Origin of the sequence: Sphingobacterium sp. UBA1897, from assembly GCF_002337775.1 — a bacterium.
Classification (GTDB): Bacteria; Bacteroidota; Bacteroidia; order Sphingobacteriales; family Sphingobacteriaceae; genus Sphingobacterium; species Sphingobacterium siyangense.
Genome location: NZ_DDGR01000034.1, coordinates 82514 through 131832, shown reverse-complemented (window position 1 = coordinate 131832; position 49319 = coordinate 82514). Strand labels below are relative to the sequence as shown.

Genomic DNA, 49319 nt, shown 5'->3' with positions numbered 1-49319 from the left:
GACCCCGACATGGAGACAGAACCCGCTTACGATGGACACACCTTGCTCACAGGGCGAACCTAAGACCTAGTTAAGCCAATTCAGGACCCATTAAGAGTCGAACGCGAGCTCAACCGCAGCTCAACCGCTTGCCCCCAGAAATATCGAAGTATTGCCGAAAGACACCAGACACTCGGACTAGCGTAGGATACATAAGCCTAAAAACTTTTCATTCGCTTCCCACATCCCGGCTATCCTTCGTCTTACTTTGATTTATCTTATTTTTATACACAATTGTGTCGTATTTCAACATCTTGTAGTAAACAGCCCAATGTTTTAAATGAAGGTAGCAGCAAAATTGAACTATCTAGTGCTTTGAGGACTTCGATGAATTCAAATATTCAAAACATCATAGCCTTAAAAAGTACAAGCAATAACTTATCTACAATAGATCTAGCTATACAAGCGAATAAAAATATCTCATCTTCTATACAACAAGATAGAATCAATCTTTTAGAAGAAATATCAACAAAAACAAATAGTACTGATATTATCAATATTCTTTCTCAAAATAATGTGATAAACGAGAAGGAAAAAGAAATATTTATTAATTTATCCAATGAACTTTATTATTCTGCGGCTCCACAACAAACACTCAATAAATACAGTGGTATTTTAAAAGAGAACGGAATATACAGTAAATACGAAAGTGTATTTTTAGCATTAACATATACTGCAGAAGTTCACCCAGAATTTTTATCTTTAAGAGAAAAAATATATTTGTTAAATCAGCATCAAATAACAAATTGACAAAAAGCTTTTTATCATCATGTGCTGGTGCATCTGTTGGCCTTGCCTTAGCTTTTGTTGGATTAGCTGCTAGTGGAGCTTCTGTCGTTGGAGCTGGTAGGTGCTGTAGGATTTATATATGCAAGTGCTCAATGGGGAGAAGCTTGTCGATAAATTATAATGATATGTTCAAAATAAATAAAAAGGTAATCTTTATCACTTTTGTAGTATGCCTGTTTTTTTTAGGTTTAGGGGTCAATGATATAACTCATATCTATAGAGACACTCATCAATTGAAATTTGCTGATTTATCACCACTTATACCATACGTCATTTCAGGCTCAATTTTTTTCTATATTTTTTATATAAAGAAAGATAGGACAACTACCTCAGAAAATTAGTAGCTAGGGAAACCTTTTTTTCTAGTTACTAATTTCTTTCTATTACCTCATCTATTAGAACTTTTGAAGTTGCTTTTCATTCGCTCCCCATCCCCAGCTAGCCTTCGTCCTGCATTGAAGAGGGATTGGAAAAAGGATAAAAAGGGGATTTCAGAAAAAAAGGAGTGCCGGAAAAGCTCCAAGATAAAAATTATCTCAAAAACACACAGGAAATCCTGCCAATCAAATCCATTGACTAAATCCCAACCGACCATAGATAATGGCTAATTATGAAGATAAAAACGCATTTATATATTTTTTTATGTAGATTTATCTTCTTAAAATAACCACCAGAGCGATGAGCAGAACTACCCTGAAAGATATAGCGTTGGCACTCAATATTTCTGTTTCGACGGTTTCCAAAGCATTATCAGACAGCTACGAAATAAGTGAAGCGACTAAAAAGATGGTTCAGGAATATGCCAAAAAGCATAATTTCCACCCAAATAAGTTGGCACGGAGCTTAAAAATAGGAAAATCCAATACAATAGGGGTTATTGTATCCAACATTAGCAATACATTCGTTTCACAAATCCTCGATGGAATTCAAATAGCCTCTCAACAGACGGTCTATGACGTTATTTTCATGCAAAGCCGGGAAGACGAACGGATCGAAAAAAATTGTATTGACGTCTTACGCATGCGCGGTATTGATGGCTTAATGATATCTCCGGTTTCTTCCGATTCAAATATTGAAGAGCTAAAAGCATTGATAAAATCGCAGATCCCCGTCGTTATTTTTGATCGTATCAATCACCAGCTCGACACATTCAAGGTTGGTGTCAATAATTTCCAGGGTTCATATAATGCCACAAAGCATCTCATCGAACAAGGTAAAAAGAATATTTTGCATATCACCGGAAAGAACTTAGGTGTGGCAGCCGAACGATTAAATGGCTTCAAATCTGCTTTATCAGATGCGGGGATTCCTTTTGATACTAGACATTATATCGAATGTAGTTTTAATAATACCACCGATATAGACGAAACAATTCGGGAGATTTTGCGCAAAGAATATCTTGAACATAAAAGTATAGATGCAATTTTCGGTGCTACGGATGTTATTACAACTCGAACACTAGGTATTTTGGCTGAGCTTCAGATTCAAGTCCCTTCCGAGGTCGCGGTTATTGGTTTTTCAAACACACAGATAGCAGCTTCCTTAAATCCGGCACTATCCACAATTGTACAACCGGCAACAGAAATTGGGGAACTGGCGACAAATAAATTAATCGCCACCATTAACCAAACAAGACCAATACATGAATTTGAAACGATTGAGCTTCCAACACAGCTCATCATTCGCAAATCTTCCTTATAATTCTTTTGATTATAGTCTCGCCGACATACTTAAAACAAAACAGTCGGGAAATAAGACGTTAGCGCTCTTATTTCCCGACTGTCTTTATGCTAGACCACTATTACAGGTCATAATCTCTAATCTTCGCCTGAATGATTGGTATCATTCACCAACAATACCATACTCTAGGCCCCGTAATTCCGCAAGCCCTCTCAATCTTCCAATGGCAGAATACCCTGGATTTGTTAGTTTATTCAGATCATCCAGCATCTGATGGCCGTGATCTGGTCTGAATGGGATCGCTGTAGATCTCAATTGATTTTCAGCAACCAGGATTTTCATGATTTTATACATATTGACATCCCCATCCAAATGGTCTGCCTCATAAAAGCTTCCGATCGCATCTTTCCTCACATTCCGTAAGTGAACAAAGTTTACCCGCCCTTTAATATTTTCTAAGATAGCCGGCAGATCGTTTGTCTGACTGGCCCCCAAGGATCCTGTACAAAAGCAGACACCATTAAATCGTTGTGGAACCGCATTTAAAAAATAATCGAAATCCGCACCATTACTGGCGATGCGGGGCAAACCTAAAATAGGATACGGTGGATCATCGGGATGAATAGTCATACATATACCGTTATCCTCACAAGTTGCCGCAATTCCCTGAAGGAAATAAACCAAATTACCGCGTAAACCATCTTTCCCAATATGTTTATAGGTATCAATGCTCGCTTTTAACGCTTCCAATTCCACATTCTTCTCTCCGGGGATCCCCATTAAGACAACATTTGCCAATTCTTCTTTTTGCTGTTCGGAAATTTCATCAAATCGTAAAGTCGCCCGTTTAACAACATCCTCTGGATACGCTGTCTGTGCTTCATCACGTTTCAATATAAAAATATCAAAAAGTGCCAGATCAATCCAGTCAAAATACAATGCTTTTGAACCATCCGCCATCGTTAAATCCAATTGTGTACGTGTCCAGTCCAGCACCGGCATAAAATTATAACAAATTGTTTTGATGCCGCATTGTGCGAGATTGGTTAAAGTCTCATTATATTTCTGGAGGTATTCATCGACCCTAGCACCTTTTGTCTTAATCTCCTCGTGTACTGTCACACTTTCCACAACAGACCAGGTAAGACCAGCATCTTCTATAATGCGTTTTCTTTCTTGAATATCGGCAAGTGGCCATACCTCACCGTGTGGAATATGATGTAATGCCGTAACAATACCAGTAGCTCCAGCCTGTTTGATATCTTGTAAAGATACCGGGTCATTGGGGCCATACCAACGCCAGGTTTGTTCTAATTTTCTCATCTTAAAGTTTAATTAAACGCCACACCATGCATTAAAACCACCATCGACAAAAACCGTCTCCCCTGTCACAAAGGCCGATGCATCACTCAATAGATAGATTAAAGTTCCTTTTAACTCACGAGGGTCGCCCAAACGGTTATAGGGAGTTCCGTTAAGAATACGTTTGGTACGGTCGCTATACGTACCGTCTGGATTGATCAATAAGTTTTTGTTCTGCTTGGTTAAGAATACGCCGGGAGCGATTGCATTGACACGAACTTGATCGCCATAACGCTGAGCGAGCTCGGTGGCCATCCATTTTGTATACCCATCGATACCGTGTTTTGCAACAGTATAGCCCAAAACACGTGTAAAAGGACGACTGGCTGTAAGAGAAGATATATTGATGATGACGCCTTTTCCGCTTTCAGCAATCACACGACCAATAATATGCGTAGGAATCATTGTACCATACAAATTAAGCTCTATCGCTTTAATGGTATCCTGAATATTGCTCGCAAATAAATCTTGATCGGCACCAATTGTTGCACCTGAAATGTTGCCTCCAACGGCGTTTACTAAAGCGTCTATCCTACCCCACTTTTGCAAAACTTCATCTTTCGCCCGAGTGACATCCTGTTCGTTCATGATGTCAACTTCAACAAATATAGCTTCGCCACCAACAGACTCTACCTGCTGAACACGCTCCGCTCCGATTTGTCCATTACGTCCAAGTACTGCGACTTTGGCTTCTGCCTCGGCCAAAGCCTCAACAAATGCTTCGCCTAAAATCCCTGTACCTCCCGTAATTACAACTACCTTATCTTTTAATGAAAATGGATTATTATGCATGTATTTTTATTTCAAATTGGTATTTACCCCCAATTTTATTGATAATAACCTTAATTACAAAAAAAAGTAATTGATTTAATTACGATAACGTTTTAGTTACGTCACCTTCTTTATCTTCCTCTTCTGTCGTTTCATCATCAAACAGAATCCGTATAGAAGGTGTATAGGTATCATTATGCTGACCGGTTTTATTTGCCCAGAAAAAAGCACATAGAAAAACCAAAGCCAACAAAACACTACAACCGATCAAAATATACATTATTTCCATAACAACTAGAGTTTACGACGTTTGGCATACCACCTCGTCATGAGACTTGTAAAAGAGATGATCGTTACCGTACTTATTGGCATTAGAATCGCGGCAAATAACGGCGACATAATACCTTGCACGGCAAAGCTCAATCCAATTACATTATATAAAAGAGAGATACCAAAGCTCATGTGTATTACTTTCACCGCATCTTTGCTAAAAGCAAAGAAATCCGGCATTTTTGAAAATGACTCCCCATCCAGTATCGCATCGCAGCCGGGAGAGAAGTTATTGATATCATCACTCACGGCGATGCCCAGATCTGCTTTACGCAATGCCCCCGCATCATTAAGACCATCACCAATCATGCAGACATGCTTTCCTGCTACCTGAAAATTTTGAATGGTTTCCAGTTTTTCCATTGGTGATTGATTAAAAAGCAAACTTGCATTCGAGGGAAAAATTAACTGGAGTGCATCCAGACGTCTATCGTTATCCCCTGAGATTAAATGAAGGTCGTATTCGACTTTAAAATCTTCAATCAAAGCCGAAAGGCCATCCCGCCAGGATTGCTCCATGGTAAAATATCCTTTTAACTCCTCACCTATACGAATAAAAACCACAGAACCATCTGTTTTAATATTACCGATATTCAAAAAGTTAGCACTACCGATTTTAATTTCCTTGCCACTTACATTAGCCTGCATCCCCTTTCCCGGAAATTCCTTAAAATCCTGTATCGAAATAGCAGAAGAGACATTCAGCCACTTGACGATTTCACGGCTCAACGGATGGCTAGAGTTTCTACATACCGCATTCAGTAGCTTTTTGTCAACTGCCGAAAGGCTACCTTCAAAATAAATTGAGGTTGCTTTAGGCGACGATATTGTGCCAGTTTTATCGAACACCAGGGTATCAATCCTCGCCATCTGCTCAATAGCAGCCGTATTTTTCACATAGAACTTATTTCGATCAAAAATACTTAGCGCTGCAGAAAGGGTAAATGGAGAGCTTAACGCCAACGCACATGGACATGCAATAATTAATACCGCCGTAAAAGCTCCCCAAGCCCGGCTTGCACTTCCATCAACGGCCCAAAATAAGGCAGCCAATAGTGCAATAGCCAATAAAACAACAGTAAAATATTTACTTATAAAGTTGACAAAAGTCTGAAAATGTTTGTCATAATCTTTATAATTCTCATTATTCCATAATTTGGTCAAATAGGACTGTAAAATCGGTTTGACCACTTCAAGTTCTATCGCTTCCCCCGTCTGGCGTCCGCCGGCATAGATAATTTCGCCTAAGGTCTTACTGACCGGACTTGATTCACCCGTTACAAAGCTAAAATCTATCGCAGCATCACCTTTTAAAAGCATAGCATCGGCCGGTATAATTTCATTGTTCCGAACCAAGATACGGTCACCTATATGAACGTCAGCTAATTGTACAGGTTTATCCCCCGATTCGGTCAATACTGTTACAGCCACCGGAAAATAACTCCGGTAATCCCGTTCAAATGAGATATGATAATAGGTACGTTGTTGTACCCATTTTCCGATCAATATAAAAAATACAAGACTACAGAGTGTATCCGTAAAACCAGCTCCTGTCTGTGTGATCACCTCAAACGCGGAACGCAAAAATAACACGAGGATTCCCAGGGCTAATGGAACATCCAGATTCAACCGCTTTTGTTTCAGACTCCGATAGGCCGATTTAAAATAATCCGACGCACAATACAATAAAACAGGGAGACCAAAGGCAAGGTTTATATAACCAAAGAAATTGGCATATTCCTTTTCAAAACTCCCCATTCCAAAATAATCAGGAAAACTGAATAACATAGAATTTCCAAAACAGAAACCGGCAACAGCAATTTTTGCAACCAAAGGATTCAGATTATTTCTATTCCCTTCCTTTACAACATCCTGCAAAGTGATTTTAGGGTCATAACCGATATTGACCAAAAGATAAACCAGGTCTTTCAATGGCAGCTCATTGTGATTGAATGTAATGCTCGCCTGTTTCTTCATAAAGTCCACGCGCGACTGCAGTACATTGGGATTGAGTTTATATAAATTTTCCAGCAACCAGATACAAGAGCTACAGTGAATAGCCGGAATATAAAAGGTGATGATGGTCATCTTATCATCTTTATAATCCACTAATTTACCGGCAATCTGTGGTTCATCCAGATAAGAAAAATCTTCTTGCTTGGATTTATTCGATTTACCCGGGTGCTGATTATAGCGATAATATTGCTGCATACCACTATCGTTCAGTACTTGGTAAACGGTCTGACAGCCCAGACAGCAAAAATCGTGATGATCGAGCTGATAACCCGTTTCCTCAATTTTATCGCCGCAATGGAAACATTTTTCTGCGAGTTGTATTTCATCCCTTAGCTCTGCCATACCTTCGTTCTAAATTGCCTGACTAAATAATTGATTTTGTGCTTTTGAACGCAATAATCGCTGATCAAAGGCCATACAGATATTTCTTAAAAAAGAGCGTCCAATAGCAGTACATTGAATTAGATCGCCGGATATGGAGACTAAACCATCTGCAACAAGTTCAGACAATTCGTCGATAATCTGCTCATTCAGCGGCGCACCTGTCGGCAACTGCACTTTGCCTTTACACATCATATCGAGGATATAACGCCTTACAAGAAGATCCTCCTCGTTGAGTATATGTCCTTTTACAACGGGCAATACCCCTGCATCAATAAGTTTATGGTATTCTTCTACGGTCTTCACATTTTGAGCAAAAGCCCCCCAGGCATCGCTGATCGAAGAGACTCCGATACCGATTAACAAGGGACTAAATCGATCGGCATACCCCATAAAATTGCGATGTAATCTTTCTTGTTGAAAAGCCACAAATAACTCGTCCTCTCTTTTCGCAAAATGATCCATACCGACATCTTCATAGCCATGGGCCAAAATCATTTTTTTTCCAAGGTTATATAAGGCGAGTTTGGCTGCGCCATGAGGTAGATCTGCTTCAGTATAATGCCGTTGACCGGGTTTTATCCAAGGCACGTGGGCATAGCTATAGAAAGAGATCCGGTCTGGACCGAGCAGCATCGCTTTTTGGATCGTATCTTCCACCGTAGCCAATGTTTGCTTAGGCAATCCATAGATCAAATCGAAGTTGATCGACTCAAATCCAATTTTCCGCGCATTCAGCATAACCTCCTCCACTTCCTCCAAAGTTTGATGCCTATTGATCACGAACTGCACAAGTGGATCAAAATCCTGTATTCCCAGGCTCAAGCGCCGAAATCCCAAGTCAAATAAGGTTTCTAAATGTGTGACGGTTGTATTAGCAGGATGAGCTTCGAAAGAGAATGAACGATCAGGAGCCAGGTCTGCGTGTTTAAGTATCCCCTCAATCAGTACTTTCAAATTATCCGGATGGAAAAAGGTCGGAGTACCACCACCCAAATGTATTTCTGCCAATAACGGTCTTTCTCCCTTAAATAAAGCGACATACATTTCCCATTCTTTCAAAAGAGAGGCAATATAAGGTTCTTCAACGCGATGGTTTTTTGTAATGCGCGTATTGCAGCCACAATAAGTACAGAGGCTTTCACAAAAAGGAAGGTGTATATATAAGCTGATACCTTTTTCTTTCGACTGCTGGAAAGTTTGGTAGACTTGATTAGTCCAAGCCGCCCGAGAAAATGCTTCATTATCCCAAAAGGGAACAGTAGGATAGCTTGTATAGCGCGGTGCGGCAACATTATATTTTTGCACCAATTCTTCCATTGTAACCTGCGATGTAATCATTTTATTTTATTTTTTTAGCACAGTCGTTTAGACAACAACAGGCTTTACCAACACATTTTTCTAATCCCCATAAGTTGAGATTCCGGACGGTCTGCTCTGCCAGTCCTTTTGGACTCTGATCTTCAAATGGTGCATTGGCAATCTGAATATTCAGATCTCCAGCCTTTACCAGATCGATATGAGCAGTATCCTTACTGCGGGTCATAATCTTATTGATCCCTAACCCTTTTAAATTAAGTAGCATGCTCTCGTCCAAAATATCGCTCACGGAAATAACTACCGCATCTTTTCCACGCGCATAATTCTGTGTCTCCGCATTTAATCCATTTGAAATCAAAGTCAAATCATGTTGTTTGGCATTTGCCAATGCCCAAAACTCTTTTTCAAATGACCTTACATTATATACTACTACTTTCATTCTGATTCAACAATCACCAATTAAGGTTTATCCTAAGAACAAAAGTAAATCATGCATATGGGCAAAAAGATGATATAGCACCACACCTTAAAATGATATTTATCACAATTCACAAAAACTTGCATGATTTCGCTAACACCAACAGCTGTAAAAGTCAACCGAAAGCTATTATCTAGCCAATAATCGCGTACAACACGGTCATTGAAACCGAACTAGTTCAATAAAACGTCAAAGCGAGCTCGCATTGTTACTTTAATGAAAAGACACAAATCAGTAAACATAGACTATCAGAAAAAAGGCGTGTTCAGAAAAACTGAACACGCCTTTTTTTATGTTGATTTTTAAATCTTCGCTGCTGATCCCTACTGCTTCACATCCCGCAGGTTCTTGATAGAATTGATGTATATTTTTCCTTTTTCTTTCGAAATCAGTTTTTCTTCTTTAAAGTCGGAGAGCATACGGGAAACAGTTTCATTGGCTGTACCTGCAATTGAAGCTAGGCCGTCTCGTGTCACATCAATTGAGCATGCATCAGCCTCATTGATATTGACTCCACTTTTTTCAGCAACGCTAATCAAGGCATTGGCGACACGCTTACGGACAGAATGATAGGCAAAACCCAGCAATTGCTCTTCTTTTTCACGTAAGTCGACAGAAAGGAGCTTAATAAATTTACTGGCTATTGCAGGTTTTTTCCATAACAGCTCCAAAAAACTGTCCTTTGGAATCAACACAATTTCACTTTGTTCAACAGCTTCGGCGTAGTCTTCATAATTATCATTCAACAAAATCGAAGCATAACCAAAGTAATTGCCTTCAATAAAAATACCTGTCGACAGCTCACGTCCATCTTTATAGGACTTAAAGCTGCGCACCTGACCAGATTTCACAAAATAGACGTACGTTGGCGAATCATCTTTTTCATAAATAGACTGTTTTTTCTTCACTGTTTTCACCCGTGAATTGGCAATTAGCTCTTTTAGCAACAATACCTGCTCTTCGGCGCTCAAACTCAAATCTTCTTCCTGAGGAATATCTGCTGCAAGCTGCTCATGTCTTTTGAGGCGAACATCTATTGCATTCATCAATTCGACATCATCAAAAGGTTTCGTCAAATAATCATCCGCCCCCATTTCCATCGCTTTGCGCATATCTGCGCGTTCCGCTTTGGCAGTCAGAAAAATGAACGGAATTTTGGTTGTACTTTCAATTTTGCTTAACATAAATAAGACTCCGTAACCATCCAATTCAGGCATCATGATATCACAGAGAATCAAATCAGGAATATGTCTTGTCGCCAGGTCGACGCCAACGCGCCCATTTTCGGCTGTAATGACATCATACCTACCTGTCAACTCCAATATTTCGGTAGTCCCTTCTCGGATATCGATATTATCTTCAATAATTAGAATTGTCTTTTTATTTCTCATCTGCAATTATTTATTCAGTTATGCGAATCTGCAAGTTCACCTTTATTTAAAGCTTACTCTGAATGAAGTTCCTTTGTGTACTTCCGATTCAAATTCCATCTGCCCCGCCATCAATTCGATGTATCGTTTTACAATATTCAAACCTAATCCTGTACCAGGGATATTACCTGTATTATGTGCTCTAAAAAAAGGCTCAAACAAATGTACCTGATCTTCCTCGGGTATACCAATACCATTGTCTTTCACGGATATTAAGCAGCCTTCGTCGTCGATACAGGTTGTGAATTCGATCAAGGTATCTTCTCCGGAATATTTGATCGCGTTGGAGATTAAGTTGACCAAAGCATTTTTCAACAAATTTGGATCTAGGGTGAAATGCCCAATTTCTCCGGTATGTTGGTATACAATATGCTGATTTTTCTTACAGATCAATTGCATTTCTTCGGTGATCTCTTCTGCCAGCTCAACGAGATTGATGTATTGCTTATTCATCACAACAATACCCGCTTCCAATTTTTCAAGTGACAGAAAGTCGTTCAGGATACTTGTGAGCAATTGAACTGCACTTTTAATTTTATTGGTGTGTTTAATGATATTAGCCTTATCATCCGGTCGTTCGGAATACTTTTCAATCAGAGAAGCCGAAAGCTGAACCGAGCTTAAAGGTGTCCGGAACTCATGCGAGGCCATGGACACAAACCGTGATTTCAGCTGGTTAAGTTCAATTTCTTTTTCCAAAGACTTTGAGACTTCTGCTTTAGCTTTTTCAAGTTCAGATACCAGAGAGATCAGGTCGCGTGTACGCTCACTGACTTTATGTTCAAGTTCGGTTGCATGTTGCTTGAGCATATCCTCGGCAGCTTTCTCACGCGATAAATCGTGAATAAAGCCGGTAAAGATATTCTTATCTTTTAACCAAACCTCACTGACTGCCAAGCGGAATGGAAATGTTTCTCCATTTTTCTTTAAGCCCATCACTTCACGACCGATTCCGATAATTTTCTTGTGGCCTGTGGTTTGGTAATTATGCAGATAACCATCGTGATTACCACGATCAGGTTCAGGCATTAACATGGAGATATTGTGTCCGATCACTTCTTCAGCCTGATAACCGAACAATTCCAAGGCAGCAGGGTTAATGCTTTCCACATTCCCCCTGTTGTCTATGGTAATTATTCCATCAATAGCGTGATCTATTATAGCAGCTAAAAGCCTTCCACCGTCCATGATCGTTGCTTATTTTACCAGTTTCTTGTATTTAATACGGTGCGGTGTCACGTCACCAACACGTTTTTTACGGTTTTCTTCATATTCAGTGTAGTTACCTTCAAAGAAATAAACCTGTGAATCCCCTTCAAAAGCAAGGATATGTGTACAGATACGATCCAGGAACCATCTATCGTGGGAGATCACAACGGCACAACCGCCGAAATTCTCCAAGCCTTCTTCCAGTGCCCGTAAGGTATTTACATCAATATCATTGGTCGGCTCATCAAGTAAGAGCACATTTGAGCCTTCTTTGAGTGTAATAGCCAAGTGAACACGGTTACGTTCTCCACCGGAAAGTACACCTACTTTCTTTTGTTGATCAGCACCGTTAAAATTAAATTTGGAAACGTAAGCTCTTGAGTTTACCGAGCGATTGCCCAGCATCATATTGTCGCTGCCACCCGTAATATTTTCCCAAACCGATTTTTCAGGATCGAGGTCGTGGTGCATTTGGTCTACGTAACCCAATTTTACTGTTTCTCCGACCTTGAACGAACCCGTGTCAGGTGTTTCCTGACCTGTAATCAGACGGAATAAGGTTGTTTTACCCGCACCGTTGGGTCCAATAATTCCTACGATACCCGCAGGCGGCAACATGAAACTCAAGTTTTCAAACAAGATACGATCGCCATACGCTTTGGAAATATTAGTTGCCTCAATGACCGAATTACCTAAACGTGGTCCCGGTGGAATAAACAATTCCAATTTTTCTTCGCGTTCTTTCGTTTCCTCAGAAGCTAATTTTTCATAGTTATGCAAACGAGCTTTCGATTTGGCGTGGCGTGCTTTCGGTGCCATACGCACCCATTCCAGCTCACGTTCCAAGGTTTTTTGACGTTTGGTTTCCTGTTTTTCTTCCTGTGCCAAGCGTTTTGCTTTTTGATCTAACCAAGAAGAATAATTTCCTTTCCAAGGAATACCCTCACCGCGATCCAATTCAAGAATCCATCCAGCTACATTATCCAAGAAATAACGGTCGTGGGTAACGGCAATGACCGTTCCTTTATATTGTTTTAAATGTTGTTCTAACCAATCAATCGACTCGGCGTCCAAGTGGTTGGTCGGCTCATCTAGGAGTAATACATCAGGTTCCTGCAACAATAAGCGACATAATGCTACACGTCTGCGCTCACCACCTGACAAATTGACAATCTTCGCATCTGGTTCGGGGCAACGTAAAGCATCCATTGCTCTTTCCAATTTCGAATCGATTTCCCAAGCGTTAGTGGCATCAATGATATCCTGAAGTTCCCCTTGTCTAGCCAACAATTTGTCCATCTCATCGGCATTTTCATACACCTCTGGCAAGCCAAATTTTTCGTTGATTTCTTCGTATTCCTGTAAGATGGCTGTAATTTCAGCGACACCTTCCTGAACGACTTCAAGAACAGTCTTTTCAAGATCCAATTGAGGTTCTTGTGCTAAATAACCCACAGAGTAACCTGGGGAGAACACCACCTCGCCTTGGTAGGATTTATCCAATCCAGCGATAATTTTTAATAGGGAAGATTTACCTGATCCGTTTAAACCGATCACACCGATCTTCGCGCCATAGAAAAAAGATAAATAGATATTTTTTAACACTTGTTTTTGAGGCGGATAGATTTTGTTGACACCCGCCATCGAAAAAATGATCTTCTCGTCTGACATAAAATTTAAAAAAATTCGAAAACTCTTATTATATTAACATACAAATGTAATCTTTTATACTGACATTTTGGACGTATAACGGTCATGGCTTAATTGTTGATGACATTATTTAAAATAATTTTAAGGTTTGAAATGCAGAATTTACTACATTTATATATCCTTAATATAAAACAGAAAGGTATTCAATGGAAGCAAAATTTTCACCGCGCGTAAAGGATGTCATATCGTACAGTAGAGAGGAAGCTTTGAGATTGCGTCACGATTATATAGGAACGGAGCATTTATTGCTCGGATTAATTCGTGAAGGCGATGGTATGGCGATAAAGATCCTTAAAAACATAGGCATTGACACGACAGCACTACGTCAATCTGTGGAGGACGCAGTGAAGGGGGCATCGGTTTCACGCGCTCCTATTGGCAATATGCCATTAACAAAACAGGCTGAAAAAGTTTTGAAGATCACTTATTTGGAAGCTAAAATATTCAAATCGGACATCATCGGAACGGAGCATCTATTATTGGCTATCTTACGAGATGAAGATAATATTGCGTCTCAGATTTTACAACAATACAATGTGACTTACGACATCTTCAAATCTGAAGTTGAGCAAAATAGAACGACCATCAAGGATGAGGCTCCGGGCTCTCCTACCGGCGACGATGATTTTGCTGAGGATGATCAATATATCCAACCTAAAAAAGTTTCGGATATCAAATCCAAAACTCCGGTATTGGACAACTTTGGCCGTGATTTGACCAAAGCTGCCGAAGAGGGTAAATTGGATCCTATTGTGGGTCGCGAAAAAGAAATTGAGCGTGTATCTCAAATTTTATCCCGACGCAAGAAGAACAATCCTTTGTTGATCGGTGAACCGGGAGTTGGTAAATCAGCTATTGCGGAGGGACTTGCTCTTCGTATTGTCCAACGGAAGGTCTCACGTGTACTATTCAATAAGCGTGTAGTCACATTGGATCTGGCTTCATTGGTTGCCGGAACGAAATATCGCGGTCAATTTGAAGAACGTATGAAAGCGGTTATGAATGAACTGGAGAAATCACCGGATGTCATCTTATTTATCGATGAGATTCACACCATCGTTGGTGCAGGTGGCGCTTCCGGATCGTTAGATGCTTCCAATATGTTCAAACCAGCCTTGGCAAGAGGAGAAATCCAATGTATTGGTGCAACCACATTGGACGAATATCGTCAATACATTGAAAAAGATGGTGCTTTGGACCGTCGTTTCCAACGTGTAACGATTGAGCCGGCAACACATGATGAAACGGTTGAGATATTGAATCGTATCAAGGAGAAATATGAGGATCACCACAATGTGACCTACACTCCCGAAGCGATTGAAGCCTGTGTGTCGTTAACAACACGTTATATTACAGACAGATTCTTACCAGATAAGGCTATTGATGCTTTGGATGAGGCAGGCTCTCGCGTGCACTTAAACAATATTCATGTACCGCAGTCCATTATTGACATTGAAAATAAAATTGAAGAGGTCAAATTGGAAAAGAACAAAGTCGTTCGTAGTCAAAAATACGAAGAGGCTGCCAAATTGCGTGATACGGAGAAAAAATTGATCGAAGAGCTCGAGAAAGAAAAAATCGCTTGGGAAGAAGAGACGAAGTCTAAACGCTATACTGTTTCAGAAGAAAATGTTGCTGAAGTAGTGGCCATGATGACAGGTATTCCAGTACAACGTGTTAGTCAGACAGACAGTCAAAAGCTGTTGAATATGGCTGAGTTGATGAAGGGAAGAATCATTGGTCAAGATGACGCTGTCGGTAAATTGGTGAAAGCTATTCAACGTACACGTGCGGGCTTGAAGGATCCTAAAAAACCAATCGGGTCATTTATCTTCTTAGGCCCTACTGGGGTTGGTAAAACAGAGTTAGCTAAAGAATTAGCACGATTTATGTTTGATACAGAAGATGCACTGATCCAAATTGACATGAGCGAATACATGGAGAAATTTGCGGTATCTCGCCTTGTTGGAGCGCCTCCAGGATATGTTGGTTATGAAGAAGGTGGTCAATTGACTGAAAAAGTACGTCGTAAACCTTATGCGGTTGTCTTATTGGATGAGATTGAGAAAGCTCACCCGGATGTATTTAATCTCATGTTACAGGTGTTGGACGAAGGCCAATTGACAGATAGTTTGGGCCGTAAAGTAGATTTCAGAAATACCATAATCATTATGACTTCAAATATTGGTGCACGCCAATTGAAGGAATTTGGTCAGGGTGTTGGTTTCACCACTGCAGCAAAATCACAACAATCTGATGCACATTCACGTGGAGTTATTGAAACCGCTTTGAAAAGAGCTTTCGCTCCTGAATTTCTGAACCGTATCGATGATGTGATTGTGTTCAACTCATTGACAAAAGAGAATATCTTTAAAATCATTGATATTGAATTAAGGTCATTGTTCAAACGTATCGCTGATTTAGGTTATACCATCAATTTAACGGATGAGGCAAAAGATTTCATCGCAGACAAAGGTTATGACAGTAATTTTGGTGCACGTCCATTAAAACGAGCAATCCAAAAATATCTTGAAGATCCGATTGCAGAAGAGATCCTCAAAGGAAATGTGCAAACAGGTTCAGTTTTGACCGTGAGCATTAATCCTGAAACCAAAGATATTGAGGTTTCTAGCTCAGATTCTAAGTCTTCAAAAGATACAGCTGAGAAGTAAGCTTCAGCTATCTTTAAAAATAATTTCAATAAAATGCACCTTTATGGTGCATTTTTTGTTGTATATGAATTTGGCGTTAAACTTTCGCACTATTTTATCGTCCTATAATAAAAAAATTATCACAAATAACACGAACAATATGAAAAGACTTTTATTCGCAGCACTAATTGGAACCGCAGCCTTGGTTTCATTTTCTTCTTGTAAAAAAGAATACGTTACAAACTACCTTCCGGGAGTAAGCTATACTACTCAGGTAAAATCATCTTCCTGGGGAGTTGACCAAAGCGGTTATTCTTTTTCCAATGAATTAGATTTTTCTAAAGAATTAGATGCACAATATTTTAATTACGGACACGTTGGAGTGGCTATTTCTTTTGATAATGACCCCGATTTTTTCATCAACATCCCTTCAGCAGTAGGTCCATATAACTATCGCGTAGAATACAAAGTTGGCAGGGTATTCCTATATGCTGACTACGTTGGCAGCGATAACAAACCTGTTCGCCCCGATAACATGATCGTTAAGGTAACATTGACAGATGCCGATAACGGTGGAAATTAATAAAAAAGGTCTTAGAAAAAACTAAGACCTTTTTTTATATTTAATAACTACCCTTTCAGTAACAACTCCGCATGTTCCAGTGCTGCATCTGTGGGATTGGTACCACTGAGCATCTGAGCAATTTCCTTGACTCTCCCCTCTTGATCTAAACGAACAATGTTAGATATGGTTCGGTTGGCTTTGTCTTCCTTATATACCTTATAATGCGCAGCACCTTTAGCGGCAATTTGCGGTAAATGGGAAATAGCAATGACCTGCATATTCTCAGCAAGACTTTCCATCACCTCTCCTACGCGTAGCGCAACCTCTCCAGAGATTCCTGTATCGATCTCATCAAAAATAATAGTAGGTAATGCAGAAGTTTTAGCAACTAAGGATTTAATGGCCAACATAACACGAGAAAGCTCTCCTCCGGATGCAACCTTATGAATGGATTGCAATGCCTGTCCTTTATTGGCCGAAAATAGAAACTGTATTGAATCCATCCCTGATTCCCGCATATCCCCCTCCTTTAATGGTTCCAGATTAATTTGAAGTCGTGCATTCGGCATACCTACATTTGACAAGGTCGCCTGCACATCCTTTGCGATCATCTCCAGTACCTTTCTCCTGGCTGCTGATAGTTCCTTTGCATTTTTTTTGGCAATGGCTAATTTAGCCACAACCTCTTTCTCCAATCGCTCCAATTGCTCATCCGAAGAATTTATAGCAAACAGTTTGGATTCAAGATCATCACGTAATTTGATCAACTCCTCAACGGAGTCCACATGATGTTTTTTCTGTAAGGAATACAATAAGCTCAAGCGCTCATTGATTTCCAATAAAGTACCTTCGTCGATTTGGGTATCCTCCTCAAGAGAGCTCAGCTCTGCAGCGACATCCTTCAGCTCAATCCATGTGCTCTTTAATCGTGCAGCCAAATCTGCAGCCTCAGGCAGAAATGAGGCAATGCCTTCCACCTGGCTCATCGTCTCTTTTAAACGGCTTAAAACTGCCGTATCTTCATTTTCCAATAGATGTGATGCCCCAGTTAGTGCACGCTTGATATCTTCTGCATTTTCCAACTGCCGCTGTTGTACTTCGAGTTGTCCCTGTTCATCTGCTACCAAACGGGCGGCGTCAAGTTCATCAAATTGAAACTGAAAATAGTCTTGTTCTATTGCAGCTTTTTTTACCAGATCTTTAAATTCTTCGAGTTCTTTTTTTGCTTTCTTATAAGCGAAGAAGCTCTCTCGATAGCTTTGCTTCAGTCCGAAAGAGCCCGCTACACTATCCACTACCAAAAACTGAAAATCTTCTGTATTAATCTGCAATGTTGCATGTTGAGAATGCACATCAATCAACTGCTCGCCTAAAGCTTTAAGGATAGCCAGGGTGACGGGAGAATCATTAATAAATGCCCGGGATTTACCATCGGGAGATATCTCTCTTCGAATAATCGTATGGTCCGCGTAATCGAGATCATTTTCCTCAAAAAAACGAAGTAGCTGGTAAGAACCAATTTTAAATTCCCCTTCAATCACACATTTCTTGGTTGGGTCGAAAAAATGCTTGCCCTCTGCTCTATTTCCTAAGATCAACGATAATGCTCCCATGATAATAGATTTACCGGCACCGGTTTCACCGGTAATCATATTCAAACCTTTATCAAATTGGATTTCCAATTCGTTGATGAGCGCATAATTTCTAATATGTAAGGTATCTAGCATATTCTTGAAGGTCTAATTACAATTTAGAGGAAATACCGTTCCTCAATCGGATCCTATGTTTCATGAACCTTTCTGTAGGTAATTTACCTAAAACTCAGGCGATTTCAATATATTTTATTTAAAAAAACAGCTACTCTGCTTTAATAACATGCCCACTTTTAATATTCTTAGGCACTAAATACTAAAAATAATATCATTTTTCCAAATTAAAAACTACTATTTTTAGTAAACTGATTTTATTTTTGACAAAAGAATGTTCTCATTTAGCACTATTGACATGAATAAATCCCTATTTTTATGGCATGCAAGATTATAGTGCTACGCTTAAAAAATACATGCCTGAAGAAGCTGCGCCGATTATATCCAACTGGATTAATCATACCCGCTGCTTATTTAAGATCTCTCGTTCAAGGAGTACCAAACTAGGAGATTACCGTGCGCCATTTAAAGGAAGCCCACACCGCATCTCAGTCAACCATGACTTAAATTCCTATTCATTTCTGATTACGACGATCCATGAATTTGCCCATTTACAAACCTGGAACAAACACCAGCATCGTGTCAAGCCACATGGTACTGAGTGGAAAAATAATTTCAAGGAACTGATGGAGCCCTTCCTTAAATTGAATATTTTTCCAATCGATATTAGCAGTGCCATTCATCGCTACATGGAAAACCCCGCGGCTTCAAGCTGCACGGACCTTCACCTGTTTCGCACCTTAAAATCATACGATACCGTCAAAACCAGTGCCCTTACGGTGGAATCTTTGGAGGATGGCCATTTCTTTAAACTAAAAAATGGTCGTTCATTTCAACGCATTGAAAAGATAAGAAAACGCTATAAGTGCATGGAATTGACCAGCAAACGCATGTACCTATTCAATCCAATAGCGGAGGTATTTCTGTTGGAACAATGATTTTTGACAAATACATTCATTATATTTTTATCTTTGCTAACTTAGGAAATAATTAAAGAGAGCTTTTATGTTACACTTACACTCGACTATAGCAATTGTATTATTGCTAGCCCTGGTGATATCGATCGTGATCACCCTATCAAACTACCTAGGCAACAAACCGTACAACCGTAAAATTGCTTTATTGGGTTTTATCGCATCACATATTCAATTATTGGTGGGATTGATTTTATTCTTTTATTTAAAGTACCCATCAATGATCTCTGGCGCCGTAATGAAAGATCCGACATTACGTTTTAAAATCATCGAACACCCTTTGACAATGATCATTGCCATTGTATTGATCACAATTGGTTACTCTAAAGCTAAAAAGATTGAAAATGCCAGAAAAGCAAACCAAACAGTTGTAATTTTCTATATCATCGGTTTGATCTTGATCCTTGCTCGTATTCCTTGGTCTACTTGGTCTCTTTTCGCATAGTCTGCGATAATCATACAAAAAAAGGCTTCACGATCGTGAGGCCTTTTTTTGTACCTTGTAGATCATGGAAGCATAACGGACGGGATCGTCAACGATGAACTGAGTTCGAAAAAAGGATTAAAATAAAAAAGCCCCAGTAAACTGGGGCTTTCAAATATCTTAGTTGACTTTTAATTAGTCACGGTTTTTTCCAAATCCCAAAATTCCGAAAACGGTTTTGAATGCGATAAGTGCACCTACGATCATGGAGATGTTAGCTATCGCGGAAAACAAAAAAGTTTGTTGACCCATTGCCGCACATACATCCGGTACAAAACGGATAAATGTACCTATTAAACCTAAAGCGATCGCTACTACCAATGTTTTGTAGTAATGAGTTTGGTTCGCATTATTATCAGTTGTCTTTGGACCTCTTGGTTGTACAGTTTCTGCCATTTCAATTTCGATTTTATTCGATACAAATGTACAAAATAATCTATGTTAGAAAAATAAAAATGAAAAAAGCGGAAACACAGGCATTTCGTCCCCCAATACTTATAAATTAACTCGGTTTAGCACGTTTAAAATTCCCTTAAATAGCGCCATATAAACACTTGAAAGATCTACTCAGCGTCACTTTTACCTACAAAACTATTCAACTCTTTATTCACCTCATCCAGCAATTGCTGTTCCGTAGGTAGGTAAAGTTCGTATTGACTGGCAACAATCTGTTTTTGGTCTTCAGGAAGAGTAAATTTGACGACCGCATCGTTTTTACTCGCACATAGTAAGATGCCAACCGTCGGATGTTCATGCGGAAGCTTTTCAATACGGTCATAGTAATTAACATACATCTGCAATTGACCAATGTCCTGATGCGTTAATTTATGGGTCTTAATCTCAATGATCACAAAACTTTGCAACAAACGGTTGTAAAAGACCAAATCAACAAAAAACTCATCGCCTTCGATATGAATACGTTTTTGTCTAGCGACAAATGAAAAGCCATTCCCTAATTCTAATAAGAACTCTTGAAGATGGGCAATAATGGCGCCCTCAAGATCTTTCTCATAGTAAGCGCTTTCCCGTTTCAAACCCAAAAATTCCAGCACCATCGGATCTTTGATAATCTCCTTCGCATCGGAAGGCATCTTTTCCTTTTTCGCTACAGCCAATACACTTTCTTTATCGTTGCTAAGCAACAGGCGTTCGTATAAATTACTAAAAACTTGTCTTTCGAGCTGTCGTGATGTCCAGTTATTTTTGATTGTTTCAGCCGTATAGAATTCTCTTTGTTCGTCCAAGTCAAGTCGCATTAACAATCGATATTGTGTCCAGCTCAATTGCGAACGCAGTGCGTTCGCAATTGGAAATACCCGGTAAAACTGCCGGAACAATTCAATTTGCCTTCGCGAGAATCCACTCCCAAATTCAGGTTCCAATGCCTTAGCAAGATATTGGGTCAGATATTTCCCATAATCAGCCCTATCTTTACCTTGCTGTTCCTGCTCAAAAATACGTTTGCCTATGTCCCCAGTACATTAATGTGCGTTGATGATCGACAGCACGCACAGCATTTTCCTTGGACTGCACAATAATTGCCTTTATATCGGATACTAAAGTTTGATCGGACAACATAATTGTTTATTTTCTTGGTATTACTTCTGTAAATGAATAATACAAAGATAACTATAAACAATATAAATACTAAATATTTTAGTAAAAAAATTCCCTATCACATCAAATTTAATTACCCTCTTCAAGAATTATTAGCTAAAATGATTCTTTTCTATACTTTTAAATTTCAGCTACTTTTTAAAATCAACAGAATAGGAGATACGCGAGAATTTACTTTTATTCTATCATAAAGTTTGGCTAACTTCACTGACAAGAAGAAAAGTAGATGAAAATAGCTGACAATTATTTATCTGGTTTAAAGAAAGCATACTATGACAATGGTAACGAAGAAACCTGGAATCATTTTGAACAGATTAAATATGGTGCAAGCAAAACAGATATTTTTATAAATGCGATAAAGCTAATTTAAAAAATCTATTGGATGGATTAAAACGTATAAAAAACCAATGAATGCCTTTAAATTAAGATATCCTATTATATTGATCCATGGCACCGCAGCTGGAGATCGTAGTTTGTTTTGGGGCAGGATTCCCAAGACTTTCAAAAAAAACAATATTTCATTTTTTTATGGTAAGACCGATGGATGGGGCACCGTTGCTAACAATGCACAGATGCTGAAAAGAAATCTGTCAGATCTTGCAGAAAAAACAGGTGTCACTAAATTTAATCTCATCGCGCATTCTAAAGGTGGGATCGACGCACGCTATTTTATTTCAACGCTAAAAGGCCATCAAATGGTGGCCTCCTTAAGCACAATATCCACGCCACACTTAGGAACACCAATAGCAGATTATTTAATGGAAAAACATCTATCCGGGGATTCTGTTACAAAAAAACTGATCCAACGTATTTCTTTCTTATTTGGAGGGCAATCTCCGGCCCCAATCGAATTAATCCGAGATCTCAGTGTAAAAAAAATGCGTGCTTTCAACCAGCTCAACCCCAATATGGACAATGTATTTTATCAGAGCTTTGCTTCGACAATGAATAAGCCACAGGATGATTTATTGTACGCATTGAGTTTTAAATACCTGACGGGACTGGCAGGTAAAAATGATGGGATGGTCCCATTAGAAAGTGCAGTGTGGGGAGCCAACTTTAAACATATACATGCTTCTCAGGGTATCTCGCATGCTGGTATTACCGATATCACCCGTAACAATATTGGGAATGTACATATACCACAAATGTACTTAGACATTATTAGTGGATTAGGAGCTTTAGGATTATAACGATTAACAAATGTATACGCTATACACGCTAATTTTTTTGATATGGTTTGGCATCCCAGGCCTATTCATCTATTTAATGTACTGGATCCTAAAAAAATCTGGCCGTAAAAAGTTGGGAACTATCGTCTCGATTGTTTTAATATTGCCTTTTCTTATGCTCACGCTATACCTACTATTTGATGATCTATTATTCTCTAAATCTGATGCAAGACAACTACTCAGCGAACACCATATCACGCTAAACGATGATTTTAAAATTATTTCCAATCAAAGTGGTGGCTTAAGAGATTACACTCATCAATTTGAACTATCTATTTCCGAAAAAGACAAACAATCTTTTATCGATCAACGAACTTGGAGTGACAAAATGGATGAAAGAATAGAAGTTCATAGCTCTGCGGTAGACAGATATGAAGGTGACACGCTACGCGCCAATTATCATGACAATGATTCCTATACCTATTCCATGTATCGTCCAAATGGCAAAGGCATCACTCCAACATTTATAAAAATCTGTGTATCTAATCATAAAAATAAATTGACATACGAAGAGATCTTAGACTAGTTCAAGACAGAACCGGTCAAACCTCCCATCGCTTTACTTTTAAATATTTACCCCTACATTTTGTACTTCATACCTCACAGCAAGCAAAGTATGAAGCAACATACAGGTTAGCCATTCAACATCTTGACGGCAAGTATATGTTTGCATAGCCCTCTTTTTCCCTGATGATTGGTAAACCAATTGCAGGTACATTGCTGCTTGTCGCCCTGTATAATGACGGTATGTTGCACACCCGATCCATCCACTCAAGCTTCAATATAATCCCTTGTATTCTTAACAAATTGTACACCTGCTGTGGCAACGAGTTTCTTTGCATTTTTTAGCCTCGGGTTCAATGCCAAGATACGTTCCATCTTAAACGGTAATCGTCTATAATAGTGCTGATGGCTATGCAGATCATAGCCCAGCAACCCAATAGAAGACAATGATGCTGATAGCGTGTCCATCGTATCAAAGTCGACATCATGCTCAATTGAAAGCATTGTTGGATCAAATAACTCGTTGGATTTAAGTAATCCGTTGACGGCATGAATCCATTCATCCGGAACGGCCTTAATCATATTTTCCAATACATTACCTTCGCCCGAAAATCCGCGATAACTATCTGGTGACAACGCAAGAGTCAGTCTCATTTTACCAAAGTCGGCAACAAAAGCCGCACTTTCACCTCCTTTTTCCTGATAAACAAACAACTTATCTGCGTAGGTCAACAACCCCTCCAGTAAACGCAACCGCTGTATACCACCAATACGCACCGCATCACCTGTACTTATAGGGGAAAACACAAATCGGTTAGCCCTTTTCGTCAGATAAAATTCTCCCTTCACATTCCCTTTCGGAATGCCCTGAAATAATTGGATAAGCTGAATTTTATTTAATTCAAACTGTAACTCCATACCCGCCAAATATAATTGGACCGAAGTCAGTCCTTTGATCCAACGCGGGGGCAAAGTTACTTTCTTTTCGGTCACTTTAGCCTTATCAGTACTAATGGCAACCTCATTGCTTCCTACTCCCAACACCATCTTTTCGGTTTTCTTGACAGCATTTAACGCATTGAGCATCGGCTCATTGAAATCCACATTGGTTGTACCACTCGTAATAAACTCCCCATCAATAGCATCTTCCAATAAATCCAAACGTGCATAAACACCATTACAGGAAGAAAAGCCCTCAAAACGAATCTGATTGGTACCAGCAGAAACGATCGGATCTCGTAAACTCGGAGGTACGGGACCAAAACTTGACCGCACTACTTTCGACAAGGTCAACAAACATTTGGATGTCAGTAAAGGATCCGTCAAACTCCCCCAAAAGAAACAAGGTACATTGGCGATTTCTGCCAATTCCGACTGATGTGCCAATACCAATTGCTGTATGCCCGATTGTTGGGTCAGTTGTGAATTTCTTGCATAGCTAATCGCTAAATCTTGCTCTGCCATATTGTTATTTTCTTATTTTTTTCAAAATGGGTTGTAAACTCTTATATATTTCCAGCTTCTCAAAAACCTGTTGAAGATCATCTATAAAATGATATTGCTCCTTGTTCATCAAATCGTAATAATATTCGACGATTTTCTTAAAATTGGTCGGCATTTTTTCAGCAATGATGTAATGCGCAAAAGCCGCATCCAATAGCTGCAACAAAGCATTGTTATGCTTCGAAGATATATCCCGACATTGCTCCAACACTTCAACACAACGGCCAATCGGACCATACCCATTGCTCAGCAACATTCCCAATTGTTCACCTAATACAGTGGTGTCCAATCTATTTTCGTTAACTGCAGCCAAAATGACTTCAACAGCCATCGCGCGCACCTCCTTCTCTTTATTGAAGAGCGAAGTTGCCAGGTATAGATTGGACTGTTGATCAAAACGGAAAAAATCGTACAGCATCTCTTGCAGGTAGGCTGCCGAAGACTTTCCCCCAATATCGCTTTTGCTATTCAGCCCCATCGTTAAAAACATGGAGAGACTTTCCGTATTCTGTGGCATCAAACTGTGCATATAGGGGATATCCGCCCTGTACAAATAATAAGACGATAAGGTATTATTCCCACGGTTGAAAATATCTTTGTGGTACAAAAAGGTCTCCGTTCCCAGCTTGTATGAGGGGAAATGATAGGTCAGCTTATCTCCGTTATATACCTGCTCCGATTTTCTAGTCGTATAGTTATAACCGTTATAATAGGTTGGTTCTATTTTCAATGCCGGACGGAATGGCTGTCCAGCAAAAGGAATATCCGCTAAAGGCCCTTTGGTAAATTCTTCAAAATGGGTATCACGATGATGCGTGCGCGCCACTGTAGCCCATACACCAATCCAATTGACCTGATCGGAATCTTTGGAAGACAATAAATTTTTAAGCCAAGATTGCTGCTGAACCTTCATCGGATCCAAACCTAGGGCATAGCTGATCACATCCTGTACCTGCTGTTCCTTTATTTGTTTTATCAGTACTTCAATTCCTTCTAAATCTTCACGGACAGTACGGCTCAGTGCTATAGACAAATCCAATAAATTGATTCTCACTCCTGCTTCCTGGTAAGCCAAAATACGCTTAACGAGAATGGTCGGTGCGATCCAAAATGGTCGGTGTGTCGGCAGACTCAAAAGTGGCAGGCGGACACCATCAATCCGATAACGCTGCAATAGTTCCAATTGGCTGCCTATGAGACTGACCCATTTCGAGTAATTGTGATACCGATCCTTATCTTTATATACTACCGTGGGTTTATAATACATATTAATGAAGGTCCCTGAGAAATGATTGTACCAGGAAGATTCGCGATAACCTCCTGTTAGCTGTTTTATGTAAGGCTCCAGCTGGATCTGATAGTCCGAGGGAAAAACAGCTGTCTGTTGCACCCAGGCATTCATTAGGATCTCCACCTGAATGGGGTCGGAACCTCCGATTACCTCCCCTACCTTGAAAAATAACTCGTTCCAGGTCTGTGGATAGTCATAAGCTTCGTTCAGGTAACGAACTTCTGTTGGCTGATAAATATATTGCGCTGAAGATTGACCATTCAGCTCTGCGAGGATTTCGGCTTCAGAATATCCATCCTCTTGCAAAAGATGCTTTAGGTCAACAGCCACTGAACCCATCATTTGGGCTTTATATAACTGAAGCTTACCGGAAAGTTCTTCTGAAGGCTCTGTCTGATTTTTTAAGATGAATTTACTTGCTCTTTCCTGTAACTGTAGGTCCGAAATCATAAATAGATCCGCAGCCAGGGAAACAAATCGCTCCCGCCATTCCGGTTTTTGTTTCAATAGCTTATCAAACTGAATCAAAAGAGTTTTAAGACTTGTCTTAATATCACTCCGCATAAAGATAGGTTCGGCCCAATCTAAAAATTCCTGTAACTGGAAATCACGATTCGATAAGAATGGTTTTAGATACTCAACCACAAAATTGATCACAGCACTATGTTCAGCATGCAATAAGGAAAAGAAACGTTGCTGATGTTCAATCACTGTATTCTCGGAAAGCTTCATCCGTTCAATAAGCTTTCTGAAATAGCTTTTTAGATTATTATTCCAATTTTTGGTTTGAGCCTCGAGCGCTCCAGTGATGATGAGTTCCGGATCAATTTTTCCACTTTCCAACAGCGTATCGAACACTTTATCCCATAACAGTTCATTAACCGCGTTCTGATAATTATAATCCCAATACCTGCTATGAATGCCCGTTTCATATTCAAATACCAAAGGAATATCCCGTTGCACCGTCAACTCATCTGTTGTCAGCAACTCAAAAAACTTTTTGGATTCATAATTATTAAACCCAGAAATTGAACTTGCATAAAGCTCCGGTTCAAACTCGACATGTCCCATTCTCTCCAAAAAGCGGAGGTTGTCGTAATTAATCTGCTGCCACTCATTTTTACGAACTAGCTGTAATAAATATCCACCCAACCAATTGGGCTTGGCATAGGCAAGGATCTGTATCACTTCCTTGCTCCGGGCCTGGTTCAAAAGTTCATAAAAAATATCCCAACTACCGGCATCCGAGCCGGAAAATGTAGCGAGCGCCAGTAATTTTACTGTACGCTGTTGCTCCTTCGTACCCCGTGTCCCCCAGTTGTACTGCGTCTTATTTTTAAATTCAGGATCCTTGGAGAGATCACTGTAGTCGACCCAATATCGCTTGGCTACACGAATTTCTTTTTTTAAAATTTCCAGGTTGCCACTGGAATATTCTTCCAGAAAAGGGATGATATCTTCCGTCCTTGCCTCTTTGATAAGCAACTTCAGTGCTGCTACCGCTTCTTCTTTTCGCTGGCTGGCAGCCGTTGGCCGTCGAACAGCGGATCCTTTTTCCTTGCTATCTGCATCTACAGCACCATCTTCAGAATAGCCTTTTTTAGTCTTCTCCGCAATTAGTTTTTCAGCATCCTTTAGACAGGCTTCCTCGGAATCAAAGGTTTTACTTTTACTTTGCCCAGCGGTACCGTTCCGTCCGTAGGTGACTGTATGAGTTGTCCCCGCAGTTTGTATTTCCCAAAATTTATCCGATGTCCCGTCTATGTATTTTAAGTGCTTAAACATTATTTATAACTGTAATATCAATTATTTCGCTTACTGTTTAAATATAACGAAAGTAGCTAAAAAAACGTATATTGACATTAAATCACAGACAGATCATGCGTATATATTTCTTATTCAGTTTTTCACTACTATTAGTTACTTTAACGTCAGAAGCCAAAATTTCAACAGCGGAAGAGTATACCCGAATATGGTCCGATCCCCCTTCTAACAATATGAAAAAGTACATGATTAAAATGGCAATTTCAGATGGGCTAGATAAAAACTCCATAAAAATAGAAACCGATAGCTGGGGAGAAGTTATTCTTTCAGACACATGGAGAAATACCATTAAATTTAGACGAGGTAGCCTGGGTGAATATACAACTGTCAATAAGAGTGGTATTAAACTGACCATAAAAGAAGATTTTTCAGGAAATATTGTCGTAAAAGATGAGGATGGAGATAAAACTACTATCAGAAAAAATAGCAGCGGCGATTTTGATATCCGCGATCTAGACAGAAGTTCATCTACAGTTTTAAAAAATATACACGGTAATTTAGAAATACGTGATGAAAAAGGAAATGTAAAAACTGTATCAAAAAATATTTCTGGAGGTCTCGACATCCGAGATAATCAAGGCAATAGCTCAACGATATCCAAAGATATCTTCGGCAATCTGGAAATTCGAGACAACAAAGGTAATTCAAGCCGGATAACAAAAGATATTCTTGATAATCTCACTATCGAAAATAGTAATGGTCAACGTACCACAGTGAGAACTGATATTCTAGGTGGTAAAACGATTGAAGACAATAGCGGAAATCGAGTTTCAGTTAGAAAGGATATATTTGGAAATTATGAAGCCAGCGATAACAATGGAAACCGGGCGTCGATTAAAAAGGATATCTTTGGAACGGTAATCATTGATGATCCAAAAGGTATTCTAAATGACGCAGTGAAATTGCAATTGATCCAAGAACTTTCAAAGAACTAAATTTTTCTAGAAATTAGTCTATTTTATAAGTGAATAATCCAACGTTACGATGGACCAAAATATTATCGATTTAATTATAGATGAACTAGCAAAAGACACAGATAAAAGCAATTCGTATGCTTTACCCAACGAGGATAACACTTACAATTTACCCATAGAAGAAAATAAAAGGAGGATTAACTGAAGCAGGAGATCGTACCTTCTTCTGATGAATAATGAAAAACCCTCGAGCCTATTTACAAAGGTTTCAACATTCGTATAGTTAAAGATTTTCAAAAGAAAATTAAAATCCCTAAAATTGCAGTCTCATTTCAAGGAAATCGGATTCAGTATATTAATGCTACTGATCTTCCAAACGATATTGACGCTACGGAAATAGGCCCTAAAAAGGGAAATAAGCGAGTTGAATAAAAATAAAACGATGAAAAAGATTATATTTTTTCTATTACTGATACCTTTTTGGGCGGCTGCTCAAGAGCAAAATATCCAAAACTTTATCGTAAAAGAAAACCTTTCCAAAAATGGAAAATTGGCTGTAGTTGCATTGGATTCACTTGGAAACACCAATGAAAACATCCATGGCAATTACCTATTTACAATAAATGGATTCTCACAAGCATTGCAGTTTCATGAGGGTGTCGCTGTCCCTAATCAGAAAATTGAGTCATCAACATTTGTATTCTTTAGCCATAAGAATCAACAAACTTCCAAAGGTCGCTTATTTTATATCTATAAGAGCGATAGCGGACTCTCTCCTTTTGCCATTAGCGGATTGATGTTTTTGATTATCCCGGCCATTGTATTAGGAATAGCTTACATGTTTAAAAAAGTGATTATGACAGCGATCGCACTGGCTATAGTTTTCTTTTTATTCAACCATTCACAGGGTTTAGACTTGAGTAAAATTTTTGAATCTATATTTTCAAGTCTCAAAAATCTCATCGGTTGACAACACGATCTCTCGGGAAATCCTATCAATTGATGTGATCAAAGTAAATCATAACAAAACGATTGTACATTAGAACGGCATACCGATTCCAAAATTGTATTGAATAAAATTGTATCTGTCGGGTCTATGGGTTTCATAATATTGTGCCTTAAATTCCTTGGAATCAAAGAAGTGCTTGATAACCCATTGATCAGCACCTGAGAATTGTGGATCTTTTAGTTTAAGCCCGGCATCTAAGCGAATCACAAAATAGTCCGAATCGAAACGAAGTCCGAAACCGGTACCGATGGCGACTTGCCCAAGGAATTTATTGAATTTAAACTCTCCACCCGGATTTAGTTCTTCATCCTTCTTCAATCGCCAAACATTTCCCATATCCACAAATGTCGCTCCATTCATCTTTGCGCCCAGGAAGTTATTAAGTAATCTGAATCGATACTCCGCATTCGCTTCCAGCTTAATCTCCCCCAACTGATCCAAATTACGCAGGTTTAAACGCAAATCCTCACTAAGACTCTGCCGGTTATAGGCACCTGGTCCCAGGGTACGCGCCTGCCAAGCGCGTATACCATTCATCCCCCCACTATAAAAGCTCTTTTCAAAAATCAACAGTTTAGAGTTATTACCATAAGGAATCGCTATCCCTGGATTAAAACGGAAGACAAACTGCCTATTTCCACCAAGATTTCGGTATAAACGATAATCAAATTCTGTCTTGGCGTATTGAAGAAAGGGCACACCAAATATTTTTTTCTCACCATCAGCATTCTTGGGCAATTTTGCCAAGGAGCTAATAAGGTCCAGCACGTTTCCACTCACGTCCAATGTTCCTCTGAAATATTGAAAATCCTCCTTGCTATTCAATTTCTTGCCATTCAGGATAAAGGTATATTGTGTTCCTAAACCAAAATACTGGCGATCGTTGCTACGTACATACAGCTGGTAGCCTTCCTGTACAAGCTTGTTCCGAAAATTGGAATCCAAGCGTCCATCCCGATACTCCAAAACGATAGGCGTAAAACTATGGTACTTATTTTCTGTTTCATACCAAGAGTAATTCAGCGATGTGATAAAATAGCGGTTTGAATAGGTTTTATCTTGATCGAACAACTGCAATGTCATCGAGTAGGTCGTTTTGGGCAAACCAAACTTCCCCCCTGGATTAATATGAAAGGGCACCATCAGACGAGGAATAACCAAATTTGCGCCCGCTTGAAAATCGTTATTGAATATTTTGCTGGAAAGCCCTCCTGCTAAACGCGGATCAAACAATACGCCATAACGTAATTTCACTTCCAATTGCTCCGAACCACCAAAGATATTACGTTGTGAGAATGTATTTCCAATATTGAAGCCGCTCATACCTGAACTAAAAGTATACTCCCCCTCTATCTGGTTTCCCATACGAGGTCTTGGAACGAAATCATAGTGCACATCGAGTTTATTGGAATCTTTTTTGACAAACTGCATTTTGACAGAACGAAAACCATTCATCTCGTACAATCGGTCATAGGACTTATTTTCCTCCCGCAAGGAATAGTACTGACCTGAGCGTAAATACATATAACGTTCCAAAGGTTTCCATCTGAAACTATTCGTTTCATCAACAAATAAAAGGCGTTTTGCAGAATCTAGGATACGACGTGGCTCCTTCTTCGACATTGTTCCATAATTCCTTATCGTCATATAAACACTGTCTATTTGATACTTTTTATGTATCGTAGAGTCAGATGGATTTTCGACATTAATTTTCAAGTCGATCAAAGGTCCATCGATAGTTGAATCGACCCCAGCACGCATATATTGCCTTACATAATCGTAATACCCATTGTTTCGCATCGAAACATAAAGTTTCTCCCGCTCATCAAGCAACTTTGCGGCATCGTACTGGGTATTGGATTTTACAGAAGTTTTAGGAAGTACCTCCCGTTCAAATATTGCCTTTATATCTTCATCCTCAAATTTTCGATCTATATTTCTAACCTGATAAGGGACACCTTCATCCACTTTAAAATCGATATGTGCTCGCTTTTTGGAAATTGAAATCGTAGGTTCGACCTTAGCTTTAAAGTAACCTTTTGAAAATAGAAAACGCCGGATTTGATTGGCAGACAAATCTACCATTGCCGAATCCAGCAAGTGAGGTGGTTCGCCGACATTCCTAATTTTCTTGGTTTTATAGCGTCCGTTTTTAGTATTGAACGTATTGTAAATAAATAGATTTACCCTTGAATTAGGTCTTATTTGATTGGAAATATACGTTTCGGATGATTCTTTCAATGCAGGGGTGACACCAGAAATCTGTACTTTTGTAACCAGAGCTTGGTCATCGTCAAGATATTTTGAAGACCGGCATGATGCAAAAAATAACACTAAAAGCGTTATACTTGCAAATCCGATAAAACGAGTATACTTAATCATCAATAAAAATGTTGTCAAAAGCGCAAATCAGTCTAATAACGTCTCTACAAAATAAAAAGTATAGAAAACAACACGGCCTGTTTATCGTTGAGGGTATAAAATCCGTGATGGAATTTATTTCATCAAGTTATGAGGTTGAGTCTATTTTCTACACGGACGACGCCAACACAAAAGTGGGTAAAATCTCGCATAATATAAAATCCCATGAACTAACGGAAACTGAATTCCAAAAGATTAGTGCACTGAAATCGCCACAAGGTATACTCGCTTTGGTCAAACTTCCTTTACAACAAAAAATTGTACCAAGTAATTTAAAAAATAAGTTTAGCCTCGTACTCGATGATGTGCAGGATCCAGGCAATCTTGGGACAATTATCCGCACGGCGGAGTGGTTTGGAATCGAACATATTATCTGTTCCATTGGCACTGTAGACGCTTACAATCCGAAAGTAGTGCAAGCAACTATGGGCTCATTGGCAAGACTGCAGATCCACTATACAGATTTAACTGATTTTATTCCGGCTACTGGATTGAAAGTATATGGCGCCCTACTTGATGGTCAATCCATTTATCAGACTGTATGGGCTAAAGAGGGGCTAATTGTTATGGGTAACGAAGGAAATGGCATCAGCGACGAAATAATACCTTTGATCAATCAAGCTGTCACTATACCACGCCTAGGGCAAGCCGAATCATTGAATGTAGCCGTAGCAACAACGATCTTCTGTAGTGAGATTTCCAGACAAAAACTGACCTAAAACAGATTCTATTTGATGCTTCGCTTAGAGCTTTTGATGTAATCCAATCCTGTTTCCTTCCAAATCTTCAGTTTCTGCCACGGCAAAGCCCAAGTCGGTATGAAAGGTGGCTGGATATACCCTTCCATATTTAAACTCTGATCTTCATCAAAAATATCAATTTTAATAGAGAAAAAGCCCCGTCGCGACATTTTTCTATTCATTCAAAAGTTTCGATTAATTTTTGTCAAAAGAAAAAGCTTAATCGCTCCAAAAACTGTACATTTGAACAGTTCAATTGAAAGACGGATCGATACCGCTATCCATGTTCTTTTTTGAATATTCACACACGCTAAAATTACACCATGCCCGCTGAACAGAAATCCATCTATACGTTACAATTTATTTTACTTTGCTTAAGCTCGCTCCTATTTTCTTCCAGTTTCAATATGATTATCCCAGAACTACCCAATTATCTGAGCAGTTTGGGGGGTGCGGAGTACAAAGGGCTAATCATAGCATTGTTTACGTTGACTGCTGGAATTTCGCGGCCTTTTAGTGGTAAATTGACCGATCGGTGGGGACGTGTACCGGTCATGGCAATTGGATCTATCGTCTGTTTCATCTGTGGTTTTCTTTATCCCATTTTAACATCAGTCGCGGGCTTCCTATTCTTACGATTGATACATGGTTTTTCCACCGGTTTTAAACCTACCTCAACTTCTGCGTATGTCGCCGATCTGGTTCCTCAAAAAAGATGGGGTGAGGCTCTTGGCATGCATGGACTGGCTTTTAGCGTCGGTACAGCTGTTGGCCCAGCAATTGGGAGTGCCATTTTCGAGGCCTTTGGTATCAATGTTATGTTTTATTGTTCTTCTTTCATGGCACTTCTGTCTATTCTTATCGTCATTAACATGAAAGAAACACTGGCGAAAAAAGAAAAATTCAATCTTTCCATGCTCAAAATAAACCGCAAGGATATTATTGAATGGCGTGCCCTTCCAGCTGGAATCGTCACGTTTTTATCTTATACCGCCTATGGGGTCATTTTAACTTTAATTCCCGATTGGAGTGAATACCTGGGACTTAAAAATAAAGGGCTATTTTTCCTGGCATTTACAATCGCATCGGTGCTGATACGTTTCGTATCCGGCAAAGTTTCCGACCGTTATGGAAGACCTAAGGTCATTGTTGTCGGAATAGTCATTATTGCTATTGCACTCGTTGCTATCGGTATGGGCAATAGTTTCATTGGAATGATGATCGGCGCAAGCATCTATGGCGTGGGCACAGGTATACTCTCCCCTGCCGTCAATGCCTGGACGATCGACCTTAGCCTACCTGAACATCGGGGCAAGGCAGTAGCAACCATGTATATCTCACTTGAAGCTGGAATAGGGCTTGGCGCACTGCTTGCTGGATTATACTATAGTGATGTTATCCTCCGGATTCCAGTCATTATGTATGCCAATGCGGTAGTTTTGCTACTTGCATTGACCTATATGCTGAGCTGGCAGAGAAAGCACAAAGCCCGCTAGTCTGCGTTCGATTTAAAATATAGCTATTTGATTTTGGGTTTAATTGCATCGTTGATTTCCCGATAGCAGCCTTATTGCTGGGATAATCAAGATAAATATTAAAACGGACACATACGTCTACCAAGAAGGAGCTAATATCAATTTTTATTTAATGTTTAGACAGTGATCAATCAGTGCTGATTCAGTCTACACTGAGCAAGCACTGAACAATCACTGAACAAGCACTGAACAAGCATTGTCTAAATGGAGAATCTGAACTCCATTTAAAATCCCTTTGTTGCGTCTAAAAATCATCGCTTCCTTGTGGCCTCCCTTTCTTCAAAATATTAACCCTACACGCTTATCGGAATAGAATCCACGAACGATATGCCTGAACAGGCACCCAAGTAACAGGTTTTAGAAATAGTATGCGATATATTGCATATAAAAGTTAATTTATCTAAGTTTGATTATCATGGTAAGCAATTATTTAAAGCTTCAATACAGATTACTAGCTCGCCATATCAAGGCTACAGGACTACCCGTTCCGATCGCATATCTCCTGTTGTTTGGGTTATGCTATTTGATCTATTACTTTTTGTTTCAATACCCTATTTTTGGCTGTTATGCCGTGATACTAGGCAATTTTCAACTGCTTTTTCTCCTCACTGAAAAAAATAGAAATGATTTTCTCAAAAACACATACAGTAAACGAGATTTTCATCAGATCAGAATAGTAGAGAATGGCCTATTGACGCTGCCGTCCTCCGTCATTCTTTTTCTCCACAGCCAATGGCCCTATGCATTGTTATTGGTTACTTTGGCTGTTGTTTTTGCATTTTTGACGGTTAGGGCTTTCGGAAAATCTATTCCAACACCTTTCGCAAAAAAACCTTTTGAATTTATCATCGGGTTCCGACGGAGCTATTTGCTTTTGCTTGTAGTATATCTATTGGCTGGAATCGGTTTTTATGTAGCCAATTCCAATCTTGTTTTATTTTGCGTCATTTGCATTGCGCTCACCTGCGTTTTCTATTATCAATTGCCGGAGCCTATTTTTTACCTCTGGAATCACCATCATACACCAACAGTCTTTCTGATGCGAAAGTTTAAAAGGGGAATTTTACAGTGTCTGCTCTTGGTACTGCCCCTTCTTTTGCTGTATGTTGTCATCTTTCCATCGGATTTATTTAATGCCTGTATTGTATTGGGCGGAATATTACTTTTACTTCCTTTTGCAATCACATTGAAATACGTCGCTTACCCACGGGAGATCAATTTCCCCGAAGTTTTTGCTTTGGCACTTTGTTTTAGCTTTTACCCTTTGATTCTAGCGCTCTTGCCTTTTTATTATATCAAAGCAATCAACAATCTAAAAAATCACTTATGATCGAGCTTACGAATATCAATAAGTCCTTTGGACAGCATCAAGTACTCCACGAGGTTACTTACCTCTTTGATAGCGGAAAAGTATATGGTATCGTCGGTGAAAATGGCGCTGGAAAGACAACGCTGTTTCGTTGTATTGCTGGACTAGAAACCGCCTCGGGAAGTTTAAAATCTGATTTAGAACCGCTAAAAAACAATTTAGGTTACCTCACCTCGGATCCGTATTTCCTTTCAAAGCTCACCGGCGAAGAGTATATTTATCTACTGACGGATGCACGCGGTAAACAGATCAAAAACCTCAGTGAGAGAAATATTTTCGAGTTGCCCTTAAAGGAGTATGCGAGCGCCTATTCCACGGGAATGAAAAAAAAACTTGCCCTGACAGCTACTTTACTTCAGGACAATAATTATTATATCCTTGACGAACCTTTTAATGGCATCGATCTACAAAGCAGTATTATTCTTACGGAGATTATTCTTCGTTTAAAAGCAATGGGTAAAACGATCCTGATTTCGTCCCATATCTTTTCCACGCTAAAAGATACCTGCGATGAAATCTTGGTACTCGAAACGGGCAGAATTAGTAAATCTGTAAAAAAAGAGCAGTTCGGCGAATTTGAAGAGGAAATGAAAGAAAAAATACTACAAAAAGATATCGACAAATTGTGGCTTTAGCATACCGTAACACTTGAGATAAACACTATGGAAAAACACTTACCTATACTAGAAACTGAACGTTTAATTATCCGTCCAATACAGATGGATGATGCAGCTTATTTTTTCGCAATGGATTCACAGCCGGAGGTTCATACCTTTTTGAATAACGAACCTGTTCAATCTGTTGAAGAAATGAAAAAAGCCATCGCGCATATTCAGCAACAATATGAAAAATACGGTATAGGCCGTCTAGGGGTCATTGAGAAATCAAGCAATCAATGGATAGGCTGGACGGGATTTAAGTATATTGACGAATTGGAGAACGGACGTATTGGATTTTTAGACCTTGGTTATCGTTTCAGAACGGAATCTTGGGGAAAAGGCTATGCGACAGAAGCCGCACTAGCCTGCATGCAATATTACAGCGAACAGCTGACCCATTTTGAAGTACATGCCATCACGCATACAGCAAACCTGGGATCAAGGCATGTCTTGGAAAAAGTAGGATTTCAGGTAACTGAAGAATTTCATTTCGATCTATGGAATATTCCCTGTTATTGGTATGATCTAGCCATTGACCAATCAACAAACTAATTATATTAGTTTTAAAAACTAATTTTTTTAACTTTTCATAGTTTCACTGGGATAAAACAAAATGGTTTTGTATTTTTACACGTTCGAATAAAATATTATTTCGAACATTTCTGTATTGTACAATTTAATCTATTGCTGAGTAAATGAGTGACGAAACGAACTTCCCAACGGAAGATAATCAAGAAGAGCTGGGATCAGGAAAAACAGAAAACGGAAGTCAAACGATACCTTTATCAGGACTATACGAAAACTGGTTTTTGGACTATGCATCCTATGTCATCTTGGACAGAGCCGTTCCACATATCAATGACGGTTTGAAACCCGTACAACGTCGTATCCTCCATTCCTTGAAGGAAATGGATGATGGACGATATAATAAAGCTGCCAACGTCATTGGTAACACGATGAAATATCACCCACATGGTGATGCTTCTATCGGTGATGCCATGGTACAATTGGGCCAAAAGGATCTCCTGATTGACTGTCAAGGTAACTGGGGCTTCCCAATTACGGGCGACTCTGCTGCTGCTCCACGGTACATCGAGGGAAGATTATCCAAATTTGCAAATGACGTTGTCTTCAATCCCGAAACAACTGAGTGGCAATTGAGTTATGATGGACGGAATCGTGAACCTGTCACACTTCCGGTAAAATTCCCATTATTATTGGCTCAAGGTGCCGAAGGTATTGCTGTTGGTTTAGCAACCAAGATTATGCCGCACAATTTCATTGAGTTAATCGACGGATCTATTCAGGTATTAAACGGTGAACGTCCGAATATCTTCCCAGACTTCCCTACGGGTGGTATGGCCGACGTTTCAAATTATAATGAGGGTCAACGTGGCGGTAAAATCCGTGTACGTGCGAAAATTGAAGAACGCGATAAGAAGACGCTCGCAATTACAGAAATTCCATTTGGAACCACGACGGGCGGTCTGATTGAAAGTGTGGTCACAGCAAACGATAAGGGAAAAATTAAGATCAAAAAAATCGAGGACAATACAGCAGGAAATGTAGAGATCATTGTGCATTTGGCTCCTGGAATTTCTCCTGATGTAACGATTGATGCTTTATATGCCTTTACCGCCTGTGAAGTCTCTATCTCACCTAACACTTGTGTTATCAAAGATGAGAAACCTCACTTTATGAGTGTCAATGACATTCTAACGGAAAACACAATAAACACAAAAAATTTATTGAAACGAGAATTGGAGATTCGCTTAAACGATCTTCAAGAAAAAATCTTCTTCAGTAGTTTATTAAAAATATTTATTCAAGAGGGGATGTACAAGCATCCGGATTATGAAAATGCAGGTGACTTTGAGGTCGTGGTGCAGGTTCTAAATCGCTTGTTCGAACCTTTCTTCGATCAATTTTATCGTGAGATACGACCAGAAGATTACAAAAAATTGATCGATAAACCAATGAGTAGTATTACACGTTTCGACGTTAAAAAAGCGGACGAAATGATGAAAACACTCGAAAATGAGATCAAGGAAGTCAAGCGTCATCTACGTCAATTGACAGAATATGCCATTGCATGGTTTGAGAAATTGCGTGAGAAATATAGTAAAGACCGCGAGCGTAAAACCGAACTGCGTATATTCGATAAAGTAGAAGCGACCCAAGTTGCCCTAGCAAATGCCAAACTATATGTCAATCGTGAGGAAGGATTTATTGGCTCAGGCATGAAGAAAGATGAGTTTGTATGCGACTGCTCGGATATCGATGATATTATTGTATTCCGCGAAGATGGCAAATATGTTGTTAGTAAAATCCAGGATAAAGTATTCGTTGGAAAAGGAATTATCCACGTTGCTGTTTTCAAAAAAGGTGATGAACGTACAATCTATAACGCCATCTATAAAGAAGGTGAAACTGGTACCAGTTACATTAAACGTTTCTCTGTGGTAGGTGTCACTCGGGATAAGGAATATGATGTATCCAAAGGATCCAAAGGGTCTAAAATCCTATATTTCACAGCCAATCCAAACGGTGAAGCAGAGATCGTCAATATACAGCTTAAACCGCACACAAAATTGCGCAAGTTGAATTTTGACATGGACTTTGCCGAGATTGCAATCAAGGGCCGTGCTTCACAAGGAAACATTGTATCAAAATATCCCGTCAAAAAAATCAGCTTTAAAAGCTCTGGTGTCTCCACGCTGGCAGGACGAAAAATATGGTACGATACCATCATGAAACGTCTAAATGCAGATGAACGTGGCCAATACCTTGGCGAGTTTGACGGCGACGACAAGATATTAGTGGTTCTTTCGGATGGTAGTTACGAATTGTCAAACTTTGATCTGAGCAACCACTTCGACGAGAAAATGATCCGGATCGAAAAATACCACCCGGACCATATCTATACAGTTGTGCATCAGGACGGCAAGAGCGGAACGTACTTTGTCAAACGTTTTAAATTTGACGATCAACCTATTGGAAAACGCATTTCCTTTATTAATGAAGATGCAGGATCTAAATTGGTATTGATGAGTAATGCGGCTGAACCGATGGTCAAATTGGAGATTTTAAAAGGTAAATCCCAAACGGAAGAAACTCTTGATCAGCCTTTGACTGAAATTATTGACGTAAAAGGAATAAAAGCACAAGGAAACCGCCTGTCTTTCCATACCGTAAAATCGGTTACGCTAACAACAGCGGATGAAGATTTAAGTCAAAAAGGTAAAGAAAAAGCAGCCGAAACGAGTACTGATATCACAGAAACAACGGTTGATAGTACCATAACGGCGGTGGACAGTTCCGTGAAGGAGAAGGAGGTAGAGTCAACCGATAAAAATGACGATATCAAATTGGAAATCACTAATCCAAATGACATCCAAATCGACGATAAAGGACAGATGGAAATGTTCTAACTCGTATTCAATACACAAAAAAGGCTCGAATAAATATTCGAGCCTTTTTTGTGTAGGATACAACACCTTAAGTATTGTCCTTTAAGCTTTAAATTCTTTTAGGAATTTTTGAAGTTTTGGAGCAATGACTACTGAACAAAATGGATTTTCAGGATGATCATTAAAATAATTATGATGATAATCTTCTGCTAACCAAAATGTCACAGCTGGTTCTACCGTTGTGACAATAGCGTCCTCATAAACATCCTCATTTTCCAATTCGTCGATAAAATTCTGCGCTAAGATCTCCTGTTCTTCATTATGATAAAAAACAACTGATCTATACTGCGTCCCCACGTCGTTACCTTGACGGTTTAATGTCGTCGGGTTATGTGTCTTAAAAAAGATTTTCAATAGGTCTTCATAGTTCACCAGCTCTTCGTCATATTCTAGCTCGACAACCTCAACATGATCAGTTGTACCCGTACAGACCTGCTCATAAGTTGGCTTATCTACATGCCCTCCCATATAACCAGGCAATACCGATGTTACCCCTTCAGTGTTTTGGAAAATAACTTCTGTACACCAAAAACATCCTCCTCCAAATGTTGCTTTCATACTTTTATATTCTTGCGTATTTTAATCTTACTTTTTCAAACACTATAGCCGATTTAGTAGCCACAGCGAAAAATGTTTAGACAAATATAATTATTAATCGGCAATGAGATACACTGCTACCAGTGCGAAAAATGGAAGTTTACGTTTCATTTACCACATGAGAGCGCCCCCCTCATACCCATACACCCCTATTTTAATATTAATAGTAGTGTTTTCCTTTAATCAATAAATCTTGTTGTTTACTGTCACAAACCGCATAGGAAAAACCTTGTTGTAGCGCATAGGCACCATATTCGCCTTTTTTATTTATTGCTAAGAATCCTACTTGAATTTCCTTCGCAATTGCAGGTTTCTTCTTCACGATACGCATAACAGCTTCCTTACAGGCATCTTCCGGAGAATAACCCTGACGCATCAATTCGACAACCAAAAAACTACCTACATTCCGTATGACTTCTTCACCAACTCCGGTCGATGTAGCTCCGCCCACTTCATTATCGACATAAAGTCCGGCTCCAATAATAGGGCTATCTCCTACCCGACCATGCATCTTGAAAGCCATACCACTGGTTGTACAAGCTCCGGAAATATTCCCATTGGCATCCAATGCCAACATACCGATCGTATCGTGGTTATATTGGTTTCCTGGCAAACGTTCTGCTGCAAAAGATTGGTTTTCAATATTGGCTACAGGTTTGTATTTTTTCTCCTTCAACCATTCCTTCCACGCTTTTTCACCTTCTGGGGTCAGTAGATTTTCTTCCTTAAAACCATTTTCTAACGCAAATTGCAATGCACCTTCGCCTACCAGCATCACGTGGGGTGTTTTTTCCATGACCATCCGCGCTACTGATATTGGATGTCCAATTTTTTCCATTCCAGCAACAGCACCACAGTTACCATCCGCATCCATGATACAAGCATCAAGTGTGACGTGACCATCGCGATCTGGATAACCACCTTTACCAACTGTCATATTTTTGAGATCGGCCTCGGGCACACGCACACCTTGTTCCACCGCGTCCAATGCCTTGCCTCCTTTGGACAATATTTCCCAAGCGGCTTTATTTGCTGCAATCCCAAAGTCCCAAGTTGAAATTACAATAGGATATTTTTTAACACTGCCCTTTGCTGCAATCGTCAATCCTTTCGCATCAAATGCTGTCAATGTCCCCATTGCCGTCGCAGCAATCAAACCTTGCCTAATAAAATCACGTCTTGAACTCATTTCCTTATTAATATTTTATAAAACTATCGCTATTGATTAATTCGGCAAAAAACAATCCTTAAAATTGCCTTCAGTCTACCGAACACAAAAAATTTTCATCATTGACTGCACAAAGACATCGCTTTTTTCTAGTGTATTACACGATCTTACGTCACATCTGCCCCCAATCTACTTCATCGATATGCGCTGGAAAATGCTATTCTACATTTTTACAGCTTCGTGTTAAACTGAAGAAGGATATTGACTTCACAATCAATAAGCAATATTACAAAATGGTTTTAGCAATTAGATAATTTAATTAAAATTAAGCCCAAACATTCGTTTTTTAGCAACATAACATCAAAATCACTTAAAAATCGACAATAAAAATTGACTTATATTATGAATTAATCCTATCTTTAGAAACAAACTAATTCGCATGAAAAACACTCTTAAATTCGCTATTTTAGCTTATGCAAGCCTTATAGGTGTTGAAAGCAGTCAGGCGCAGCAGCTAGATTCCACGACTTATTTCAAGATCAAAGAGTTGCAAGAAAACGTAAAACGTGAATTCGCTCCCGATAAAAGAACCAAGATCGTAGCAATCCAAAAAGCGGATATCGCACAGAACCAATATGTGCTTGAAACAACTGAAAAAGATGCTAAGTTCGTTTTGGAGCAAAAGGCAAAAGATATATCAGCCAATATTCAAGTACAGCTCTTGCCTGATGCAAGTGTAGGTGAAAAAACTTCTGGAGTCATCAGGCTCTCCGTTGCAAATATGCGCACATTTCCAGATAATGCTGCGGAGCTAACCAGCCAGGTTTTATTGGGAACGCAAGTGGATCTTCTGCAAAAAAAGAGCGGGGACTACCGTGTCCGCACGCCGGATGGCTATATTGCATGGGTACCAAGTTCGTCCATTGAAGCGATGGACAAAACCATGCTGGCAAATTGGCGGCAAGCAGAAAAAGTTATCTATACAGCGGAGTTTGGAAAATCATATTCTGAACCCAATGAAAAAAGCCAACGAGTGTCTGATCTCGTATATGGTGACATTCTTCAGTTAAAAGGACAAAAAAACAACTTTTATGAAATAGCATATCCGGATGGACGTTTAGGTTATATTAAAAAATCAGAAAGTCTAACCTTAAAAAATTGGTTTGAAACGCGCCAGCCTACGGCGGAAAATATTATCGCCAGTGCAAAAACAATGTTGGGCCTGCCCTATTTATGGGGGGGGACATCGGTGAAAGGTGTAGACTGCAGCGGTTTTACCAAAACAAGCTTTTTTATGAACGGCTTCGTGATTCCGAGAGATGCATCGCAACAAGTACTCGCAGGTGAAAAAATCGACATTTTAGATCAAGAAGGACATTTCGACCCTGAGAAAGCACTCAAAAATCTAAAACCGGCAGACTTACTGTTCTTTGCGGCAGGCAAAAACAGCAATCCTAATGCGCGTGTAACACATGTTGCACTCTATATCGGCAATGGAACTTTTATTCACGCTGCTGGATTAGTCCGGATCAACAGTATGCTTAAGGACGCTGCAAACTACGATGATTTCCAAACCCGAACCGTGGTTGCTGCACGCCGTTACCTCGGGACCCACGATAGCGCAATACAGAAAGTCGTTGAAAGCAATTATTACAACAATAAATAAACATAGCGATGAGCAATCAATCTGAATGGATTAGTAAAGATTTTGGGGCCTTTAAATTGAGATTTAGACCTTACACGCTAACTTTGCGCCATGTCTTTACAGTAGCTTCCTTTAGCCGAAGCACAACACCGGTTGTATTGACCGAACTAGAGTATGATGGCATTATCGGTTATGGTGAAGCGAGTATGCCACCCTATCTAGGCGAATCGCAGGAAAGTGTCTTATCATTCCTCAATCAGATTGATCTGACAGGCTTCAACTCTCCTTTTCAAACCGAAGAGCTCCTGCATTATATCGATCAGCTTGCTTTGAAAAACACGGCTGCAAAAGCCTCCATTGATATTGCTCTACATGATATCCTTGGTAAAATTATGAATCAACCCTATTATAAGATATGGGGATTAAATCCTGACCTTATCCCACCGACGTCCTACACCATCGGAATCGATACAGAAGAAATGATCCGCCAAAAAGTCGCCGAAGCTGATCAGTTTAAAATTTTAAAGGTGAAACTGGGTCTTGATACGGATAAAATGATCATAGACACCATCCGTCAGGTTACCGATCGTCCCTTGTGTGCCGATGTCAATCAAGGTTGGAAAACGCGTGAAGAGGCTTTGGAAATGGCACACTGGCTTGCAGAAAGAAATGTTTCTTTCTTGGAACAGCCGATGCCCAAGGAGCAGATTGACGACAACGCCTGGCTTACTGAGCATAGTCCTATCCCTACTATTGCCGATGAAGGATGCCAACGCCTTGTGGATGTTCCTGCATTAAAGGGTGTATACTCGGGAATCAACATCAAACTGATGAAATGCACGGGCATGCGTGAAGCTAAACAAATGGCAGAACTTGCTCGTTCTTTGGAAATGAAAGTTATGATCGGCTGTATGACCGAAACTTCCTGCGCGATCAGTGCAGCTGCACAACTTGCACCATTAACAGACTGGGCAGATCTAGACGGTGCTTTATTAATTGGAAATGATATATACGACGGCATGACCGTGGTAAATGGCAGTTGCCTTCTCCCCGACCGTCCGGGAATTGGAATTGTAAGAAAATAACCCTATATTCAGTGCAATGTTTTTTTCTTAAAGAAAAGATTGCACTGAATTGCTATCGCAAGTTTGACCAACACTCGACAGCACCAAAATATTAACAACTAAATTAATCAATTCACACTTTTATGAAACAACATGTGCTCACAACGTTGTGTCTCATAGCCTGTAGTTCGATGCAGTCTTTATATGCACAACAGATCCAAATTGCTGGTAAGATAACGGACAGCAACGGAAAACCAATTAGCGGAGTTACAATAAATGTAAAAGGCGCTAACCAAGGAACCTCCACAAACGAAAATGGCCTGTTTACCTTAAACACAAACGCCAATGCGACATTAACGATATCTGCCGTAGGTTATAGCCGACAAGAAATTCAGGTCAATGGCCGAAAAACCATTAATATTTCACTCAGCAGTGATGAACAGGCATTGGACGAAGTCATTGTCATTGCCTACGGAACGGCTAAAAAGAGTACCTATACAGGTTCGGCAGCACAAGTAAAATCAGATGCCATTGATAAACAACCTGTCACTTCTTTTGAAAAAGCGCTTACTGGCCGTGTTGCAGGTCTGCAAATGTCAAATGGATCTGGTCAGGCAGGTGCAACTTCAGCTATACGCATTCGAGGCATAGGATCCATGAACGCGTCGAATGAGCCACTCTATGTCATTGACGGTGTTCCAGTCATTTCGGGTAGTGTCGGACAGATGGGCGACTATATTGTCAATACCAACAACGTCATGAGCACATTAAATCCCAGCGATATCGAATCTATTTCTGTGCTTAAGGATGCTGCCGCATCATCCCTTTATGGGTCCCGCGCGGCAAATGGTGTCATCATCATCACCACAAAAAAGGGAAAAAACGGAGATCCGAAGATCAATATCAAGTCCTCTATCGGCATTAGTCCTTCCTGGGCAACCAAAAATAATGAACCTGCTTCGGTACAGGATCAAATCAATATGCTTTATAGTGTTTTATACGACTCTAGAATAGCAGCTGGTCAAACGGCTGAACAGGCGAATAAAAACACCTTATTCCGCTTAAATTCTTTGGACTGGAATCCAAATTCGGCAAATTACGGTAAACCAACTTCTTCTTATGGTTTTGGTATTCATGGCTATCAATTCAGCACGGATGGAACCTCACAATGGGAAAATGTACATATCTCAGGAAAAACAGATGGTGTAGAGAATCGAGATGGTCAATATTATGACTGGAACAAAGCATTGTTTAGAACCGGGATATTCAACAGCAACGATATCTCGGTAAGCGGAGCAACAGAAAAAACCAATTACTATGCGTCTTTAGGATACACCCAAGACAAAAGCAGGATTATTGAGAATAACTTCGACAGAATCAATGGTCGGATTAATTTAACACAAAAGATTGGCAAATATCTTGAATTTGGCTCAAACGTCAACTACGCCAAAAACAAGCTTATCGGGATGAACGACACCAGGAATACAGGAACAAATTACCTGTATCAAGCGAGTAATTTATTATGGCAGATGTATTGGCCAACTGATTATAAAACAGGTAACGAATATACAGCTCGTTATGGCAGTCTCGCTTATAATCCATTGTATTACAACAAGGAATGGGAAAACTCTTCGAAAACAAGCAAATTATCAGCTATAGAATCTTTATCATTAAAGCTGTTACCTGAACTTACATTGAAGACCATTTTCTCCTATGACAGAACCGAGGTCAAAGATCATATCTATTATAGCGCTAAACATTATAACGGTATGGCAGACAATGGCCGGGTCACAGAGGTGTCTACGTCTATTGAAAAATTGGTATCATCCACAACAGCCAATTACAACAAGAGCTTTGGCTTGCATAATATTGGGTTATTAGCTGGTTTCGAAGCTGAAAAAAACACGACTGATTTTATCCGTGCTACAGGTAAAGATTTACCATCCTCATCACTTCATACCGTCGCCACTGCAGGTATATTGGATGCGTCGGCCTATTCCTGGGGCAATAATATGATGTCTGTACTATCGCGGGCGGAATATAACTACGATGAACGTTATTTTGCCTCAGCATCTTTTAGAAGGGACGGTTCATCCCGCTTGGCACCAGGTCCTCGTTGGGGCAACTTTTGGTCTTTAGCAGCTTCCTGGAATTTAGCCAAGGAATCTTTTATTAAACAGATCGAGGAAATCAATAACCTAAGAATTAGAGGTTCCTATGGGGTAAATGGAACATTACCTACGGATCTTTTTGCTTGGCGCAATTTAACAAGTTATTCCAACAAATATATGACGCAGCCAGGTGGTGGGCTTAATAATTTAGGCAATCCGGATGTAGCTTGGGAGAAAAATTACTCCACAAACATCGCTTTGGAATTTGGTCTGTTCCACAATAAACTATTCGGTACAATTGAATATTTTAACAGAGACTCGAAGGATCTTTTACAGAATGTTCCGATCTCGACAATTACCGGTTTCGGTTCCATATTGCGAAATGTTGGCGAAATGAACAATAAAGGTATAGAGATTGAACTGGGCTCAGATATTGTTAAAAATGAAAATTGGAAATGGACATTAAGTGCAAATGCAGCAATCATCAAATCCAAGATTACAAAATTATATGGTGGACGAGATATCGTTTGGTATGATCCCACAGGTGGAGACGATAGAGCTCGATTTATTTATCGTGAAGGAGAATCGTCTTTATCATTCTTTGGTTTAGAATGGGCTGGTACCGATCAAACCAATGGCAAAAACGTCTGGTATACTAACGATGGTACTGATGGCGATTTTTTGTTCAACGGAAAAGCTGCAAGTTATGATTACAAAAAAGCTAAACAAACCATCATCGGAAATGCTAATCCTAAACTATATGGCGGTATAAATTCTGACATCGATTATAAAAACTTTTCATTGGGATTGAACTTTGCTTATAAAATTGGCGGCAAACTTTATGATGCGACATCCAAAGATGTTGCCGATGACGGCTATTATTGGGAACGAATTCATGCCGCTTATTTTACAGAAAATAGCTGGTCACCTTCAAATACGGATGGAACTTACCCAATGGTTACTGGAAGAGATCTGGAAGATGTGAACCAGATCAGCAGTAGACAACTGTTTGACGCGTCATATCTTAGATTAAAGAACATTTCGTTGAGCTATAGATTACCAAATGAATTTTTAAAACGAGCTGGCATCTCCAATGCAAGGGTATTTTTCAATGGAAGCAATTTATTGACTGTTTCGAAATACAAGTATATGGATCCAGAAGTTAACCAATTTGGTACGCGGGGCTGGGAAACACCATTGGCAAAAACGTACACTTTCGGTGTTGAATTTAGTTTTTAACGAAAAAAAACAGTATTATGAAAAAGCTTTTTATTGCCTCGTGCATAACAATATCATTAGCAATCAGCTCTTGTAGCAATTTTTTGGATGTCACACCGACCAATATGGGGGACTCCAATACCTCCATCCAAACTGCTGCTGACGCAAAGGTTATTATGAATGGATTAATGAGTAAAATGGCAAATGTGGCCTACTATGGACGAAATTTTCCGCTCTATGCTGATGCCAAAGGGGGTGACTTTACGATTGCATCCCAAGGCCGCGGTTATGACTATCTTTATGTATTTAATCATTCGGCCTCTTCCAATCCCTATTCAGGCATCTGGACACAAGGGTTTCATACACTCGTGCAGATCAATAATCTTTTGACAAATATCGATAAACTAATCGCTGCCGGTTCGACAGAAAATTTTAATACGTATAAAGGACAAGCATTGACCGCAAGAGCCCTCATCAATTTTGATCTTGTCAGGTTGTATGGCAAACCCTACAACATGGAAAAATCTGCCCTTGGTATTCCTAATGTGACAAAAGTCCTCGAATATAGTACGCAGGAAAAACGTATCTCCGTAGAGGAAAACTACAAACAAATAGTACAGGATCTAAAGGATGCAGAAAGCTTATTGCCAAAATCCAAATCGGATGGATATTTCAGTTTTTTCGCCAATAAAGCACTGCAAGCTCGTGTGTACCTCTATATGAATGATTATGATAACTCGTTAAAATCAGCACAGGAAGTCATAGACTCCAAAGTCTACACATTGTATAGCAATGAAAACTGGGTAAAATCCTGGACAGGTATGTTTGGAACTGAATCTATTCTAGAATTGGGTGTTTATCCGAATGAAGCTGATGCAGGGACTAGTTCACTGGGTGCGATGTTCCGCAGAAAAGGACATGGCAGTACAGCCATATTGGGAAACTTTATAGCCGCAGATCCATTCTTGGCCAAACTTAAGAAAGACGAGACAGATGTCAGATGGGGTGTTATGGCGTATGATGAAGTCGGCACCACCCATTTAGGAGCGGTTTATAAATATAGCGGTAGCACCACGCTTGCCGGTGATAAAAATTCAACAGCAAATAGTACCGCTGTCAATATTAAGGTCATCCGTTTGTCCGAAGTATATCTTATCGCTGCTGAAGCTGCTCTACTAAAATCATCTCCTGACAAGGTCCTTGCAGCAAATTACCTGAATGCAATACGCCAACGGTCTCCAAAATTAGATGTCGCGACCTCAGGCACGATTACTTTAGATATGATTGCCGATGAGAGAAGCAAAGAGCTCCTTGGAGAAGGTCATCGCTTCTTTGATATGATGCGCTGGAACAAATCGATAACTTTTGATGACGATTTAGGAAATATAAGCACAACAAATAGACAAAAAACGATCGATAGAACCTTCTTTAAAACCATTCTTCCTATTTCACTGGATGAGATGAATGCAAACCCAGCTATAGCAAATCAACAGAATACCGGCTACTAGTAGTCTCAAAAAAGAAAAAAGGTCA

40 protein-coding genes are annotated in these 49319 nt (G+C 39.6%); 21 read left to right on the top strand and 19 right to left on the bottom strand.

The genetic code is table 11. The features are described from left to right. Positions 1–366 precede the first annotated feature (366 nt). Both B4N43_RS23175 and B4N43_RS23170 read left to right on the top strand, forming a co-directional pair. Positions 367–789 (top strand): hypothetical protein, encoded by a 423-nt coding sequence (locus B4N43_RS23175; protein ID WP_286736493.1) that lies wholly within the window; start codon positions 367–369, stop codon positions 787–789. A 717-nt stretch (positions 790–1506) separates the two neighbouring features. Continuing rightward, a complete protein-coding gene (locus B4N43_RS23170; RefSeq protein WP_070567173.1) occupies positions 1507–2529 on the top strand; it encodes a LacI family DNA-binding transcriptional regulator in 1023 nt (340 codons plus the stop codon). Between the two features lie 141 nt (positions 2530–2670). Here the strand turns inward: B4N43_RS23170 and uxuA are convergent, their stop codons facing one another. From uxuA to ettA, 9 genes are all read right to left on the bottom strand, one after another. After that, positions 2671–3831, bottom strand: coding sequence for a mannonate dehydratase (gene uxuA, locus B4N43_RS23165; protein WP_286736491.1), 1161 nt, complete (start codon positions 3829–3831; stop codon positions 2671–2673). A gap of 12 nt (positions 3832–3843) precedes the next feature. Next, entirely contained in the window at positions 3844–4662 is an 819-nt protein-coding gene (locus B4N43_RS23160) for an SDR family oxidoreductase (protein ID WP_286736489.1), read from the bottom strand. 79 nt (positions 4663–4741) lie between these two features. Beyond that, a complete protein-coding gene (gene ccoS, locus B4N43_RS23155; protein WP_088160736.1) occupies positions 4742–4930 on the bottom strand; it encodes a cbb3-type cytochrome oxidase assembly protein CcoS in 189 nt (62 codons plus the stop codon). A gap of 5 nt (positions 4931–4935) precedes the next feature. Then, the gene (locus tag B4N43_RS23150; protein WP_286736486.1) at positions 4936–7329 is read right to left on the bottom strand and encodes a heavy metal translocating P-type ATPase; all 2394 of its coding nucleotides are present in this window, start codon (positions 7327–7329) and stop codon (positions 4936–4938) included. A 9-nt stretch (positions 7330–7338) separates the two neighbouring features. Then, a complete protein-coding gene (gene hemN, locus B4N43_RS23145; protein ID WP_201303496.1) occupies positions 7339–8709 on the bottom strand; it encodes an oxygen-independent coproporphyrinogen III oxidase in 1371 nt (456 codons plus the stop codon). Between the two features lies 1 nt (position 8710). Further along, positions 8711–9127, bottom strand: coding sequence for a lactate dehydrogenase (locus tag B4N43_RS23140; protein ID WP_088160734.1), 417 nt, complete (start codon positions 9125–9127; stop codon positions 8711–8713). Between the two features lie 362 nt (positions 9128–9489). After that, positions 9490–10557, bottom strand: coding sequence for a response regulator (locus B4N43_RS23135; RefSeq protein WP_088160733.1), 1068 nt, complete (start codon positions 10555–10557; stop codon positions 9490–9492). A 42-nt stretch (positions 10558–10599) separates the two neighbouring features. Then, the gene (locus B4N43_RS23130) at positions 10600–11784 is read right to left on the bottom strand and encodes a PAS domain-containing sensor histidine kinase (protein ID WP_201665202.1); all 1185 of its coding nucleotides are present in this window, start codon (positions 11782–11784) and stop codon (positions 10600–10602) included. Positions 11785–11793: 9 nt separating this feature from the next. Then, positions 11794–13476, bottom strand: a complete 1683-nt coding sequence (gene ettA / locus B4N43_RS23125; RefSeq protein ID WP_046672222.1) for an energy-dependent translational throttle protein EttA — start codon at positions 13474–13476, stop codon at positions 11794–11796. 185 nt (positions 13477–13661) lie between these two features. Between ettA and B4N43_RS23120 the strand changes: the two genes are divergently transcribed. Together B4N43_RS23120 and B4N43_RS23115 are read left to right on the top strand one after the other, a co-directional pair. After that, the gene (locus tag B4N43_RS23120; protein WP_075991716.1) at positions 13662–16187 is read left to right on the top strand and encodes an ATP-dependent Clp protease ATP-binding subunit; all 2526 of its coding nucleotides are present in this window, start codon (positions 13662–13664) and stop codon (positions 16185–16187) included. A 139-nt stretch (positions 16188–16326) separates the two neighbouring features. Then, positions 16327–16749 (top strand): hypothetical protein, encoded by a 423-nt coding sequence (locus B4N43_RS23115; protein WP_286736481.1) that lies wholly within the window; start codon positions 16327–16329, stop codon positions 16747–16749. A 47-nt stretch (positions 16750–16796) separates the two neighbouring features. Here the strand turns inward: B4N43_RS23115 and recN are convergent, their stop codons facing one another. Then, a complete protein-coding gene (gene recN / locus B4N43_RS23110; protein ID WP_286736479.1) occupies positions 16797–18458 on the bottom strand; it encodes a DNA repair protein RecN in 1662 nt (553 codons plus the stop codon). Positions 18459–18760: 302 nt separating this feature from the next. Between recN and B4N43_RS23105 the strand changes: the two genes are divergently transcribed. Next, positions 18761–19375, top strand: coding sequence for a sprT domain-containing protein (locus B4N43_RS23105; RefSeq protein ID WP_201639498.1), 615 nt, complete (start codon positions 18761–18763; stop codon positions 19373–19375). A 67-nt stretch (positions 19376–19442) separates the two neighbouring features. Further along, on the top strand, positions 19443–19856 hold the full coding sequence (locus tag B4N43_RS23100; protein WP_088160727.1) for a hypothetical protein: 414 nt from the start codon (positions 19443–19445) through the stop codon (positions 19854–19856). 174 nt (positions 19857–20030) lie between these two features. Here B4N43_RS23100 and B4N43_RS23095 read toward each other — a convergent pair whose 3' ends face one another. Both B4N43_RS23095 and B4N43_RS23090 read right to left on the bottom strand, forming a co-directional pair. After that, on the bottom strand, positions 20031–20291 hold the full coding sequence (locus B4N43_RS23095; RefSeq protein WP_075991712.1) for a hypothetical protein: 261 nt from the start codon (positions 20289–20291) through the stop codon (positions 20031–20033). Between the two features lie 167 nt (positions 20292–20458). Next, entirely contained in the window at positions 20459–21352 is an 894-nt protein-coding gene (locus tag B4N43_RS23090; RefSeq protein WP_286736496.1) for a PDDEXK nuclease domain-containing protein, read from the bottom strand. Between the two features lie 386 nt (positions 21353–21738). Between B4N43_RS23090 and B4N43_RS23085 the strand changes: the two genes are divergently transcribed. The 3 genes from B4N43_RS23085 (at position 21739) to B4N43_RS23075 (ending at position 23270) form a co-directional block, all read left to right on the top strand. Then, positions 21739–21882 (top strand): hypothetical protein, encoded by a 144-nt coding sequence (locus tag B4N43_RS23085; protein ID WP_286736476.1) that lies wholly within the window; start codon positions 21739–21741, stop codon positions 21880–21882. A 37-nt stretch (positions 21883–21919) separates the two neighbouring features. Further along, on the top strand, positions 21920–22705 hold the full coding sequence (locus B4N43_RS23080) for an esterase/lipase family protein (protein ID WP_088160725.1): 786 nt from the start codon (positions 21920–21922) through the stop codon (positions 22703–22705). Between the two features lie 76 nt (positions 22706–22781). Next, on the top strand, positions 22782–23270 hold the full coding sequence (locus B4N43_RS23075; protein WP_286736474.1) for a hypothetical protein: 489 nt from the start codon (positions 22782–22784) through the stop codon (positions 23268–23270). Positions 23271–23377: 107 nt separating this feature from the next. Here the strand turns inward: B4N43_RS23075 and B4N43_RS25595 are convergent, their stop codons facing one another. From B4N43_RS25595 to B4N43_RS23065, 3 genes are read right to left on the bottom strand one after another with little or no spacing between them, the layout of a single operon-like run. Continuing rightward, positions 23378–23500, bottom strand: a complete 123-nt coding sequence (locus B4N43_RS25595) for an SWIM zinc finger family protein (protein WP_376749069.1) — start codon at positions 23498–23500, stop codon at positions 23378–23380. A 15-nt stretch (positions 23501–23515) separates the two neighbouring features. Further along, complete coding sequence (locus B4N43_RS23070) at positions 23516–24712, bottom strand: SWIM zinc finger family protein (RefSeq protein ID WP_286736469.1); 1197 nt, start codon at positions 24710–24712, stop codon at positions 23516–23518. A 4-nt stretch (positions 24713–24716) separates the two neighbouring features. Next, on the bottom strand, positions 24717–27827 hold the full coding sequence (locus B4N43_RS23065; protein WP_286736467.1) for a DUF6493 family protein: 3111 nt from the start codon (positions 27825–27827) through the stop codon (positions 24717–24719). A gap of 212 nt (positions 27828–28039) precedes the next feature. Between B4N43_RS23065 and B4N43_RS23060 the strand changes: the two genes are divergently transcribed. After that, a complete protein-coding gene (locus B4N43_RS23060) occupies positions 28040–28801 on the top strand; it encodes a hypothetical protein (protein WP_157698400.1) in 762 nt (253 codons plus the stop codon). 421 nt (positions 28802–29222) lie between these two features. After that, the gene (locus tag B4N43_RS23055; protein WP_075991705.1) at positions 29223–29750 is read left to right on the top strand and encodes a hypothetical protein; all 528 of its coding nucleotides are present in this window, start codon (positions 29223–29225) and stop codon (positions 29748–29750) included. A gap of 69 nt (positions 29751–29819) precedes the next feature. On the opposite strand, the gene B4N43_RS23050 is transcribed toward B4N43_RS23055, so the two are convergent. Then, positions 29820–32171, bottom strand: a complete 2352-nt coding sequence (locus B4N43_RS23050) for a BamA/TamA family outer membrane protein (RefSeq protein WP_286736464.1) — start codon at positions 32169–32171, stop codon at positions 29820–29822. A gap of 8 nt (positions 32172–32179) precedes the next feature. On the opposite strand from B4N43_RS23050, the gene B4N43_RS23045 reads away from it, so the two are divergent. Beyond that, the gene (locus B4N43_RS23045; protein WP_286736462.1) at positions 32180–32929 is read left to right on the top strand and encodes a TrmH family RNA methyltransferase; all 750 of its coding nucleotides are present in this window, start codon (positions 32180–32182) and stop codon (positions 32927–32929) included. An 8-nt stretch (positions 32930–32937) separates the two neighbouring features. Here B4N43_RS23045 and B4N43_RS23040 read toward each other — a convergent pair whose 3' ends face one another. Further along, positions 32938–33132: a hypothetical protein gene (locus tag B4N43_RS23040; RefSeq protein ID WP_286736460.1), complete on the bottom strand. Its 195-nt coding sequence runs from the start codon at positions 33130–33132 to the stop codon at positions 32938–32940. Positions 33133–33273: 141 nt separating this feature from the next. Between B4N43_RS23040 and B4N43_RS23035 the strand changes: the two genes are divergently transcribed. The 5 genes from B4N43_RS23035 (at position 33274) to B4N43_RS23015 (ending at position 39944) form a co-directional block, all read left to right on the top strand. Then, positions 33274–34446, top strand: coding sequence for an MFS transporter (locus B4N43_RS23035; protein WP_286736459.1), 1173 nt, complete (start codon positions 33274–33276; stop codon positions 34444–34446). Positions 34447–34900: 454 nt separating this feature from the next. Further along, on the top strand, positions 34901–35815 hold the full coding sequence (locus B4N43_RS23030) for a hypothetical protein (RefSeq protein ID WP_286736457.1): 915 nt from the start codon (positions 34901–34903) through the stop codon (positions 35813–35815). Next, positions 35812–36489 carry an ATP-binding cassette domain-containing protein gene (locus tag B4N43_RS23025; RefSeq protein ID WP_075991699.1) on the top strand — a complete coding sequence of 226 codons (678 nt, stop codon included), beginning with the start codon at positions 35812–35814 and terminating at the stop codon, positions 36487–36489. Before B4N43_RS23030 ends, B4N43_RS23025 begins: the two co-directional genes overlap by 4 nt. Positions 36490–36516: 27 nt before the next feature. After that, positions 36517–37065 carry a GNAT family N-acetyltransferase gene (locus B4N43_RS23020; protein WP_075991698.1) on the top strand — a complete coding sequence of 183 codons (549 nt, stop codon included), beginning with the start codon at positions 36517–36519 and terminating at the stop codon, positions 37063–37065. Between the two features lie 143 nt (positions 37066–37208). Next, positions 37209–39944, top strand: coding sequence for a DNA gyrase/topoisomerase IV subunit A (locus tag B4N43_RS23015; protein WP_286736455.1), 2736 nt, complete (start codon positions 37209–37211; stop codon positions 39942–39944). A gap of 81 nt (positions 39945–40025) precedes the next feature. Here B4N43_RS23015 and msrA read toward each other — a convergent pair whose 3' ends face one another. Continuing rightward, positions 40026–40541: a peptide-methionine (S)-S-oxide reductase MsrA gene (gene msrA / locus B4N43_RS23010; RefSeq protein WP_083663801.1), complete on the bottom strand. Its 516-nt coding sequence runs from the start codon at positions 40539–40541 to the stop codon at positions 40026–40028. Positions 40542–40740: 199 nt separating this feature from the next. Beyond that, a complete protein-coding gene (locus B4N43_RS23005) occupies positions 40741–41769 on the bottom strand; it encodes a N(4)-(beta-N-acetylglucosaminyl)-L-asparaginase (protein WP_120336530.1) in 1029 nt (342 codons plus the stop codon). 418 nt (positions 41770–42187) lie between these two features. On the opposite strand from B4N43_RS23005, the gene B4N43_RS23000 reads away from it, so the two are divergent. The 4 genes from B4N43_RS23000 (at position 42188) to B4N43_RS22985 (ending at position 49294) form a co-directional block, all read left to right on the top strand. Then, a complete protein-coding gene (locus B4N43_RS23000; protein ID WP_286736451.1) occupies positions 42188–43414 on the top strand; it encodes an NlpC/P60 family protein in 1227 nt (408 codons plus the stop codon). A gap of 8 nt (positions 43415–43422) precedes the next feature. Beyond that, positions 43423–44478, top strand: coding sequence for a dipeptide epimerase (locus B4N43_RS22995; RefSeq protein ID WP_088160711.1), 1056 nt, complete (start codon positions 43423–43425; stop codon positions 44476–44478). Between the two features lie 122 nt (positions 44479–44600). Continuing rightward, positions 44601–47807: a SusC/RagA family TonB-linked outer membrane protein gene (locus tag B4N43_RS22990; RefSeq protein WP_286736447.1), complete on the top strand. Its 3207-nt coding sequence runs from the start codon at positions 44601–44603 to the stop codon at positions 47805–47807. Positions 47808–47824: 17 nt separating this feature from the next. Then, positions 47825–49294 carry a RagB/SusD family nutrient uptake outer membrane protein gene (locus B4N43_RS22985; RefSeq protein ID WP_075991692.1) on the top strand — a complete coding sequence of 490 codons (1470 nt, stop codon included), beginning with the start codon at positions 47825–47827 and terminating at the stop codon, positions 49292–49294. Positions 49295–49319: the final 25 nt, after the last annotated feature.

Excerpts from the sequence above, each read along its gene's own strand:
- B4N43_RS23175 (WP_286736493.1), top strand. The coding sequence starts at position 367 with ATGAATTCAAATATTCAAAACATCATAGCCTTAAAAAGTACAAGCAAT.
- B4N43_RS23170 (WP_070567173.1), top strand. The coding sequence starts at position 1,507 with ATGAGCAGAACTACCCTGAAAGATATAGCGTTGGCACTCAATATTTCT.
- uxuA (WP_286736491.1), bottom strand. The coding sequence starts at position 3,831 with ATGAGAAAATTAGAACAAACCTGGCGTTGGTATGGCCCCAATGACCCG.
- B4N43_RS23160 (WP_286736489.1), bottom strand. The coding sequence starts at position 4,662 with ATGCATAATAATCCATTTTCATTAAAAGATAAGGTAGTTGTAATTACG.
- ccoS (WP_088160736.1), bottom strand. The coding sequence starts at position 4,930 with ATGGAAATAATGTATATTTTGATCGGTTGTAGTGTTTTGTTGGCTTTG.
- B4N43_RS23150 (WP_286736486.1), bottom strand. The coding sequence starts at position 7,329 with ATGGCAGAGCTAAGGGATGAAATACAACTCGCAGAAAAATGTTTCCAT.
- hemN (WP_201303496.1), bottom strand. The coding sequence starts at position 8,709 with ATGATTACATCGCAGGTTACAATGGAAGAATTGGTGCAAAAATATAAT.
- B4N43_RS23140 (WP_088160734.1), bottom strand. The coding sequence starts at position 9,127 with ATGAAAGTAGTAGTATATAATGTAAGGTCATTTGAAAAAGAGTTTTGG.
- B4N43_RS23135 (WP_088160733.1), bottom strand. The coding sequence starts at position 10,557 with ATGAGAAATAAAAAGACAATTCTAATTATTGAAGATAATATCGATATC.
- B4N43_RS23130 (WP_201665202.1), bottom strand. The coding sequence starts at position 11,784 with ATGGACGGTGGAAGGCTTTTAGCTGCTATAATAGATCACGCTATTGAT.
- ettA (WP_046672222.1), bottom strand. The coding sequence starts at position 13,476 with ATGTCAGACGAGAAGATCATTTTTTCGATGGCGGGTGTCAACAAAATC.
- B4N43_RS23120 (WP_075991716.1), top strand. The coding sequence starts at position 13,662 with ATGGAAGCAAAATTTTCACCGCGCGTAAAGGATGTCATATCGTACAGT.
- B4N43_RS23115 (WP_286736481.1), top strand. The coding sequence starts at position 16,327 with ATGAAAAGACTTTTATTCGCAGCACTAATTGGAACCGCAGCCTTGGTT.
- recN (WP_286736479.1), bottom strand. The coding sequence starts at position 18,458 with ATGCTAGATACCTTACATATTAGAAATTATGCGCTCATCAACGAATTG.
- B4N43_RS23105 (WP_201639498.1), top strand. The coding sequence starts at position 18,761 with ATGCAAGATTATAGTGCTACGCTTAAAAAATACATGCCTGAAGAAGCT.
- B4N43_RS23100 (WP_088160727.1), top strand. The coding sequence starts at position 19,443 with ATGTTACACTTACACTCGACTATAGCAATTGTATTATTGCTAGCCCTG.
- B4N43_RS23095 (WP_075991712.1), bottom strand. The coding sequence starts at position 20,291 with ATGGCAGAAACTGTACAACCAAGAGGTCCAAAGACAACTGATAATAAT.
- B4N43_RS23085 (WP_286736476.1), top strand. The coding sequence starts at position 21,739 with ATGAAAATAGCTGACAATTATTTATCTGGTTTAAAGAAAGCATACTAT.
- B4N43_RS23080 (WP_088160725.1), top strand. The coding sequence starts at position 21,920 with ATGAATGCCTTTAAATTAAGATATCCTATTATATTGATCCATGGCACC.
- B4N43_RS23075 (WP_286736474.1), top strand. The coding sequence starts at position 22,782 with ATGTACTGGATCCTAAAAAAATCTGGCCGTAAAAAGTTGGGAACTATC.
- B4N43_RS23070 (WP_286736469.1), bottom strand. The coding sequence starts at position 24,712 with ATGGCAGAGCAAGATTTAGCGATTAGCTATGCAAGAAATTCACAACTG.
- B4N43_RS23065 (WP_286736467.1), bottom strand. The coding sequence starts at position 27,827 with ATGTTTAAGCACTTAAAATACATAGACGGGACATCGGATAAATTTTGG.
- B4N43_RS23060 (WP_157698400.1), top strand. The coding sequence starts at position 28,040 with ATGAAAAAGTACATGATTAAAATGGCAATTTCAGATGGGCTAGATAAA.
- B4N43_RS23055 (WP_075991705.1), top strand. The coding sequence starts at position 29,223 with ATGAAAAAGATTATATTTTTTCTATTACTGATACCTTTTTGGGCGGCT.
- B4N43_RS23050 (WP_286736464.1), bottom strand. The coding sequence starts at position 32,171 with ATGATTAAGTATACTCGTTTTATCGGATTTGCAAGTATAACGCTTTTA.
- B4N43_RS23045 (WP_286736462.1), top strand. The coding sequence starts at position 32,180 with ATGTTGTCAAAAGCGCAAATCAGTCTAATAACGTCTCTACAAAATAAA.
- B4N43_RS23040 (WP_286736460.1), bottom strand. The coding sequence starts at position 33,132 with ATGAATAGAAAAATGTCGCGACGGGGCTTTTTCTCTATTAAAATTGAT.
- B4N43_RS23035 (WP_286736459.1), top strand. The coding sequence starts at position 33,274 with ATGCCCGCTGAACAGAAATCCATCTATACGTTACAATTTATTTTACTT.
- B4N43_RS23030 (WP_286736457.1), top strand. The coding sequence starts at position 34,901 with ATGGTAAGCAATTATTTAAAGCTTCAATACAGATTACTAGCTCGCCAT.
- B4N43_RS23025 (WP_075991699.1), top strand. The coding sequence starts at position 35,812 with ATGATCGAGCTTACGAATATCAATAAGTCCTTTGGACAGCATCAAGTA.
- B4N43_RS23020 (WP_075991698.1), top strand. The coding sequence starts at position 36,517 with ATGGAAAAACACTTACCTATACTAGAAACTGAACGTTTAATTATCCGT.
- B4N43_RS23015 (WP_286736455.1), top strand. The coding sequence starts at position 37,209 with ATGAGTGACGAAACGAACTTCCCAACGGAAGATAATCAAGAAGAGCTG.
- msrA (WP_083663801.1), bottom strand. The coding sequence starts at position 40,541 with ATGAAAGCAACATTTGGAGGAGGATGTTTTTGGTGTACAGAAGTTATT.
- B4N43_RS23005 (WP_120336530.1), bottom strand. The coding sequence starts at position 41,769 with ATGAGTTCAAGACGTGATTTTATTAGGCAAGGTTTGATTGCTGCGACG.
- B4N43_RS23000 (WP_286736451.1), top strand. The coding sequence starts at position 42,188 with ATGAAAAACACTCTTAAATTCGCTATTTTAGCTTATGCAAGCCTTATA.
- B4N43_RS22995 (WP_088160711.1), top strand. The coding sequence starts at position 43,423 with ATGAGCAATCAATCTGAATGGATTAGTAAAGATTTTGGGGCCTTTAAA.
- B4N43_RS22990 (WP_286736447.1), top strand. The coding sequence starts at position 44,601 with ATGAAACAACATGTGCTCACAACGTTGTGTCTCATAGCCTGTAGTTCG.
- B4N43_RS22985 (WP_075991692.1), top strand. The coding sequence starts at position 47,825 with ATGAAAAAGCTTTTTATTGCCTCGTGCATAACAATATCATTAGCAATC.